This window comes from Pseudomonas sp. MF09156 (genome assembly GCF_059862305.1).
This window is the reverse complement of the sequence record NZ_JCBCUR010000009.1, coordinates 56,402-114,072: the sequence shown is the minus strand read 5'-3', so window position 1 is coordinate 114,072 and position 57,671 is coordinate 56,402. Positions and strand designations below refer to the sequence as shown.

The window sequence follows — 57,671 nt, the reverse complement described above, 5'->3', positions numbered from 1 at the left end:
CGGCAGGCTGGCGGCGAGGATGCCGGCCTGTTTGAGAAAGGTGCGACGGTCGGTCATGGCGTTTGCTCGCTTGGCAGCACACCAGGCTTGGCGGACTTTTGCACCTGCTCCCACACCCGCAGGAAATTGCCGCCCCACAGCTTGGCGATATCGGCTTCGGAGTAGCCGCGGGTGATCAGTTCGGCGGTCACGTTGCGCACTTCACTGACATCGTTCCAGCCCTTGACGCCGCCGCCTTCGTTGAAGTCCGAGGCGATGCCGACGTGGTCGATACCGATCTTGCGCACGGTGTAGTCAATGGCGTCTCCCAGGTCCTTGAGGCTGGCCTTGGGTTCTTCTTCGAGAATGGCGTAGAGCTCGCTGGCGTACTCGCCGAACTTCTGCTCCGGCCAGGCAGCGATGATCGGGTCGCCGGGCATCAGGGCCATCGCCAGGTTGGGCAGGGGTGGCAGGTCGAAACGCGCGCGCAGGGTGTTGAGCTTGTCCTGGATCGGCTGGCTCAACGGGCGCAGATACCCGCCGAAGGCCACCACTTGCACCACGCCGCCACTGTTCTTGATCAGTTGCAGTTCTTTGTCGCTGAGGTTGCGCGGGATATCCACCGAGGCCCTAGGCGCGGAGTGGGAGGCGACCATGGGGGTGCGACTAAGCTGGGCGACTTGTTCGAGGGCGGTGGTCGACATTTGCGAGACGTCGATGATCACGCCCAGGTCGTTCAGGCGCTGCACTGCTTGCTTGCCGATGGCCGAGAGGCCGCCGAGGGCATCCGGCGAATCATTGAAAAACGGCAGTGGGCGCGAGGAGTCGGCCCAGCTGTTGTTGCCGATGTAGCTGAAGCCGAACATGCGCATGCCGCGCGCCGTCCACATGTCCAGCAGGTTCAGGTCATTGCCCAGGGGGTAGGCGTTGAGCATGCTGATAAAAATCGCAAACTTGCCCTCGCCATGCAGGCGGCGCAAATCGGCCGGGGTGTAGGCGATGCCCACCTGGTTGGGGAAGTCGCGGACCATGCCGGCGATGATCTTGTAGCGCACCTCTTGCTGGTGCCGGGCTTCGTCGACAAAACCTGCGGTAGGTTTGTGTGGTGCATTGGGGCCATTCCACAGCTCGGGCCAGCCGAAAATCGTCAGCGCCGCCCCCGACAGCCGCCCGCGACTGGCCTTGACCAGGTCGAACTGGCCGCTGCCGTCCTTGTCTGCTTCATGGCCGGCGGTGCCGAAGTCCAGGGGCACGGTGATATGGCTGTCGAACGATATCAGGCGGTCCTGCAGTTCATTGGCCTGCTTGATCACTTCCAGCGGGTAGCCGGCATTGCCGCCAAACCAGTGATCCCAGGCCAGGCCTGCGCCGGCAGCAATGGCCAGGGCCAAGGGCAGGCCGATGTATAGAGCCTTTTTCGAACGTGGTTTTGTCATTGCCATCTCAGTCGGTTCGCCTTTGAGGTGCGGGCGCAAGGGGCCTTTGCTATCTGGGGAGAACGAGCGCAGGGCCGGGAAATTTAAGCGCGGCCCCTACAGTAAATTTGCCGCCCGGCTAAACGTTCTAGCTTGGATAAAGCCTGCTCCAGGGCTGACACAGGTAGGAACATGACGATTTCTCGACGAGGGTTTATCGCAGGCCTGGCGCTGACCGGCGCCGCCGTACCTGCTGCCTTTTATGCCCATCGCGAGTTGACGCGCGAGGAATTTCCCATCACTCCCGAGGAAGCCACAGTGGACCTGGCGGACACCGCCGGCCAGCAGTTGGCGAACAGCCTGCGCGGGATCTGGAGCCTGCGCCTGGAAGGGCGTGACGCCGGGCTGCAAGGCTTGCCCCTCGACGGTCTGGAACTGTTTCTTGATATTGCGCCGCGCGGCCGTGGCGTGCGTGGCTACCTGGACACCGCTGGCCAACTGCGTGGGCAGGGCGAGCCGCGCTATCAGGTGCTGGGTGACCTGGCGCCGGGCGACGCGGCGCTGTTGTACTGGCGCCTGATCGACCGCGACGCGCCGGACGGCATGCCGGCCTATGAATTGACGATGCGCCTGGATGAAGTCTGGGGCAGCTTCGGCAATGCCGGCAGCGGCACCCTCAGCGGGCAGATTCTCAATCTCGACCGGCCCCTGGCGCTGCTGGAGCTGGATAACCGATTTGTCGCCACCAAACAGCTGTTCCCCGAAGCCCGCGAACGCATCGGCCTCAACCCAGCGCTGCTGGCATGGTTGATTGCCCCCGAACACCGCCTGTTCCACCAGCTCTGGCACGCCACGCGGGACCAGTGGCACAAGCTCCCCGAGGACAAGCGCAACGCCCTGCGCGGCATCGGTTGGCAGCCCGGGCCACGGGACCAAGAGCGCGATGCCCGTGGCCCGCGCAAGGACCGCAACGGCTCGGGTATCGATTTTTTCTTTATGCATCGGCATATGCTCGGTACGGCGCGCTCCCTGCAGGACTTGCCGTCCTGGCCGCGCTTCCCGCCGCCGCAGCCCGAGCTTGAGCGTGATCGCCAGGGCTTCGCGCGCTACTTTGACAATCACGATGGCTTCGCACTGCCGCCGACCTGGATGGCCAGTGGCGACGAGCAGTACAGCCAGTGGGTCAGTGATATCAAGGCTTGCGAGACCTATCACAGCAACTTCCAGGTGTGGGAGTCGCAGTACCGCGACCCGCGTTACCTGGCCAGGTTGACCCTGGGCCAGTTCGGCTCGGAGGTTGAGCTGGGGCTGCACGATTGGCTGCACATGCGCTGGGCGTCGGTGCCGCGCGACCCTTCCAACGGCGCACCGGTGCCCTTTGCGCGCGATCCTGCGGATTTTTCGGCGCGTTGGTATGAGCCTGAAAATGACTTTTTGGGCGACCCGTTTTCCTCCCATGTGAACCCGGTGTTCTGGCATTTCCACGGTTGGATCGATGACCGGCTGGAGGACTGGTTCCGCGCCCATCAGCGCTTTAATCCGGGTGAGCTGAGCCGCCTGGAGGTCAACGGTGTGCCATGGTTTGCGCCAGGGCGCTGGGTCGAGGTGGGTGATCCATGGCTGGGGCCGGATACCCATGGTTGCAGCACCACCCCGGGATTGCAGATGGGGCGCACCGTGGAGATGGATCCGGAAACCATGAAGCTGGCGTTGCGCATCACCTTCGGCGCTGATGATGACAAGTTGCAGGACTTGTTCCGCAAGGTGCCGAAGCGGCCGTGGTATGCGCGGCATTTGAAGGTCAGGGAACGGACGATTTGACCTGTCCGATCAACGTCAAACGGTAGGCGCTGGCTTGCCGGCGATGGCAATGGCGATGGGGCAGGCAACATCGCCGGCAAGCCAGTTCCCACATTAGATCCTCATCGTTAAAGACCAGACGCCTGCCACCCCCCTCCCAGTGCCTTGTACAGCGCAATACTCGCCCCCAGCCGTGCCTGGCGCAGTTGCACGTTCAAATCCTGGGCGGCATACAGCGTGCGCTGGGTTTCCAGTACGGTAAGCAAGTCCTCCGCGCCAGCCTCATAGCGGCTCTGGGCGATACGGAAGGCTTTCTGTGCCTGGTCCAGTTCTTCATGCTGCCACTGGCGCTGTTCGTCCAGTCGGCGAATGCTGCTCAGGGCCTTTTCTACATCGGCAAAGCCATTGATGATCGCGCCGCGATAGGTTTGCAGCAGCTCATCCTGGCGTGCCGTGGCCTTGTCGCGTTCGGCGCTGAGGCGGCCGTTGTTGAAAATCGGTGCGATCAGCCCGCCCGTGAGGTTGTAGAACGGGTTGCGCAGCATATCGCCAGCACGGTTGGCGCCCGAGCCCAGGTTGGCGCTGAGGGTCACGCTGGGCAGCATGGCGGCGCGGGCGACGATGATGTCGGCCTGGGCGGCCGCCAGTTGCGCTTCGGCGCTGGCAATGTCCGGGCGGCGGCTGAGCAGGTCGCTGGGTACGCCGGCGGCGATGCTTGGCCAGCGCAGTTGCTCAAAGGCCTGGGGCGTCAGTTGCAGCGTCTGCACCGGTTGGCCGAGCAGGGCGGCCAGGCTGATCCGTGCGGCTTCGGTCCGCTGGCGTACCTCGGGCAGTTGGCGTTGCTGCGCGGCGACCAGGCTCTTTTGCTGGGCCAGTTCCAGTTGGGTGGCAGAGCCCGCGTCATGCCGGGTCTGTACCAGCTTGAGCACGTTCTGCGCATTGGCCAGGTTGAGCTCGGCGATGCGTTGTTGCTCGTGCAGGGCCAGGAGCTGGGTGTAGGTGGTGGCCACGCCGCTGAGCAGGGTCAATTCCACCGTGGCGCGCTCGAATTCGCTGGCGCGCACCGCCAGTTCAGCACTGTCGCGAGCGGCGCGCTTGCCGCCCCAGAAGTCGATTTCGTAGGTGGCCGTCAGGCTGGCATTGAAATAATCCACCGCGTCATTGTTGTTGTCGGCATCCAGTTCGCTGTAGCCGTTGCCGCGCAGCAGTTTCTGGCGGTTGGCGTTGAGCCCGCCCTTGAGTTCGGGCAGCAGCGGCGCGCCGGCCACCACGGCGCCGGCCTGGGCCTGGCGCACCCGGGCCATGGCGCTGGCCAGGTCGTAGCTGCCGGTGCGGGCCTGTTCGATCAGTTGGTCGAGCTGCGGGCTGGCAAAGGCCTTCCACCATTGCTGGTTGACGTGCAGAGCGTTGGCCTGGCTTGCCGTGTCCCAGGCCGGCGGCGGCTGCAGGCCGCTGGCCGGGCGCTGCGCCGGGCTGCTGCACGCGGCCAGCAGCAGGCTGGCGGCAACGAGGGTCAAGTGCGCTTTCATAGGGCGATCATTCACTGGTAAGGGCCGTGACCGGGTCGAGCCGGGCTGCTTTGCGGGCCGGCATAAAGCCGAAGATGACGCCGGTGACCAGCGCGCAGGCGAAGGCGCCCAGGGCTGCGGGCAGCGAGAAGGCGACGGCCACGCTGCTGAGGATCAGCGCGCCACCGACCAGCAGGGCCAGGCCGATCCCGGCCACCCCGCCGACCACCGTGAGCATCACCGCTTCGGTGAGGAACTGGCGCAGGATGTCGCGCTGCCGGGCGCCAGTGGCCATGCGGATGCCGATTTCCCGGGTGCGTTCGCGCACGGTCATCAGCATGATGTTCATCACGCCGATGCCCCCCACCAGCAGCGAAATGGCGGCAATCGAGCCGAGCATCAGCGACAGGGTGTTCTGGGTCCGGGCCTCGGCCTGGATCATCGCGGCGTTGTTGGTCAGTTCAAAATCCCGCTTGCCGTTGTGCAGGCGCAGCAGCAACTGGTCGATGGCTTTTTCGGCCTCATGCACCTTGCGCGCGTCGGCGGCGGCAATCACCACGTATTCAGGGTTATAGGTGCCGAACAGGCGAATACTCGCGGCAGAGTAGGGGATGGCGATACGGTCGTCGCTGTCCTTGTCGCCGGAGCTGGCGCCTTTTTCGGCAAGCACGCCGATCACCTGGAACGGCACGTTTTCGATCAGGATGTATTGGCCGATGGGGCTGGGCAGGTCCTTGAACAGCTTGTCGCGCACCCGTTTGCCGATCACCGCGACGGTAGCGGCGGCGCGTTCGTCAGCCTCGGTGAAGTAGCTGCCCTCGACCACTGGCCAGTTGAAGATCGTCGGGAAGTTGGTGTCGTTGCCGCCTACATAGGCCATGTGGTCGACATTGCCGAAACGCACCCCGGCCTCCGCGCCATTGACCGGCATGATGCGCTTGACCTGGGGCAGGGCGGCCATGGCGGCGACGTCGTTCATGGTGATAATGCCGGGCGGCGTACGTGGGTTGGGCGCCGAGCCGCTGACATACAGGATGTTGGAGCCAAAGGCGCCCATCTGCGCCATGACCTGGCGTTTGCTGCCTTCGCCCACGGCCAGCATCACCACTACCGAGGCCACGCCGATAATGATCCCCAGCAGGGTCAGGGCCGTGCGGAAGCGGTTGATCCACATGACCCGCCAGGCCGCCTGCACCGCGTCCACCAGTTCAGCCTTCCAGGCGCCGTTGTGCTCGGCGCCGTCGGCCAGGCGTTGGCGCAGGTCCACCGCTTGCAGGGCCTTGGGGTTGGCTTCAGTGGCGGGCTGGTTGTGGGTGTTGGGGGTGTCGCTGATGATCAGGCCGTCGCGGATCTCGATGATGCGCTTGGCCCGCGCCGCCACTTCGCGGTCGTGGGTGATCAGGATCACCACGTGGCCCTGGCTCGCCAGTTCGTCGAGCAGGGTCATGACCTCGGCGCCGCTATGGCTGTCGAGGGCGCCGGTAGGTTCGTCGGCGAGGATGATATGCCCGCCGTTCATCAAGGCCCGGGCAATCGACACCCGTTGCTGCTGGCCGCCGGACAACTGGTGCGGGCGGTTGCCGGTGCGCCCGGCCAGCCCCAGGCGGGTCAGTAGGGCGGCGGCGCGGGCGTGGCGTTCGGCGGCCGGTGTGCCGGCATAGATCGCCGGCATCTCGACGTTTTCCTGGGCCGAGCCGGACGGGATCAGGTGGTAGCCCTGGAACACAAAGCCAAAGGCCTCGCGGCGCAGCCAGGCCAGTTCGTCGGTGTCCAGTTGGGCGACGTTTTCCCCGGCGAACAGGTACTGGCCGACGGTGGGGCGGTCGAGGCAGCCGAGGATATTCATCAGGGTCGACTTGCCTGAGCCGGAGGCCCCGACAATCGCCACGAATTCCCCGGCATGGATCGACAGGTCGATCCCGCGCAGCACATCGACCTGGGGGGCATCACCGCCCCCGTAGGATTTGCGGATGTCCCGAAGTTCGATCAGCGGCGTCAACATTCAGCCTCCGCTGCTGTCGGCGGGGCCGATCAGCAGATGATCGCCTTCGTTCAGGCCGTCGAGGATCTGGATGCGCAGGCGATCGCTGATACCCACCCGCACCTCACGGTCTTCGATGCTGCCGTCCTTGGCCACCACGCGGGCCAGTTGCATGTCGGGGCGGGTGCTGCCCTGCAGGGCAGCGACGGGCGCGGTCAGCGCATCGGTGACGCGGCTGGCGACGAAAAACACCTGGGCGGTCATTTCCGCCATCAGTGCGTTGTCGGCGTTGTCCACATCCAGCAGCACGGTGTACAGCACCACCCGGCCGCTGCCGCTCTTGCTCGAACTGCTGGGGCTGCCGCCGCCCTGGCTGGTTTCGTTGAGGGGCTTGGGCGGCACCGGCAGGATCTGGCGCACGGTGCTGGTCCAGCGCCGGTTGCCACCGCTCAGGGTGGTGAAATAGGCCTGCATGCCCGGTTTGACATGGCCGATATCGGCTTCCGAGACTTCCGCCCACACGGTCATCGGCGACAGGTTGGCAATGCGCAGGATCAGCGGCGTCTGCTGCTGGCTGTTGAGGGTCTGGCCTTCGCGGGCATCCACGGCCACCACGGTGCCGGAGATCGGCGCATAGATGCGCGTGTAGCCCAGTTCAGCCTGATCAACCCGCAGCGTGGCCTGGGCCTGGCTGATCTGCGCCTTGAACATGTCGATGCGCGCCTGGGTAGCATCCAGTTCAGCCTGGGCGGTTTGCACGTCTTCATCGCGGGTGGCGCCACCGGCGGCCAGGCGTTGCTGGCGCTGGTACTTCTGCTGCGCCAGGCGGTGTTGCGCGTGCTGTTCCTGCAGTTGGGCCTGCAAATTGGCGATGGAGTAGCGGGTGGCGTCGAGCTTGGCTTGTTGGGTGGCGGGGTCGATCTCTACCAGCATGTCGCCTTCCTTGACCTGGGCGCCGGCTTCGACGTGAATCTTGCGGATCTGCCCGGAGGCCTGGGCGCCGACATCCACGTAACGCCGCGGTTGCAGGGTGCCGAGGGCGGTCACGCTGCTTTCGATATCGCCCCGGTGTACTTGCAGGGTGGCAAATTTATCCCGGCCGGGCGGGATCAGTTGCCAGGCGGCGAACGCGGCCACGGGGATCAGGCAAAGTGCTGCCAGCAGAGCGCGCCGGGTGTGTCGGGGACGGTTCATGCACGGGTTCCAGCCAGGAAAGTTCGGACCGCAGCTCAATCGCCCACAAGGGCAGAGACAGGCGCGGCAAGCTGTCAGGTAAACGAGGTATTTGCCCTGAAATTTAAGTGCTTACACACGCCGTTACAGCTGGGCGAAACGCCAGTATTGGACGTTGTGTGTAGGACTTTTCAAATCTACATGAGAATTACTATAAATTAGACGGCCTCAAACTGCCATCACCGCATTGCCCGCGCCGGCGGCTCCGCGCCTGCCAGGGTGAATCCGGTGCGGGGCTTAAATTTTTTTTCATGGTCCTCGTTTCCTATCAACACATGGCCTGTTGTTCAGCAGGTCGCCCAGGCTTTCCGCCCCATCGCCACGGGGCTTATCCAGAGGACACTGGAATGACACAGGCAATTGCATCGCCCGCGGTTCACGACCTGATCGGTATTGGTTTCGGTCCCTCGAACCTGGCGCTGGCCATCGCCCTGCAAGAGCGCGAGAAAGCCCAGGGCAAGCTCGATGTGCTGTTTCTCGACAAGCAGGCCGACTACCGCTGGCACGGCAATACCCTGGTGAGCCAGAGCGAGCTGCAGATTTCCTTCCTCAAGGACCTGGTGACCCTGCGCAACCCCACCAGCCCGTACTCTTTCGTCAATTACCTCAAGGCCCACGGGCGCCTGGTGGACTTTATCAACCTGGGCACCTTCTACCCGTGCCGCATGGAGTACAACGACTACCTGCGCTGGGTCGCCGGGCAATTTACCGAGCAAAGCCGCTATGGCGAGGAAGTGCTGGCCATCGAGCCGATCCTGCATCAGCAGCAGGTCGAGGCGCTGCGGGTGATCTCCCGCGATGCCCATGGCGAGCAACTGGTGCGCACCGCACGTTCGGTGGTGGTCAGCGCCGGTGGCACGCCACGGATTCCCGAGGCGTTCAAGGCGCTCAAGGATGACGGGCGGGTGTTCCACCATTCCCAGTACCTGGCGCGCATGGCCCAGCAGCCGTGTGTCGAGGGCAAGCCGATGCGCATTGCAATCATCGGCGGTGGGCAGAGCGCGGCCGAAGCGTTTATCGACCTGAACGACAGCTTCCCCTCGGTGCAGGTGGACATCATCCTGCGCGGCTCGGCCCTCAAGCCTGCCGATGACAGCCCGTTCGTCAACGAAGTGTTCTCCCCGGAGTTCACCGACCTGGTGTTCCAGCAGCCCAGCAGCGAGCGCGAACGCCTGGTCAACGAGTACCACAACACCAACTATTCGGTGGTGGACCTGGACCTGATCGAGCGCATCTACGGGATTTTCTACCGGCAGAAAGTCTCCGGCATCGCCCGCCACGCATTCCGCACCCTGACCACCGTGGAAAAAGCCAGCGCCGGGCCCTTGGGCATCGAGTTGCTGGTACGTCACAACGCCACCGGTGAGACCGTGATCAACCACTACGATGCGGTGGTCCTGGCCACAGGTTATGAACGGCAGATGCATCGCCAGTTGCTGGCGCCGCTGGAGGCCTATATGGGTGACTTTGAAGTCAGCCGCGATTACCGCGTGGTCACCGACGAGCGCTGCAAGGCGGGCATCTACATGCAGGGTTTCAGCCAGGCCAGCCATGGCTTGAGCGATACGTTGCTGTCGATCCTGCCGATTCGCGCCGATGAGATTGCCGCCTCGCTGCACGAGCATGACCGCAGCCTGGGCCAGGCGCGCTCGGTGCGTGATGTGCTGCTGGCCACCGCGAGCTGACAGCGTTGCAGATCGCTCCCGCGCCCGCGGGAGCGATGCCTGGCTGAACCCTGGCTGAAGAACCCGGCGATTCGCCGCACTGTCACTTTCCTCCCGCAGACTGCGGGCGTAAGCTGCGCCGGTTTTCAACCATAGCGCAGACCTTCGTGAACAGACTTTCGAGTGACAGTTGTCGACCAGGCTTGGCCAGCTGACGCGCATCCCCGTGCCGTTGCCTCGCCGATCAAGCGAGAAGCGGTCTTTGGGTAGCGAACCGTCCTGGTTCCTGCCTGATCCCCCTTTTTTCGACGCTGATTCTGCGGGCAATCAAAGGGAGATTCATCATGCAAGCCCTCAACAATATCAATCTGGATTCCCTGATCGACACCGTGGTCAGCCTCAGCGCGGCTTTCATCCTGGGTGGGCTGATCGGCTTTGAGCGCCAGTTCCGCCAGCGCACGGCGGGGCTGCGCACCAACGTGCTGGTGGCGGTGGGAGCGGCGATCTTTGTCGACATGGCCAACCGCCTGGCCGGGGCCGAAGGGGCGGTGCGGGTGGTGGCGTATGTGGTGTCCGGGATTGGCTTTCTCGGCGCCGGGGTGATCATGCGCGAGGAGGGCAACGTACGCGGGCTCAATACGGCGGCCACGCTGTGGACTTCCGCCGCCGTGGGCGCCTGCGCCGGCGCCGACCTGATCCTCGAGGCGTTCCTGGGTACCTGTTTTGTGCTGGCGGCCAACACCTTGCTGCGGCCGATCGTCAATAACATCAACCGCCAGCCTTTGGATGTGGTGTCGGCGGAGGTCACCAATATCCTCTACGTGATCGCCCGGCGCGCCCAGCAGCAGGCGGTGATGGCCTTGCTCGAATCGGAACTGGCGCGCTGCAACTACCCGGCCAGTGATGTCGACGTACGGCCATTTGGCACTGAGGAGGTGGAAATCGAGGCGACGCTGGCGGCCAACTCGGTCGACGGTGATGAACTGGACGCCCTGGTGGCGCGGATCTCACAGTCGAACCTTGTGGTGCAGGCCTTCTGGAGCCCCAGCACCACCGACTGAAGCAAACCCTGCATCCCCCAAAAAGCCGCCTCCTGTCATAGGGGGCGGCTTTTTTTATTGAATTTGACTACGCTTTTGGAAGGATTAATCCTACAAGTGCGCCGGATTTTCCCTTCGGGCGAAACATCATTCCGTTGTTAATGTTGCGCCGTTGCACCTAACCAAATTCCGTTGAAACGTTCTGTGTAGACAGTGCCGCTGGTCGGAACTGGTATTTCTCACAGGTACAGGGGTTTCGTGTGATGTGTAAGGGTGTTGGCGCCCCTGAAATGAGTGGTCGCCAATGAAGCAACTAAACAATCGTGGTGTCTTCCCAGGGAGCCGCATGAGCAAAGCGCTAATCGTGGATGATCATCCGTTCATTCGTTCTACCGTCAAATACCTGTTGCGCCAGGAGGGCTTCGAGAAGATTTTCGAAGCTGCCAACGGTGCCGACGCCTTACAGATTGCCAGGGAGGAGCGACCGGACCTGGTCATCCTCGACCTGGCCATGCCCAAGTTGGGCGGGCTGGAGGTCATCAGCCGGATCAAGGCATTGGGCCTGCCCTGTAAAATCCTGGTGCTGACCTCCTATCTGGCAGTGTTCTTTTCCACTCGTTGCATGCGCGCCGGGGCGATGGGCTTTGTCGCGAAAACCGGTGAACTCGATGAGCTGCAAAAAGCCATCAAGGCCGTCATGTCCAACTACAGCTGCTTCCCCAGCCTGCCCACCAGTTCGGTGCGCAAAGACGACTTGCAAACCACTGAACAGCAACTGGTAGAGGCACTTTCCGACCGCGAACTGATGGTGCTGCAAAAGCTCGCCCTGGGCCTGGGGAACAATGAAATCGCCAAGGACATGCTGTTGAGTCACAAGACCATCAGCACCTATAAAACCCGGTTGAAGGAGAAACTGCGCATGTCTTCGGTGGTGCATTTATCCAAGTTCGCCCAGCGCAATCATCTGATCTGAAATGTCGACCTCTCTGGGCAAGTGGCTCGCCGTACTCTGGCTGGCGGGCCTGTCACTCACCGTCAACGTGGCTCTGGGCGAGCCACAGGCTTTGCATCTGTTGGGGCATTCGAGCCTGGAAGCGCCGCAGGTGAACCTCAATGAGGCGGACTGGCGCTGGTTGCGCCAGCGCCGCACGTTGGTGATGGGGGTTTCCGCTCCCGACTACGCGCCCTTTGATCTGACGAATAACAACGACGAACTGGAGGGGATTACCGCCGATTATGCGGCGTTGATCGCCCTGGCCCTCAACGTCAAGGTCCAGGTGCAGCGCTATGAGCACCGCGACGAAGCCATCGCCGCCCTCAAGCACGCGGAGGTGGACTTTGTAGGCACGGCCAACGGCTACGAGGCGGCGGACGGCCAGTTGAAGCTGTCGCGCTCCTACGCCAATGACCAGCCGATCCTGGTGACGCGGGTGGGCGATAGCCAGTCGCTGACGGCCGACCTGGACGGCAAGCGCCTGTCCATGCTTTATCACTACATGCAGCCCGGTGCAGTCGCGGCCTTCTACCCCAATGCTTCATTGCATATCTATCCGTCGGCCTTCGAGGCGATTGGCGCAGTGGCCTTTGGCCAGGCGGACGTCTACCTGGGCGATGCAATCAGCACCAACTATCTGATCAATAAAAATCATCTCAATAACGTGCGCATGGCGGACTTTTCCAGCCTGGAGGTCAACCCCTTTGCGTTCGCGCTCGCCGGCGACAATGAGCGGCTGCTGCGTATTGTCAATGCGGTGCTGGAGGTGATCCCCGCCAATGAGCAGATGGAGATCCTGCGCCGCTGGAGCGCCGGTAACCTGGGGGTGGTCGGCCGCGAACGCCTGCGCCTGAGCGCCAGTGAGCAACGCTGGCTGGACAAGCACCCACGGGTCAGGGTCACGGCGCTCGACAAATTCCTGCCGCTGTCATTTTTCAACGACCGTGGGCAGTTCCAGGGCTTGAGTGCCGAGGTACTGGCGCAGGTCAGCTTGCGCACCGGCTTGAAGTTCGACGTGATACGCGGCGGTTCGCTGCCGCGCCAAGTCGAGCAGGTCAGCGAGGGCGACGCGGACATGATCGCGCTGATTACCCCAAGCATGTCCCGGGAGGACAAGATCCGCTTTACCCGGCCTTACCTGAGCAACCCGTTCGTGCTGGTCACCCGCGATGATGAGCGCAGCCCGATCACCATGGAAGATATGACAGGTAAGCGCCTGGCGGTGATTCGCAGCAGCGTACAGCGGGAAATCATCAGCCGGGAATACCCCCAAATCATCCTGGTAGACGTCGACGGCCCCGCCGAGGCCATGGCCCTGGTGGCCAGTGCCGGGGTCGATGCGTCGGTCAATGCGCTGATGATTGCGCGCTACATGATTGCCCATAAATACCGTGATCGCCTGCGTATCACCAGTACCGTGGGCGCGCAGCCAGCGCGTATCGCCTTTGGCGTGGGGCGCGGCCAGTTGGAGCTGTATTCGATCCTGGAAAAGGCGCTGCTGAGCATCTCTCCCCAGGAAATGGACGAGTTGACCAACCACTGGCGCAGCGAGGTGGTGATCGACGACAGTTACTGGCTGCGCCACCGCGACACGATTATCCAGGGGTTTGCGCTGGCCGCGCTGCTGTTGGCGCTCACCCTGGGTTGGGCCATTTACCTGCGCAGCCTGATACGCAAGCGCGGCCAGGCCGAGCGCGCGCTGAGCGACCAGATGCGCTTTATGAGCGTGCTGATCGACGGCACGCCGCACCCGATCTATGTGCGCGACCGCATGGGCCGGTTGATGGCGTGCAACAGCGCCTACCTGAATGTATTCGGCTTTTGCCTTGAAGATGTGATCGGCAAGACCGTGGTCGAGACCGACACCGGCAACCAGCCCCAGTCCCAGTCCTACCATGAAGACTACTTGCGCCTGATGGAGCGCGGCGAGCCGCAGATTCACGACCGTGTCCTCAAGGTGCCTGGGGGCGCGACCCTGACCATTTACCACTGGATGCTGCCGTACCGCGACGGTGACGAGAAGGTCGTGGGCATGATTGCCGGCTGGGTCGATGTCAGTGAACGCCAGCGCTTGCTGGGGCAATTGCAGGAGGCCAAGGAGGGTGCCGACGCTGCCAACCGGGCCAAGACCACGTTCCTGGCGACCATGAGCCATGAAATCCGCACGCCGATGAACGCGGTGATCGGCATGATCGAGCTGGCGTTGAAAAATGCCGAGCAGGGGCGGATCGACCATGATGCCCTGGCCGTGGCCTCCGACGCTTCGCGGGGCATGCTGGAATTGATCGGCGATATTCTCGACATCGCGCGCATCGAGTCCGGCCATCTGTCCCTGGCCCTGGAGCCATCGAACCTGCGTGAGTTGCTGGCCTCGGTGGCGCGCATCTTCGAAGGGCTGGCGCGGACCAAGGGCCTGGTGTTGCAGGTGGCACTGGACCCGCTGCTCGACCGGCATGTACTGATCGATCCGCTGCGCTTCAAGCAGGTGGTTTCCAACCTGTTGAGCAACGCCATCAAGTTCACCGCCCAGGGCCATGTGCGCTTGAGCTGCAGTGGCTCGCCTGCGGTTGCCAATGGTTATCTGAGCCTGCGGCTGGTGGTGGAAGACACGGGGGTAGGCATCAGCGTCGAGGACCAGATGCGCCTGTTCAACCCGTTTGTCCAGGGGCGCAATACCGACCAGTCGGCGCGCAGTGGCTCTGGCCTGGGGCTGGTGATCAGCCGCAGCCTGTGTGAAATGATGGGTGGCCAACTGAAGTTGAGCAGTGTGCTGGGGCAGGGCACTCGCGTGGAGGTCACGTTGGCCCTGGCCGTGGCGTCTGCTGCCGCGGCCCATCACGAGCCGGCCGCTCTGGATGCTCCGCCGGCCCATAGGTTGAATATCCTGGTGGTGGATGACTACCCGGCCAATCGCCAATTGCTGACCCGCCAACTGAGCTTCCTGGGGCACCGCATCACTACGGCCGAAGATGGTGTGCAGGGCCTGGAGTACTGGCGGGCCGAGCGCTTCGATGGGGTGATCACCGATTGTAATATGCCACTGAAAAACGGCTATGACCTGGCGCGGGAAATTCGTGCCGACGAGCGTGCCCGTGGCCTGGCGCCTTGCCTGTTGCTGGGGTTTACCGCCAATGCCCAGCCCGAGGAAACCGAGCGTTGCCTGGCGGCGGGGATGGACGGTTGCCTGTTCAAGCCGACTGGCCTCGACGACCTGCATGCGGCGCTCGCTTCGCGTACGGCCCTGCCTTCGGTCAACGAGCCGCAGGCGGCCGAGGCGATCCAGACGATCGATCTGGGCCGCTTGCTGAAGTTGACCGGTGGCGATATGGACGCGATCAGGGAACTGTTGGAGCCGCTGCTCGACAGCCTCGCCGAAGACCGCACGCAACTGCCGGCCTTGCTGCAACAAAACCACTACGCACAGTTGCATGACCTGGCCCACCGGACCAAGGGCGGGGCGCGCCTGGTTGAGGCGCAGGCGTTGGTGAGCGCCTGTGAGGCCCTGGAAGCCGCCTGTGAACAGCGTGATCGGGAGGCGTTGGCCTTGGCGGTGGCTGGCGTGCAAGCAGCCATTGATCAGTTGCATCAGGCCCTGGCGGACTATTGCAACCGGGCATAAGAGTAGGAACTGCGAGAGTGTTTAGGAGAACTCCTACGTGCAGAGGGAACTACGCTGATTTTGCTATCGAAATATGTCTGAAAAAGTAGGCCGCTCCTTCAAACCACGAGCGCTGCCTGCTCAGGGACCTGCCATGCCCACCAAAGCACTGACCATCCTGATCGCTGATGAACAGCACCTGCAACGCTTGCACCTCGAGAAAATGCTCAACCAACTGGGTTACTACCGGATCGTCCCGGTGCAGACCTTCGATGAAGTGCTGATCCTGACCGATATTCCAGCCGAGCCATTCGATGTGCTGATTATCCATGCGGGCCTGGCCGCCAGCGCGGGTGACGCACTGGCGTTCCAGCAGGTGCGCCATGTGCTGGTCTATGACGACCAGCACAGCGGGGCGCCGGCCTCCCAGGCGATGATGCGTTTGCCGGGGTCGCCCGACAGCCTCACCCTGGAGCACTTCATGGGCATCATCGACCCGCCGTCACCGGCCAGCGGCTTGCGGGTCTTGCCGTGGCTGCGGGAGTTGGCGCGCAGCCCGGCGGTTTAGCTCAGTCCCACTGCGGCGCAATGCCCTTGGGGCTGGTCAGGCGCTGACCGCGCTCAAGGCCTGCGATCTGCGCCATATCGGCTTCGCTCAAGGTCAGTTGCACGGCCTTGAGGTTGCTCTGCAGGTTGGCGCGTTGGGTCGAGGACGGAATCACCGCGTACCCCAGTTGCATGGCCCAGGCCAGGGCCACCTGTGCCGGTGTGGCCTGGTTACGCTCGGCAATCGCCTGGATCACCGGGTCTTTGAGCACCTCGCCGTAGGCCAGGGTCATGTACGAGGTAATCTGGATGCCGTGGCGCGTGGCGAAATCCACCACCTTGCGGTTTTGCAGGTACGGGTGCAGCTCGATCTGGTTGGTGGCGATATTCTCGGCGCCGACGGCGGCGATGGCTTGTTCCATCAGTGCCACGGTGAAGTTGGAAATGCCGATCTGCCGGGTCAGGCCCTGGCGCTTGGCTTCGAGCAACTGCCCCATGAACTGGGCGACGGGCACCTGGTTTTCCGGCGACGGCCAATGGATCAGGGTCAGGTCCAGGTAGTCGGTCTTGAGCTTGCGCAGGCTTTCCTTGAGGCTGGGGATCAACTGGCCTTCGGCAAAATTGGCGATCCAGATCTTGCTGGTGATGAACAGCTCATCGCGGGGGATACCGCTGTCAGCGATAGCCTGGCCGACCTCGGCTTCGTTCTCGTAGATCTGCGCGGTATCGATGACCCGGTAGCCCAGGTCCAGGCCAGTGCTGACGGAATCGATGACCACCTGGCCTTGCAGGCGGAAAGTGCCAAGGCCGAATGCGGGAATAGACATGAGTGACTCCTGTGATGGCGTGAACAATGGCCTCGAGTATCTGCCCGGGGCGCCCGGGGAAACACCCACGATTGTTCAAATGACTCTTGACCATAAGTCACGAGTCGCCGGCAAGCCCGCTCCTACAGGGTGTTGAGCTGGCGCGTCAGGTCCAGCACCACTTTGCCGCTGCCGACAGTGGGTACCAGGTGGGTAAACGGGATATCGATCATGCGGTTTTCCCGCACCGCCCGCAGGCGCGACAGCACCGGGTCGCGGGTCAGCAACTGGCGTTTACGGCTGGCCGGGGACCATACGGCATCGGCCAGCAGGATCACATCCGGGTCGCTCATCAATAACGTCTCACTGCTGACCGTGACCCGGTATTGATTGATCCCGGCCAACAGGTTGCGCGCGCCGGCGGCGGCCAGCAGGGCAGTGACGAAACCTTGCTGTCCTTCGCTGTCCAGGCCGTTGACTTCACTGTCGAGGTAAAACACCGACAAGGGTGTTGCCGGCTTGGCCAGTGCCCGGGCGCTGGCCAGGTCGGCGTCCAGGGCGGCAATCAGCTCGCGGGCGCGCTGCGGCTTATGCAGCAGGTTGCCCAGGGTTTGCAGGTCTGTGCGGATATGCCCGAAATAATCCAGGGAATGCCCGGCACAGGCCGATTCCAGCAGATACGAAGCCACGCCATTGCCCGCCAGCCCGGTGCGCGAGGTGATGCCGTCGCCAAAAGCCGTGGCAAACCCGCCCACCACCAGGTCCGGCCTCTGCCCATACAGCACCTCGCTGGCCGGGTAGCGCGGGGCAATCACCGGCACCCCCAAATACTTGCCCTGCTTATGCGCGACGCCGTTGTCATCCAGGTACGCCACACCCACCAGCGCCGGGCCGGCGTCCAGGGCCAGCAGCATATCGGCAGCGTGTTGGTTGAGGGCGACAATCCGCGCCGGCGGTGCATGGGGCAGTTGCCAATCCTGCTGGCAGTTGCGGTAGTCGTGCGCAATGGCCGAGGCACTGCACAACAGGGCGATGGCAACGCCTGCCAAACGTTTCATGGATGCTCCCGGATCAACAGTTCCTCGACCACCTCGCCGCCCACCAGGTGCACATCCACCAGGCGCACGGCATCGGCCTTGCTGTGCACTCCATACCAGCAGCGCTGCGGGTACACCGTGAGCACTGGCCCCAGGTTGCAGGGGAACTGGCAATGGGTGCGCGTCAGCAGCACACCGCCAGGCACTTCGATGTGCTGGTGCTCCAAAAGGCGCCGGCGCAGGGTTTTCCACAGTTGCAGGGCGCCACGCTGGGTGCAGCGCGGGCCGATGCACAGCAGCACATGGTGGGCATGCTCGGGGATACGGGACCAGTCGGGGTGGGTGTCCACCCCGTCGATTTGCGTGATTTCAGTCATCAGAAGCGATACGTGTAACGCACCTCCGTGGTGAACGGCCGGCCCAGGTTGTCGACATTGCTGGAGCGGCTGGTGACGTAGTCGCGGTCGAACAGGTTTTCTACCAGCAGGCTCACGCGGTGTTGATGGGCAGGGTCGAGGTAGCGATAGGCGTCGGCGTCCACCACCGAATAGTGGCCGTATTCGACTCTTTTCGAGCTGATTACATCGTGGATATAGCGGATCGCCGCGCCGGCGCCCCACAGGCGGTTCTGCGACTCGAAACCCACCCGCGAGCGGGCAAAGAAGCTCGGCACGTCATTGAGGGTGACCCCGGCGCGCGATTCGGTCAGGTTGCGGGTCATGTCCGCCTGCAAGCTCCACTGGTCGTTGAGCGCCAGCTTGGCGTCGGCCTCGAAACCGCGCACCTGGATCTGCCCCTGGCCGTTGACCCAGTGGCTATCGTCGAGGGTGATCAGGTCGGTGATCTTGCGCTTGAACAGGGTCACGCTGGCGCTGAATTCACGGTCGGCCAGCAGGCCCTTGTAGTCCAGGCCCAGCTCGGCGTTACGGCTTCTTTCCGGCTTGAGGTTGCGGTTGCCCAACTCGTCGCCGGGTTCATTGACGAACAATTGCTCGGCATTCGGCAGCTTGTAGGCCGTACCGTACTGGCCGCGCAGGGCCCAGTTGGGGTTGAGGTCGTAGAGCGAGGTGAGCATGCCGACGGTGGCACTGTCGCCGCCGCTCATGGTTTCGTGGCGCACGCCGATGCTCGGATGCCAGTCGGGCAGGGCGTCGATCTGCGGGCGCAGCTGGGTGTACAGGGCGTGGGCCTGGGCCTTGTTGTTGTCGATCACCAGCACGTCGTCCTGGCCCTTGAACCACTGGTTATCCGAGCCGAACACCAGCACATGGCCGCCCGTAAGCTCAGCCTTGCCTTCGGCCTGCACGCCCCAGTCGGTAAAGCCCCAGTAGTCATTGTGGTTGCGCACCACGGTGCCGCCGTCGGCGGTGTTGTTGACCCGTGAGTAGCGAGTGTCCCAGTCGTTGATATGGCCCTTGACGAAGTAACTCAGCCGCTCGTTGATGTTTTGCTCGAAGGTCGCCGTGGCAATCTGCTGCACACGGTCGTTGGTGGTCTTGCGGTTGTTGGTGGCGCCGGCAAAGTCCAGGTTGGCATCGGAGTACTGGTAGAACAGTTCCAGGCGCGAGTCATCGCTAAAAGACTGGATGGCCTTGGCGCCGAGGGTGGTGACTTCGTAGGAGCGTTTCTTGTCGGTGACGTTGCTCATGTCGCGGTTGCGAAAGGGCTGGTAGCCCTCGGACACGTTATGGCTGACATAGGCCAGCAGGCCCAGGTCGCCCAGGCCATTGGTGAAAATCCGCTCGGCCCGGGCATCACCCGTGGTGCCGCCAAAGGTATCGACGCCCAGGTTGGTTTCGCCGGACACCTCACGGGTCTGCGGGCTGCGCGTGACGATATTGATCACGCCCGCCACGGCCTGGGTGCCGAACAACAGGCTCTGGCCACCCTTGAGCACTTCGATGCGCTCCACGGCGTTGGCCGGCAGGGTGTCCAGGTACAGGCCCCCGTACAGGCGGTTGTTCAGGCGTACGCCGTCGAGCAGGATCAGCGTGTCGTCGTTGCGCCCGCCCAGCAGGGAATAGGTGCCGTAGTCGAACGGGCCGTTTTTCGGCGCGACGTAGAAACCGGGGATAAACATCTGCATCGCCCGCGTGATATCGGCGCTGGGGCCGGCGCGTTCGATCTGGGCGCGGGTGACGATCTCGACCTTGCTGCCGTATTGGGCCATGTCGGCCACGGTGGTGGACTCCACCGACGGTGCCAGAATGGTCTGCGGCTTGAGTTCCAGGGCGCTGTTGTCAGCCAGTAGCAGGGGGCTGAACAGGCAACCCAACAGCAGGGTTGGGCCAGAAGTGACGTAACGTTGAAAAATCATAGTCTTCTCGAAAGTATCTTCGCAGAAGCACGCAGGAGAAAGTATCGAGCACACGCCAATACCGGCCCATGCCCGCCCACCGCAGGATTTTGCCAAACACACATTCCAGGCCGGTCTCCGGGCTCTCGCGTATCGAACCCTTCACCTTCCCATGGCGCTCTGGCCACAGTGGTGTGTCGAAGGGGTCACGCGAATACCGTTGCGGGGGCAGCACCGGACTTGCTCGAACGAGCGTACCGGTTTCCCGTTTCACCTCATGCACGGCGGCATGCGGCACCTGAAACAGGGCCGCATCTGAACATTCGCCGGACCGTTCGTCAATGTGCCGAACCGATTGCGCAGCGCCGCGTGCTTGCCTGGGCTCAGCGATTGGCCGCTCGAGGCGGGTAGTGGACGGGGTAGTAGGAGAACAGCAGGTACTCCAGCGGGTTACGGATCATGGAGATGTCCGTACGATCCTTGACGGTTTCCACGCTGTCGTACTGCGCATAGGTGTCACTCACCAGTTTGGGCCCGTCGTGCGGCCCGTGCATCTGGATGCCGGTCTTGAACTCGGCAGTCACCAGTTCGGGGCTGGGAGTTACGGTCACCGTGCCGACAAAGGCCTTTACCGGCTTGTTGATCAAGCGCTGGAACTGGGCGGCAAAGGAGTTTTCGGCGCCATTGCCGGAGTAGCACACCAGCAGGCGCACGTTGTCGAACTGGCTGGGGTCGATGCCTTTGGCCAGCAGGTGGGCGTGCAGTTGTTCGGGGGTGTGTTCGGCACCGTCATAGAGGATGGTTGAGCTGGCGCCGGTCAGGCGTTCGGTGACGCTCAGGTCGCGGCCATGGGCGTTGATATTGAGCCGGGGTTTGCCTTTGTATTGGTCTTCAAAGGTAAAGAGGTTGCCTTTGACCAGTTGCATCTTTTCCATCGTGCCCTTCATGACCTGCAGGCGCCGGACCTTCTGGCCATTGGGGGCCTCGACAATGCTGTTGCGGCTGGCGCTCACGGGGGCGCCGACTCGCCTGGCCGCAGGCCGCGCGGGCGTCTGGAGTAACAGCATTGCCAGGTTGACCAACAAGTCGGCCATGGCCGGGGCTTTGTTGCCGGTATCGTCGTCGGCCAGGGTCTGTAGGTCACTGAGAATGCCCTGGAACTGCAACGCCACGCCGATGGCCGCGCCCGGCCCGCGCAGTGCGGGCAGCACGGCGTTGAGCAGCAGATAGCCGCCCTCTTTGAGCGTGGCCCAGCGGCTTTCGTCATCGGAGACCGACTGTTGTTCGGCAATGCTGGTCAGGCCCAAGGCATTGGCGTCGTACAGGTGGTTCATCAGTTGCCCGGTTTGCAGCTTCTCTTTGAGTGTATTGGCCGCCTCGTAACCGCCGGCGGCCAGCTTGGGCTCGGCAGGCACGGTCTCACCGTCGCCCACGCCAAAAATGCTGGTGGTCTGGAGGCTGGGCTCCTTGAAACTCCAGGCCTTGTAGTACGCCCGGGTCGCGTCATCGGGCAACCAGGCCAGGATGTCTTTTTGCAGGCGGCCTGGTTGCTGGATGGCTTGGAGCAATGCCTGGCGCGTCGGAAATTGCAGCAGCGGCGCATCGGCGATCAGCGGGCGGTAGAGGATATGCGGGCCCTTGGCACTGTCCTCGGGTTCGATCAGGTACATATTGTCGACCACATCGGGGCTCTTGCCGGGGCCCGGCACGAATGCCAGTGGGCGGATTACGATCTCCTGGCCGTCGACGCGCTTGGTGCCGGGGGGGGGGTCGAGGATGGCCTGGATGTAGCTCAAGCCAGTGGTATCGACACCAGATCGTTTGTTGACGGCCAACTCCAGGGCCTTTATTTGCAGCTCTACTGGCACTTGCTCGGCAAACAGGGCCAGGCGTTCGGCCTTTTTGGTGCGCTCGTCTTGCAGTTCACGTTTGAGCAACAGCGGGTACTTCTTGCCGACGTCGGCGTCCTCGATCAGCTTCTGCAGGACACCATCCTTTTCAAGTTCGGTGACGCGGGTGTTGCCCGGCTTGAGGTAGACCTCCACGTCTCGACTGGGCAGGCCCGAGAGGTTGCGCAGCAGGGCGTCGGTGAGGCTCATGGACTCGCGATGAATGCCGCCGCTGATCACACCACCGGGCGAGGTGCCGCCCACCGCAACCTTGAACACCACCTGCAGATCCTTGGCGGGATGGTTCACCGCCTTGAGGTTATCGAAAGTCTGTTCGGCAAAGGGGCGGATATCGGGAATGTCGCTGTTGTAGGTGCGGCCCTTGTTGCGCTGGTGGATGCTTGCCAACTGCAGGCTCAGGTCATGCAACACAAAACGTTCGGCCTCGCTGGCGTTGTTGACCCAGCCCGGCATTTTGCGTGTGGGCCGCTCGCCCGCCACCGCGCCGTAGGCCGGGCTGCTGCTGAGCACATCACCCAGGCCCTGTTCGATGAGGGTCTGTGCCTGGGCGACGAACGGATCTGCGTCGATTTTCTTCAAGGTGTTCAGGCGCTCCGTGCCTGGGGCTTGTTGGCTGAGGTGTTGCGCCCGGGCGGCGTCGAACGCGGCGTAGGAGTCATAGGGGGTGACGGTGCCGTTTGGCGCGCACAGCAACAGGATCAAACGCTCGCCGATATGGCGTTGCACCAGCAGGTTGGGGGAGGCGGTTTCGCTGGCGTCCGGGTGTTGCCGTGTAACGCTGCCAAGGGCAAATACGGTGATGTCACTGTTGGCGGCGGGAGGTGGGCGTGTCACCAGTTGGTCCAGGGTTTCGCGTTGCGCGTCATCCAGCCCCGGCTGTTTGAGCCCGGCCAGGCGCAGATTGTTGCGCAACAACTCACTGACCAGCGCCTGCCGATCGCCGGCGAATGGTCCCGCCGCGGTGCTGAACGCCGGTTGTGCCCAGTAGCTGCGCAGGTCGCTGGCCATGGCCTCGCTCAACTGCGTGGGCAGCGCGTGCAGGGCGGCTTCAACGGCTTTCAGATTGATCGGCAGGGGCGTGTCGGGGGTGTTGCCCGTATGAGCGAGCAGGTCCGGGCGGGTGTCGACCAACTTGCTGTTGTCGGGAAAGCTCGGCGCGTCCTCGCCGCTCAGGTAGTTCAAGGCCACGGCCGTGAGGGAGCTGCGCCGGAAGTGCCCCGGGTTGGCCGGGTCGGGCTCGGCGTAAGCGATCTGGTTGATATCGAAGTCCAGGCCGGGAGAGACCTTCTGAATGGCCTCGGTGAGCAGTCGTTGCACAACCGAACGCACATCGGGTTGGCCGTCAAATTGGCGGCGAACGGTCTCGGTTGTCGGGTTGAGGGCCTTGGCAGGCCCGGCCGCAGTGGCACTGGTTGCCTGGTCGAGGCGTTCAATCGCAAGGCGCCGTTTTTGCTGGAGGGCGCGTGTGGGGGCAGTGTCCGTGGGGCTACTTGCGCTTAACGCCGGGAAACCACTGCGGTTGAGTACCGCGCAGCGCTTGAGGGTTTCCAGCAATGTGCCGTCTGCGGGTGTTTCACCATAGAAGTTCAAGATCTCCTGGAAACGGACCGCGTTGTAGTGCGGGTGACGGACCCTGTCTGTCGACCCTGCGGCCAGGTCCCGGGCCTGTGCGACGATGTCGGCCGCGACGGCTGACCAGCCGGAGTCGTCGCTCAGGGTGAAGCGTTTTTCGAGCATCACCCCATTGGGGTCGGTGACCTGGCAGACCAGATCGCCGGTTTGCGGGGCAATGCTGACACTGGGCAGGTCAAGTTTGTGCTGTTGCGCAAAGCGCAAAAAAGCCTCGGCGTTCAACGCCTGTTCGAACGCCTGGCGGGTTTGGCCCATCGTCGAGAACGTTGGCAGCCGGCCTATGCTCCCCCCGGAGGTGCCGTGCCCAGGCAGCCGGGTTTCGGGGTGCCCGGAGCTCAGGTCGCTGCTGCACAGCCTGGCCAGAAACAGATCGCCTGCGCTGATTTTTTCCAATGAGCTCTGCTGGGGCAACGACGGGCTCTGATCGCGGGCCGCAACGGAGTCGATCGCATCCCGCTGCAGTTGCTTGGCGTGTTGGTGCTCGGGGCGGTTGTAGCGCGGCTGCTCAGAGCCTGGGTAAACCAGGGCGGCAAAGCCATGTTCGGTCTGTAGGCGGCCAATATAGGTGAGGGTGTCGGCCTTGGTATTGGCGAAGGAGTCCCCGTAGAAGTCGCTTACCACGTTGGATGACGCGCTGTGTTCACCGGCGTATTCAAACGACTGTGCAAGTGTCGGGGCCAGCACCCGCGCAGCCGCTAAAACGTCGGCGGATGCCTGGTCCCAGCCGCTGTCGTACGAGGTAAACGTGGCCGGTTTGTCGTTGACGGTGCAGTCCAGCCACCCCGACCTGGGGTTGAACGTAAAACGTGAGGTGTCGATATGGTGTTCTTTGGCAAATGTCGCAAATGGCTCGCTATTCACGGCTTGAGTGAGGCGCGACCGGGCCTGGCCGAAGGTCGAGTCGGCGGGAATAGCGTCCACCTGCCTGGCGCTGGGGCTGTCTTGCCCGCCAGGCTCAAGGGAAATGACCCGGCTCATCAAGGTGGCGGCCAACAGGCACGCCAGGTCGCTATCGGCTTGCCTGACCAATGACCGGGCTTGTTGCTGGGCGTCGAGGCTGATAAACGGCACCCTTCCTAGGGGGGTCACATCGCTGGGTTGCGCGGGTGCCGGTTGCACGCTTGGGTAGGTGTCCGCAGGGGCGAGGGCGGGGCGGGAGTCGGTCAGTCTCATGGGCATTCCTTGGACAATAGGGGAGGCTTTTTGGGTGGCGGTCGGTTGCCCGCGGTTCCGCCCCGAGCGCCAACCCATGCGATAGATAATGTGTCGCACCAACCGCTGTACTATGGTGAGGCCGCTTCGGCGGTCGACCCTTCCACTACCTTCAACCTCGCGGGATTCTGAATGCAGGCCACTCGCTTGACCCTGATCGCCCACGCCCCTACGTGCGCCCGTAAACCGGCACGTTTTGCCCTGGACGAGTCATTGCAAATGGACTGGCAGCAGGCACGCCTGTCCCAGGCGCAGCGCTTCAAGCGGGCACCGCGCCTGCTGTGTGGACCGGAGGCGCGAACCCGGCAAACTGCGGGGTTGTTCGGCGAGTCCGCGCAGGTTGAACAGGCGTTACGTGACTGTGATCTGGGGCGGTGGCAAGGCATGGCCATCGATGCGATTCAACACGCTGAACCCGAGGCCTTGCAGGCCTGGCTCACGGACAGCACGGCAGCGCCCCATGGCGGCGAGTCCGTGGCCCAGTTGTGCGAGCGAGTGGCGCAGTGGCTAGGCACCCTGGAACAGGCGCCGGGCCATGTGCTGGCGGTGACTCACCCCTTTGTGATCCGTGCTGCGTTGCTGCATGCGCTGCAATGCCCCCCGGCTATGTTCAATCGGATCGATGTGGAACCGCTCTCTAGCACTGAGCTGCGTTTCAATGGCATCTGGCGCCTGCGCCTGCAAACGCGCGAGACCTGAGCGGCGCGAACATGGCAAAATCCCCGCCCCGCACTGAGAACCCCGTCATGAAAAAAATCCTGATCATCGGCATTGGCGCCGGCAACCCCGACTACATCACGATGCAGGCGGTGAAGGCGCTTAACCGCACCGACGTGTTTTTCCTGATGGACAAGGGCCAGAGCAAGGACAAGCTGATCGACCTGCGACGGGAAATCTGCCAGACCTACATCGACGCCGGGCACGTCTACCGCTTTGTCGAAGCCGACTGCCCCGAGCGCGTGCGTGGCGAGATTGACTACACCACGGCCGTGCAGGATCTGAACCGCGACAAGCAACAGACGTTCGAGCGCATGATCAACCAGGAAATGGCCGACGGCGAAGTGGGCGCTTTCCTGGCCTGGGGCGATCCGGCGTTGTACGACAGCACCATCCGCATCCTGCAGGCGATCCTGGCCAGTGGCAGCAGTGAGTTTGAATTCGAGGTCATTCCCGGGATTACCAGCGTCCAGGCCTTGGCGGCCCAGCATAAGGTGGCGTTGAACCGCATTGGCCGGTCCATCGAGATCACCACCGGGCGCCGGCTCGCGGCGGGGCAGGCCAGCGATGCCGATACGTTGGTGGTGATGCTTGACGCCGAGGACTCCTACCGTAGCGTCGCGGACCAGGAGATGGACATTTATTGGGGCGCGTACCTGGGCACCCCGGATGAAATCCTGATCAGCGGCAAGGTGGCCGAGGTGGCCGACGAAATCGAGCGCGTGCGCAAGGCGGCGCGCCAGGCCAATGGCTGGATCATGGATACCTACCTGCTGCGCAAGCCGTAGGGGGGAATGCAATAAACAAAGTGGGAGCGGGCTTGCCCGCGATGGCGGGGTGTCAGTCAGCCTATGTATTGGCTGATACACCGCGATCGCGGGCAAGCCCGCTCCCACATTGGATGTGTGGTGCTTGGGGGAATGTCACTTGCCGCTGGTAATCTGCCTGACCAGCAGGCCATGCCCCGCTACATCCTCGGCCCGGGAAATCGCCTGGATCACCAGCAATCGGTTGCCGGAGCCGGCAAGGAAGGTCGAGTTCAAGGTCTTGCCGCCGCCCATGCTGGCGGTGCCATCAATCTGGCGCAGGCCCACGCCCTTGATCAGCAGTTTCTTCTGCGCCAGTTTTTTGTAGTCCGGCAGGCTGGTGCCTACGTCCTTGAGGAAACCTTCAGCCGCGCTATCGAGAAACAGCGGTTCGTCGTCCTTCAGGTCGATACCGTCGTTGCGCAAGGTCTGGGCCACTACCACCACGCTTTTTGACGCCTGGTTGATGTACATCGTGCCATTGGCGCCCGCGGTGCCCTGGGCTTGTGCGCCGGCGGGCAGGGCGTCGGCCACGTAGCCCTTGGGCAGGGTGAAGGTGAACTTGCCGTCCAGGGTCGAGACGATCTGGAAGTCGTCCGGCGGCGCGGCGGCCGGCTTGGCAGCCGCGAACAGCGGGCTGGCGCCCAGGCTGACAGTCAGCGCCAGGGCCAGGCGGGCGGCGGTTTTGCTGAGGGTGAGCATGAGGTCTTCCAATGGATGAACGAAATTGCGCTGTATTCTGTCAGAAAATTCGCAATATCGTTCAGATCCATCCTCAGACCTTTCCGGACTCTTCTTCGAGGCGGTCCATTTCAAACAACCGCGCCAGTTCCGCACGGGCTTCCTGGGCCGACTGCATCACCTTGGCCGCATCGTCGTACACCGCGTGCTGCGCTGTCAGCAGTTGCAGGTCGTGATGCTTGAAACGGTTGATCCGCGCATCGGCCTGGGCCTCGCTCAGGCCCAGGCCGACCAGGGTGCGGCGGCTCATTTCCAGGCTGGAATAGAACGTTTCGCGCACCGGTGACGCGTCCAGGTCCACCAGGCGATGCACGTGCTGGCGGTTACGGGCGCGGGCGATGATTTTCATGTGCGGGTAGAGGTTGCGCACCAGTTCGGCGGTCTTGATGTTGATCTCCGGATCATCCATGGCGATCACGAAATATTCGGCCTGGTCGACCTTCGCCGCATGCAGGATTTCGGGTCGCTGGGGGTCGCCGTAGAACACCGGCATGCCGCCGAAACTGCGGGTCAGCTCGATGGTTTCGACCGAGGTGTCGAGGGCGATAAACGAGATGTTCTGCGCCCGCAGGATCCGCGCCACGATCTGCCCCATGCGGCCCATGCCGGCGATCACCACCCGTGGCGCATCGCTCTCGATGGCGCGGTATTCTTCCGGCACTTCCACCGGCTTGGCCTTGGGCCGAAACAGCTTCGGGCACAGCAGTAACAGCAGCGGAGTGAGGGCCATCGACAGGGTGATAGTCAACACCAGCACGTCGTACAGCTGCGGGGCGAACAGGCCCTGGTCGCGGCCGATCTTGAACACCACAAAGGCAAATTCACCGCCGGCCGCCAGCACTACGCCCAGGCGTACTGCGCTCTCGCGGTTGAGTTCGCCGACCATCTGCCCGACCGCGTACAGCAGCGGCAACTTGATGGCGATCAGCAGCAGAGTCAGTCCCAGCACCACAAAGGGCGTGCTGAACAACAGGCCGATATTGGCGCCCATGCCCACGCTGATAAAGAACAGCCCCAGCAACAGGCCCTTGAACGGCTCGATCTGCGATTCCAGCTCGTGGCGGTATTCCGAATCGGCCAACAGCAGGCCGGCGAGGAACGCGCCGAGGGCCATGGACACGCCCACCAGTTCCATCAGCCAGGCGGTGCCGATCACCACCAGCAGCGCGGTGGCGGTGGACACTTCGCGCAGGCCGGTCTTGGCGACGATCCGAAACACCGGCCGCAACAGGTAGCGACCGCCGATGATCACCACGGCGATGCTGCCCAATACCTGCAAACCGTGGTTCAGGTCCTGGGCGGCGGTGGTGGTGTGGTCGCTGCCGGCCAGCAGCGGCACCATGGCGATCAGCGGGATCGCCGCGATGTCCTGGAACAACAGAATGGCAAACGCCAGGCGCCCGTGGGGGCTGTTCAGTTCCTTGCGTTCGGCCAGGCTTTGCAGACCGAAGGCGGTGGAAGACAGCGCCAGGCCCAGGCCCAGCACAATCGCGCTGTTCCACGACTGGCCAAACGCCCAGAGTGCCACGGCGCCCATCACCATGGCAGTCAACAGCACTTGCGCCAGGCCCACGCCAAACACGGCCTTGCGCATCACCCACAGGCGTTTGGGCGACAGCTCCAGGCCGATGATGAACAGCAACAACACCACCCCAAGCTCAGAGAACTGCGCGACGCTTTGCGGGTTGCCCACCAACCCCAGCACCGAGGGGCCGATGATCACACCGGCGAACAGATAGCCCAGCACCGCGCCCAGTTTCAGGTGCTTGGCCAGGGGTACGGTGAGCACCGCCGCTAGCAGGAACACCACGGCCGCTTGTAACAGGTTGCCTTCATGGGGCATCGCTTACTCCAGGATCTTTGAGGCGAATCGACAGGGCGCTATTAGAGCGCGCTTTTATGCGGTTGAATCTGAATTTTTGCCGAGGTAGGGCGCTGCACGCCGGCGCCTGTTGGATGTCGTCCAAATCCTACAAGGCACTTACGAAAGTATTAATACCATTTATTTCAATGACTTTAACGCGCGTCAGCTACGGTTCTGACAACAGGATTGTTGTCATCACGGTCAGGTAATTCGCTTTTGATGCGTGTTGGATCTGTTGCATGGGGCTTCTACGCATTCACGGACGAAAGGCTTGGACCACGAAGGAGTTGTTGCCCGTGGAAAGAAGAATTGTTGCTGGCGCCAAAACCCATGTTTCTCCTCTCTCTCTTGCGATTCGTCTGGGTGTCCTCGGGCTGGTGGCAGGCCTGGCGAGCCCCGAGGCGTTGGCGGCGTGCTCGCCGGCGAACCCGGGCGTAAACGCGGTGGTTACCTGTACCGGAGCGCCAAGCCTGCCCCTGACGCCGGTCAACAACTTTTCCAGTTCGACCAATGGCCTGCAGGTCACCGTCGATGCCGCGACGCGGATGAACACTGTGCTGGGCACGGTATTGAGCTTGACGGGTAGCGGTATAACGCTGACTAACCTGGGGGTGATTGATCCGGCGTTCCTGTTGCCCCTCAGCGCCTTGACCAGTGGCGTGGTGATTGGCAACGCTTCAACCTCAGGCAACGTATCGGTGACCAACAGCGGCACGATCAGAGGCACCATCCCATTGCTGGATGTGGCCTCGCTGCTGGGCGGCGCGGCGCTCAATATCACCAATGGTGCAAACTTCACCACCAGCATCTACAACAGCGGCACTATCGGCGCTTCGAGCATTGGCGTATCGGTACTGCAACCTGACGAAGCCCCTGTGGTGGTGGTGCAGGGCGGCTCCCGGGTCAATATGACCAACAGCGGCACGGTCACCGGCCGGATAGGCTTTGAGGCCTCGGGTGCCGCCGGCGGGGTTGGCAACTCGTTTATCAACGCAGGCACGCTCAATGGTGGGGTGTCCCTGGGCGCCGGGCGTGGGGGCAATACATTTACCGCGGTCACCGGGTCTGTGGTGAATGCCGGTACCGGGATCAGCCTGGGTGGACTGGTCAACGTCAATCTGTCGTTCGCGCCCTCCGGCAAGGTCGATGGCGGCGTGGGGGGGACCAACAATACCCTGGTCCTGGATAACCAACTGGCCGGGGTGAATGCTGTTATCCAGACCGGCACCGCATCCAGCAGTCAATACATCAACTTCAACAAACTGCTGATCAATGGCGGGACCTGGACCCTGCAAGGGGCGCTGGTCAACGGGTCGACGATACTCAATAGCGCCCTTGTGCAATTTGACAATAGCGCCGCGTTCGGCAGCGGCGTGCTGAACGTCAATGGCGGGACCCTGGCGGCCAGCACCGGTAACCTGAACGTGGCCAACAACGTGGTGATCGGTGCCGGTGGGCTCACGGTGCAGGGCACCAACGCTTTTGCCTTTGGCGGCAACCTTAGCGGCACGGGGGCCTTGCGCAAAAACGGTACGGCGGACCTGACCCTCAACACCACCAATACCTACAGCGGTGGCACTCAGTTGAACGCCGGCACTCTGGTGCTTGGGGCCACGGACGCGCTGGGCTCGGGCATCCTGACCGCCAGCGCCGGGACCAACCTGAGCACCGGCCCGCTGCTGGGCGCGGCGATTGCCCTGGCCAATGGCATCGACCTGCTGGGCAACCTGACCGTGATTGGCAGCAATGCGCTGACCCTGGGCGGGGTGATCGGTGGCAGCGGCGGCCTGGTCAAGGAAGGCAGCGGCGACCTGATTATCAGCGGCACCAACAGCTACCAGGGCAACACGGTGCTGAACCTCGGCAAATTGGTGGTGGGTGCCGACGGTGCACTGGGCGCCGGAGCGTTGAGCGCCGCCGCCGGCACCACTCTGGATGCCAATGCCACGGCGAGCCTGACCAACCAGGTCAGTCTCAACGGCGCGGTGACCGTGGGCGGGACCGCAGACTTGACGCTCACCGGGCCGATTATCGGGGGCGGCAGCCTGACCAAGAATGGCGGCGCCACCCTGAACCTCTCCGGCAACAACCTTTTCCTCGGTGGCCTGAACCTCAACGCTGGTACGTTGAAAGTGGGCAGCAATACAGCGCTGGGGTCGGGCAATTTGACCGTGAGTGGCGCCTCGAGCCTGGACAGCAGTGCCGCGGTGGCCCTGGTCAATAACATTGTGCTCAACGCCGGCTTGACCGTGGCGGGCAGCAACGCCCTGACTCTGGACGGTGCGCTCAGCGGCACCGGCACGCTGACCAAAGCGGGCACGGCCAACCTGACCCTCAATGGGATCAACACGTTCCAGGCGGGCACGCTGCTCAATGGCGGCCGCCTGACCCTGGGGAATGCCGCAGCCCTGGGCGGCGGTGCGTTGACCGTGGGTGGCGCGGCGAGCCTGGACAACAGCGCGGCGTTTACCTTGGGCAATAACATCACCCTCAATGCCGACCTGGCCCTGGCCGGCACCAATAACCTGACCCTGGGCGGGGTGATCAGTGGCGCCGGTGGCCTGACCAAAAATGGCACGGCCGACCTGACCTTAAGCGGCAACAACACCTTTACCGGCGCACTGAACATCCTTGGCGGTAGCGTGTTCGCCAGCAGCGCCGCGGCCCTCGGTGGCAACAGCGGGCTGAACATTGGCGCCGGCGCCAGCCTCAACCTGGCCGGCAATGGCGTGCTCGGCGGCTTGAGCGGCGCTGGCGTTATCGACGTGGGCTTGAACAACAGCCTCACCGTAGGCGGTGCCAATACCAGCAGCACATTTGGCGGCAGCCTCACAGGCAGTGGCAGTTTGATCAAAGTCGGCGGCGGCCAACTTGAGCTGACCGGCATCAACAGCCTCAGCGGCAATACCCAGGTCAACGCCGGCATCTTGAAGGTGAGCAATACCCTGGGCAGCGCCATTGTCGACGTGAATGCCGGGGGCACCCTGACCGGCGGCGGATCGCTGCTGGGAGCGCTGAACATCAACAGCGGCGGCCACTTGGCCTTGAACAGCGCGGATACGCTGTCTACCGGTTCGCTGGTGGTGGGCAGCGGCGCCAACCTCGACGTCAGCCTTGGTGCGCCGTCCCCGACGCCGCTGCTCAGCGTCAATGGCAGTGTGAGCCTGGATGGCAACCTGAATGTCAGCAATGGCGGGGCCTTTGGTGCCGGTATCTACCGTTTGATCAACTACACCGGCAGCCTGGCCGGGCAGGGCCTGACAGTGACGGGCGTGCCCCAGGGCTTCAACCTGGGCGATGTGCTGGTAGATATCGCCACGGCCAATCAGGTGAACGTGGTGGTGTCGGTGGCCAACATGCTGTTCTGGGACGGCAGCCAGACCACCGGCAACGGCACGGTCGAAGGTGGCAATGGCACCTGGAGCGTTGGCGCCAGCAACTGGACCGCCATCGGCGGCACGCCCAACTCGGCCTGGGCCGGCGGCTTTGCAGTGTTCACAGGGACTGCGGGGACGGTCAGCGTGGACGGCACGCAGCAGTTCACCGGCCTGCAATTTGCCAGCGACGGCTACAACGTCGTGGGCGGTGCTGCGGGGCAACTGACGGCGGTCAACGGCAGCGCCGGCAATACGGCGATCCGTGTCGATCCAACCCTCACCGCGACCCTGGGCGTGAATATCGACGGCGCCGGCAAACTGGCCAAGCTCGACAGTGGCACCCTGGTGCTCAATGGCAACAACAGCTACACCGGCGGCACTGCCCTTGAGCGTGGGGCGCTGGTGGTGGGCAGTAACACCGCGCTGGGCGTCGGCCTGCTGAGCACGGCCGCGGGCACCACACTCTCCAGCAATAAAACCGTGGCCCTGGGCAATGACCTGGCCCTGGCTGGCAACCTCAACGTCACTGGCAGCAATGCCCTGGCCTTGAATGGCGTGATCAGTGGCGCCGGCGGCCTGGTCAAGAGCGGCACCTCGCAGCTCACGTTGGGCGCTGTGAACACCTACCTCGGGCCCACCGCGCTGAACGCCGGTGGCCTGATCCTGGCGAACAGCGGCGCCTTGGGCAATGGTGCGTTGAATGCGGCGGGCGGCACGACCCTGGACAGCAGCACCGCGGTCAGTGTCGGCAATGCCCTTGACCTGGGAGGCAACCTGAGCATTGGCGGTAGCGCCGACTTGACCCTGGGCGGGGTGATCAGTGGCAGCGGCAGCCTGACCAAGGAGGGCGCGGCCAACCTGACCCTCAATGGCCTCAACAACTACCAGGGCGGCCTCACCCTCAATGCGGGCACCCTGACCCTGGGCACTGCGGCGGCACTGGGTACGGGCGGGCTGACCGTGACGGGCAATTCGACCCTGGCCAGCAGCACGCCACTGGTCTTGGCCAACGACTTGACCGTCAACGCCGGCCTGAGCGTGGGCGCCAGCAATAACCTGACGCTGGCCGGTGTGCTGGCGGGCAATGGCAGCCTGATCAAGACCGGTACTTCAGACCTGACGCTGGCGGGCAACAACACCTTCAGCGGCCTGCTGGATATCCAGGCGGGCAGCCTCACCACCGTCGGCAACGGTGCGCTGGGTAACAACAGCGCGATCAACCTGGCGACCGGCACTGCCTTGAACCTGGGCAGCTCCGCCAGCCTGGGCAACCTCACCGGCGCCGGTACTGCGCTGGTCGGCCTCGGCAATACCTTGAGCCTGGGCGCCAACAATGGGAACGGCACTTTTGGTGGGGTTCTTGCCGGCCTGGGTAACATCGACAAACTTGGCAACGGCACGCTCACCCTGGCCGGGGTCAGTACGCTGGCAGGCAATACCCAGGTCAGCGCGGGTACCTTGAACGTCAACGGCCAACTGGCCAGTGCCGGGGTCAATGTGAACAGCGGCGCGACCCTCGGCGGCAGCGGGACCTTGCTGGGCACGGTGAATGTTGCCGATGGCGGCCACCTGGCCGTGAAGTCCGGCAGCGTACTGACCACCGGCGCCCTGGTGCTGGGGGCCAACGCCAACCTGGATGCCGGCCTCGGCGCGCCGTCCACGGGCGGCACCGAGCTGCTGCGGGTGTTGGGCAACCTGACCCTGGATGGCACCCTCAACATCAGTGATACCGGTGGCTTTGGCGCCGGGATCTATCGCCTGATCAACTACACCGGCGTGTTGACCAACAATGGCCTGCTCCTGGGCAGCCTGCCCGGTGGCGTCCTGCCTGGCAGCCTCGACCTGCAAACGGCGATTGGCAACCAGATCAACCTGCTGGTCAATGGCAACACCAACGTGCAGTTCTGGGATGGCAGCCAACTGGTGGGCAACGGCACCATCGAAGGCGGCAACGGCACCTGGAACGCGGCGTCGAGCAATTGGACCGAGCTCAACGGTAGCTTCAACCTAGGCTGGGCACCCAACAGCCTGGCGGTGTTCCAGGGCACGGCGGGCACCGTCACCGTGGACGGCGCGCAGGCGGTCACGGGCCTGCAATTTGTCACCGATGGCTACAACCTGGTGGGCGGTACGGCAGGCGGCCTGACCCTGTTCAATGGCGCCGGCGGCAACACCGCAGTGCGGGTCGACCCCACTGTCACCGCGACCCTGGATGTGAACCTCAGCGGCGGCGGCACCCTGGCCAAGCTGGACAGCGGCACCCTGGTGCTCAAAGGCAGCAACACCTTCACCGGCGGCACGGCGCTGAACGGCGGTACCCTGGTGGTGGGCAACAACAATGCCCTGGGCAGCGGCGTATTGACTGCCGCCAACGGCACCACCCTGGACAGCAACACAGCGCTCGCGCTGACCAATGACGTGGTTCTCAATGGCAGCCTGGCCATTGGCGGCAGCAATGCCCTGATCCTGGCGGGCACTGTCAGCGGCGCCGGCAGCCTGATCAAAAACGGCATCGCCCGCCTGACCTTGAGTGGCAGTAATACCTACCAGGGGCCTACCACCCTGAATGCCGGCGGTTTGATCCTGGCCTCCAGCAGCGCCCTGGGCGCAGGCGCGTTGAACAGCAGCGCCGGGACCACCCTCGACACCACCGCTGCAGTGACCCTCGCCAATGCTCTGAACCTGAGCGGCAACCTGGGTATCCTCGGCACGTCGGACCTGACCCTCAATGGCCCGGTCAACGGTGCCGGCGGGCTGATCAAAAGCGGTAGCGGCAACCTGACCCTCGCCGGCGGCAACAGCTATGTCGGCGGTACCCAACTCAACGCCGGCAGTCTGACCGTCGCTACGGGCAGCGCCCTGGGCGCAGGCGCCTTGCTGGTCAACGGCCCGGCGACCCTGGACAGCAGCGCGAATGTGACCCTGGGCAATGCGCTGACCCTCAATGGCACGCTGACAGTGGCCGGCAGCAACGGCCTGACCCTCGGCGGGATCGTCGACGGCGCCGCGCAGTTGATCAAGAACGGCGGGGCCAACCTCAGCCTCAATGGGGCCAACAGCTACGGCGGCGGTACGTTGCTCAACGCCGGTACGCTCACCCTCGGCAGCAACACTGCGCTGGGCAGCGGTACCCTGAGCGTGGGCGGTGCGGCCACCCTGGATAACAGCGCACCGCTGGTGCTGGCCAATGCCATTGACCTCAATGCCGACCTCACCGTCGCCGGTAGCCACGATCTGAACCTGGCCGGCGTAGTGGCCGGCAATGGCGCACTGATCAAAAACGGCACGGCGGGCCTGACCCTCAGCGGCAATAACCTGCTGAGCGGCCCGTTGACGGTGCTGGGGGGCAGCCTGACCACCGTCGGCTCCGGCGCCTTGGGCAACACCTCCGGGGTCACCGTGGGCAGCGGCGCCACCCTCAACCTGGGCAGCAGCGCCACACTCAACACCCTGGCCGGCAACGGTGCACTGCAAGTGGCGGCGGGCAATACGCTGACCGTCGGCGGCACTAACACCTTCGGCGGCAGCCTGGGCGGCAGCGGTGCCCTGGATAAAGTCGGCACCGGCACCCTCAACCTCACCGGCAACAGCGGCCTGACCGGCGCTACCAGCGTCACGGGCGGCACGCTCAACGTGGCGGGCAGCCTGGCCAGCAGCAGCGTGACGGTCAACAACGGCGCGACCTTGAGCGGCGGCGGCAGCTTGGCCGGTACGGTGACGGTGGCCGATGGCGGCCACCTGGGCCTGAGCAGCGCCAGTGCGCTGACCGTGGGTTCGCTGGTGCTGGGGGGCAATGCCAACCTGGATGTCGGCCTTGGCGTACCGGTAGTCGGTGGCGGCAGCGGGCTGCTGAATGTCGGCGGCGACCTGGTCCTGGATGGCAACCTCAATGTCAGTGATCTCGGTGGTTTTGGCACTGGGGTCTACAACCTCATCAACTACGCCGGGGCCCTGACCAATAACGGCCTGACCCTCGGGACTCTGCCCTCAAGCGTGACTGCCGATGACCTGCAACTGCAAACCGTGATCAGCAACAAGGTCAACCTGGTGGTCATCGCGCCCAACACCACCGTGCAGTTCTGGGACGGCGGCCAATTGATCGGCAACGGCGCCATCGACGGCGGCAACGGCACCTGGGGCAACGGCACCAATTGGGCGAATGTCGACGGCAGCCTCAACCAGAGCTGGAACGACAAGTTTGCGGTGTTCCAGGGCGCGGCTGGCACGGTCACGGTGGACGGCAGCCAAAGCCTGACGGGCATGCAGTTCGTCAGCGACGGTTACAACCTGGTGGCCGGTACCTCTGGCCAGTTGAACCTGGTGAACGGCGGCACTGGCAACACCGCCGTGCGGGTCGACCCCAACGTCACTGCCACCCTCGGTGTAAGCCTCAATGGCAGTGGCACCCTGGCCAAACTGGACAGCGGCACCCTGGTGCTCAACGCCGCCAATGGCTACACCGGGGGTACCGCTCTGAACGGCGGCACCCTGGTGGTGGGCAACAACAATGCCCTGGGCAGCGGCGTATTGACCGCCGCCAACGGCACCACCCTGGCCAGCAACATTGCTGTGACCCTGGGCAATAACGCGCTGCTCAACGGTGCGATGACCGTGGGCGGGGCCAGTGCCTTGACCCTGGATGGCGTGGTCAGCGGCAATGGCAGCCTGGTGAAAACCGGCGCATCCAGCCTGACCCTCAATGGCGTCAACACCTACAGCGGCGGCACCAGCCTCAATGCCGGGCAACTGACGCTGGGCAACAATGCGGCACTGGGCAGTGGCGCCCTGAGCGTGGGCGGCGCGGCGCAGTTGGATGGCAGCAGCGCCCTGCAACTGGCCAATGCCATTGCCCTGGGTGGTCAGTTGACGCTGTTGGGCAGCCATGACCTGACCTTGAGTGGCGCGCTCAGCGGCACCGCCAGCCTGGTGAAAAACGGCAACGGTGCGCTGTTGCTCACCGGCAGCAACAGCTATGGCGGCGGGACAATTCTCAATGGCGGCAGCACCACCGGCAGCACCAGCAGCCTGCAAGGGGCGATAGCCAATAACGCGGCGCTGACCTTCGAGCAAAATGCCGATGGCACCTACACCGGCAACCTCACTGGTAGCGGCTCGCTGACCAAGACCGGCAGCGGTGATCTGCTGCTGACCGGCAACAACAGCTTCACCGGTAGCACCAACGTCACGGCCGGTGGCCTGCTGGTCAACGGCACCTTGAACAGTGCCGCCGTCCAGGTCGCCAGCGGCGCCTCCCTGGGCGGTAGCGGGCAATTGGCGGGGGCGGTGAGCATGGCTGACGGCTCGACCCTCACGGCCGGAACTGCGACGCCGCTGTCCGTGGGTGCCCTGGCCTTGTCAGCGGGGACCAGCCTGGACTTCGCCCTCGGCGCACCGGGCGCATCGACCACGGTGGTCAACGTGGCCGGCAACCTGACCCTGGATGGCACCCTTAACATCAGCGACGCAGGAGGGTTCGGCGTTGGCGTCTACCAACTGTTCCGCTACGGTGGCAGCCTGACCGATAACGGCCTGCTGCTGGGTAACTTGCCAGGCGCGATTGTGCCGGGCGCGCTGAGCCTGCAAACGGCGCTGGCCAACCAGCTCAACCTGCTGGTGCAAGCCGCGCCAGGGCAGATCCAGTTCTGGAACGGCACCACCACCAGCCCTGACGGCACGGTACATGGCGGTAGCGGCACCTGGGGCCCCGGCACCAACTGGACCGACCCGACCGGCACCCAAGGCCAGGCCTCGAACAACCAGTTTGCCGTGTTCGGCGGGCAGGGCGGGACCGTCACCGTGGCGGGCAATCAGAGCTTCACCGGCCTGCAAGTGTTGGACAGTGGCTACACGCTGGTCGCCGGCACGGGCGGCAGCCTCAGCCCCACCAATGCCGCAGACGGCAGCCTGGCGACGGTGCGTATCAATGCCGGCGTGACCGCCGAGGTCTCGGCGCCCCTGGTGGGTAGCGGTGGGATCAACAAAACCGACGCGGGCACCTTGTTGCTGACCGGCGCCAACACCTACAGCGGCGGGACCACCGTCAGCGGTGGGACGCTGGCCGGGAACACCGGCAGCCTGCAAGGGGCAGTCACCAACAACGCCAACCTGCTGTTCCAGCAAGACAGCAATGGCCAGTTCAACGGCACGCTGACTGGTACCGGCACTGTGGTCAAACAGGGCAACGGCAGCCTGTTGCTGACCGGCAACCAGCCGTTGAGCGGTGCAGTAGCCGTCAACCAGGGCCTGCTGCAAGTGGGCAATGCCAGCAACCCGGGGACTGTGCTCGGCGGCCAGGTGACTGTGGCCAATGGCGCGGGCCTGAGTGGCAACGGCAGTGTCGGCTCGCTGGTCAACCATGGCGTGGTCACTCCCGACAGCGGCAAACTCAGCGTCGCCGGGAACTTCACCAACGCTGCCGACGGCACTCTCAACCTGGTGATCACCCCATCGGTGGCCAGTTCCCTGGCGGTCGGCGGCAGCGCGAACCTGGCGGGCAGCCTGAATGTGCTCAACCTGGTGCCCTACACCGGGCCCACCACCTACACCCTGTTGACGGCTGGCGGTGGCGTGACCGGCACCTTTACCAACACCAACCTGCAGAACCTGGCGTTCCTCGATACGGCCCTCAACTACAGCCCGAACCAGGTAGCGTTGGCCGTGGGCCGCAACACCACCAGCTTCGCCAGCGTGGCGGCCACCGGCAACCAGCGGGCCGTGGCCACGGCCTTGGGCAGCGGCGTGGCAGTGGGCGGCAGTGCCGTACAAAACGCCTTGCTCACCGGCGATGCAGCCAATGCCCGCGCAGCGTTCGACAGCCTGTCGGGGGAAATCCACGCCAGCACCGCCAGCGCCTTGCTCGAGGATTCGCGCTACGTGCGTGACGCGGTCAACGAGCGCATGCGCCAACCGGGCTGCTACCGCCAGGACGATCCACGCAACAGCCTGGCACCCAGCGAAAACCGCCTGAGCAGCGCCGGGTGCCACGGCGAAATGGTCGGCTGGATGCGCGTCCTCGGCACCTGGGGCCACCTGGGCGGCGACAGCAACACCGCGCGCCTGGATCGCAACCTCAGCGGCTTCCTGCTGGGCACCGACAAGCAACTGGATGATGCCTGGCGCGCCGGTATGGCTGCTGGCTATACCCGCAGTGACCTGGACGCCAAGCGCCGCAACGCCAGTGCCGACGTCGACAGCTACCACCTGATGGTCTACACCGCGTATCAGCAGGAGGCCTTCGCCGCACGCATGGGCGTGGGCTACACCTGGCACGACATCGAAAGCAAACGTGACGTGGCCGTGGGCACCGAGGGCCAGCGCCTGAAAGCCGACTACAAGGCGCGCAGTGCGCAAGTGTTCGGTGAAGTCGGGTACACCGTGGAGGCCGGCGGCCTTGCCGTGGAACCGTTCGCAGGCCTGGCCTACGTCAACTACGCAAGCGACACCCTCAAGGAAAAAGGCGGTTCGGCCGCCCTCAAAGGGGATGCCGACCAGGACATCACGTTCTCCACCCTTGGCGTGCGCCTGGGTAAAACCATCGCCCTGGGCAACGGTTCGAGCATCACCCCACGGGGCAGCATCGGTTGGCGCCATGCCTTTGGTGACACCCAGCCGGATGCCGACCTGAGCTTTATCAATGGCGGCGCGTCCTTCAGCACTCAAGGCGTGCCGATTGCCAAGGACAGCGCGGTGGTGGAGGCGGGCGTCGATTACCAGATCAGCCCTAACGGCAAACTGGGACTGGGCTACTCGGGCCAGTTGTCACGCAACGACAAGGACCATGGGATGACCATCAGTTTCTCCCTCGGCTTCTGATCAAGGCCGGGTTCTTCAAGCCGCCCGCGAGGGCGGTTTTTTTTGCATTAAACCTGGGTGTGTGCCCATGACTCCCGCGGCCTCGCGCCGATTCTTGCTACTATCGCGCTGCGTTTTCACCAGGAGCCAGCGCCTCATGCAACACCAGTGGGACCAAATGCACCGTACCCGCAAGCCTTCGTTCGTACTGTGCGGCGCGCCCCAGGGGCCGGTGCTCAATCTCTATGTCCATGGTTATTCTGCGTTTTTCAACCCGCAACAACTGGCCAATTTCCAGGCGCAACTGGCGGGGATCGAAGGTTCGACCAACGTGATGCTGTTCTGGCCGGCCGGGCACTTCCTGGAAAACCTGTTCGCCCCCTTCAAGGACATCATCGCCTCGATGCTCGGCGGCGGGACCCTGGGCGCGGCGACCGTGGGCCTGGGCAAGGCGGTGGGCTATTTTCTCGATCACTACAAAAGTGTCGAGGCGCGGGTGGACGAAGTGGCCAGGACGCTGTTGGCGGAACTGGCCAACTACCTGCATGCCGAGTCGATCGAGGTGCGCCAGATCAATCTGATCGGCCATTCCCTGGGCGCTCGCCTGCTGGTCAAGAGCCTGCTGGCCAGCCCGGAGCTGGCCCGGGAGCTGCCGCTCAATCACCTGTTGTTGATGGGCGGCGCGATTTGCACGTCCAGCCCCTGGGAGCAGGTGTCGGCACCGCTCAAGGGGCGGGTGATCAACTGCCACTCCAGCAAGGACTGGGCCCTGGCGCTCAAGCCGGATACCGAGCGCTGCATCGGCCGCTATGCCATTCCCCTGACCCCATCGCTCAAGGGCAAGGTGACCAACGTGCATCTGGTCACCTTCGACCACGCCGCCTACTGGCCGCAGTTGCAGACCGTGGTGCAGTACACCGACTTGCTGCAAGAGCGCCGGGGCATGATCCGTGCGGACCAGCGCAGTGCCGAGGTGCGCTTTGCCGAAGAGGATGTGGACCTGTATCCGGTGCTGCTCCAGGCACGGGCGCCGGAGTTGCAGTTCCTCGCCGAGCTGATGGCCGCCAAGCGCAGTGCGACCATCGCTGCGGATGTACGTGACCCATTGCAGTTGGCCATCGAGTTGCAGCGCATGGGCGGTGACAGCTTCATGAACCTGGCCCGTGGGCACGGTGTGAGTTACCGCCAATTGGCCCAGGACGTGGCCCTGCGCGTCGGCATCAAGTTTGACCAGCCCCTCGACAGCGTGGCCCTGGTGAGCCTGGAAGAACGGGTCGCCGAAACCCTAATCGAGCAGTACAAGGACAAACTCAGCCAGGCCGACCGCCAGGTGTTCGAGGCTGAACTGCGGGCGGCGGCGCAAAAGGAGCAGGGTTTTTTCCACCGTTTCGATGTCGGACGTTCGGCCACCACTGCCTTGAGCGGTACAGCGCTGGCCGGGTTGACCGGGTTTATCGTGCGGCGCGGCGCGGCCACGGCGATTCCGGTGGTGGGGCAGGCGTTGGCGGCGGCGATGCTGCTGGTGAGCGGGGTGCGCGCGTTTTCCGGGCCGGCGTATTCCATCACGACCCTGGCGGTGCTGGTGCTGGGGGTGATTCGCCAGCGCATGGAACGCGAGGCGCTGAATCAGGAAATGGACCTGGTGGTGCAGGTGGTCGAGGCGTTCGATCTGCCCCGTGAAACGCTGATGCGCACGGTCTCGCCTGACTGCTAAGCTGCGGGCTTGTCCTGTGTGTCTGCCTGGTACCCCGCGTGAAATTCAGCCTGCCGAAAATTGCTACCGCGCCGTTCTGCCCACCGGAAGTGGCGGGCACCATCCCCGTCGATCCCCGCGCATCGTTCTTCAAACGGGTCGTGCAGTTTGCCGGCCCCGGCCTGTTGATTTCCATCGGCTACATGGACCCCGGCAACTGGGCCACGGCCATCGAGGCCGGGTCGCGCTATGGCTATAGCCTGTTGTTTGTGGTGTTGCTCGCCAGCCTGGCGGGGATGGCGGTGCAGTGCCTGTGTTCGCGCCTGGGCATCGCCACTGGCAAGGACCTGGCGCAGTTGTGCCGCGAACGCTACAGCCGGCGTTCAGCGCGCACGCAATGGGTGCTGGCGGAAATCTCGATCATTGCCACCGACCTCGCCGAAGTCCTCGGCTGCGCCCTGGCGTTCCACCTGTTGCTGGGGGTATCGCTGACCACCGGGATTGTCATCACCGCGTTTGACACGCTGCTGATCCTGGCCCTGCAAAACCGCGGCTTCCGGCGCCTGGAAGCGATCATGCTGGCGCTGGTGGCGACCATCGGTGTGTGTTTTTTTGTCGAGCTGGTGTTGATCAAACCGTATTGGCCAGACGTCTTGCGCGGTTTCACGCCGTCGCTCTCGGCGATCAGCGATGCCGCGCCGCTGTACCTGGCCATCGGCATCCTCGGGGCCACCGTGATGCCGCATAACCTGTACCTGCACACGTCCATCGTGCAGACCCGCTTGTTCGGCAAGGACCTGGCCAGCCGCCAGGACGCGGTCAAGCTGGCGCGTATCGACACCATCGGCTCCCTGGCCCTGGCCTTGCTGGTCAACGCCGCGATCCTGGTGCTGGCCGCCGCGGCATTCCACCAGAGCGGTCATACCGAGGTCGTGGAAATCCAGGACGCCTACCACCTGCTGGACCCGCTGGTGGGCGGTGCCTTCGCCAGTATCCTGTTCGGCATTGCCTTGCTGGCGTCCGGGCAAAGCTCGACCTTCACCGGCACCATCGCCGGCCAGGTGATCATGGAGGGTTACCTCAACCTGCGCATTCCCTGCTGGCAACGCCGCCTGATCACCCGTGGCCTGGCGCTGATTCCGGCGTTCCTCGGGGTGTGGTTGATGGGCGACCAGGCCATTGGCAAGTTGCTGATCCTCAGCCAGGTGGTGCTCAGCCTGCAACTGCCGTTTGCCCTGTACCCGCTGATCCGCATGACCGGCGACCGGCAATTGATGGGGTCATTCGTCAATCGCCTGCCCACCAGGATCCTGGCCTGGAGCCTGTTCACCGTGATCAGCGGCGCCAACGCCTGGCTGATCGGCCAGTGGCTGTTCTGAGTCAGCGGTCCCAGTAGGGCACGCTGCCAAAGCGCTCGACAAAAAAGTCGATGACCGTGCGCACCTTCACCGACAACCGCCGGCTGCCGGGCCACAGCGCGGCAATCTGCTGCGGCTCCAGGGTGGTCGCCACTTCGTAATCGCTCAGTACCGCCTGTAAGCGCCCGGCGCGCAGGCTGTCGCCGATCAGCCAGGAGGGGAACACCACGAACCCCAGGCCTTGTTCGGCGGCGCGTGCCAGGGTGTCGGCGTGGTTGCCGGTGATCGGACCCTTGACTGTATAGGGCGTCCAGTCGTCCTGGGCGCGGCGGAAGAACCAACGCTGCTGGCCGTTCACGCCCTTGTACGCCAGGCACTGATGATTGCGCAGCTCATCGGGATGGCGCGGCGTGCCAAAGCGCGCCAGGTACTCGGGGCTGGCGGCGATGCGGTAGCGCTGGGGCGCGAAAATGCGCGCCTGCATTCCCGAATCGTTGAGCACACCGATCCGGAACAACAGGTCGGCGCCTTCCTGCAAGGGGTCGACGTAGGTGTCGGTCTGCTGGATGTCCAGTTGCAGCTTGGGGTATCGCTGGCACAACTCGGCCAGCCAGGGCGACAGGTGCCGTTGGCCGAACACCATGGGCGCATTGATGCGCACCAGGCCGCTGGGTTCGCTTTCCTGTTCTTGCAGGGCCTGCCCGGCCTCTTCCAGTTGTTGCAGCATCAGGCGCGCATGATGCCCGAGCAGGCGCCCGGCTTCCGTGGGACTGACGGCGCGGGTGTGCCGATAAAGCAGTTGCTGGCTCAGGGCCTGTTCCATCAATTGGATCTGCCGGGAGATGGAAGAGGGCGCCAGGCCTTCACGGCGTGCGACCTCGGAGAAACTGCCGTGGTCCAGCACCGCCACGAACAGGCGCAGCGCCTTGAAACTCAACTCATTGAAGCCCTGCATGAGCCCTCCGTGCTGTGCGATTTACGCAAAGGTGTTGTCTGCATGCTCCCATTTATCGCACAGATGGGCCAGCGGATAATGCGCGTCATTGTTTAATCTGACGTGTAGGTGGTGTATGCAAACTTCTTCTCTCGAGGCCGCGGCCCAGGCCCGGCCGAAAAACCGTCTGGGGCTGCTGCTGTTGCCGCTGGTGATCCTGGCAGGCATGGGCCTGTCGGTGGAGGCGGGCTTGTTGGGGCCGCTGGGCGCCCAGGTGGGGCACTTATGGGCGACCTTGAGCATCTTCGCGGTGGGCACGGCAATCTTGCTGCTGCTCCTGCTGTTCAGCGGCCCGCAAAAAGGTCCGGCCCTCAATGAACTGCCGCGCTGGCAGTTGATCGGGGGCTTCCTGGGGCCGATGTATGTGGTGGTGCTGACCCTGGCCACGCCCCATATCGGCATTGCCATGACCATGATCGCGATCCTCTGCGGCCAGGTCGGCAAGAGCGTGCTGATCGACCACTTCGGTTGGTTCGGCACCGCCCGCAAGCGGGTCAATGGCGAACGCTGGGTTGCCCTGCTGTTGATTGTGATAGCCCTTGTTTTGATTGCGCGAGGTTAAGGCGATGAATCTGATTGCATTGTTGGTGCTGGTGGTTGCCGCCGGCGCGGTGTTGAGTGTGCAGGCGGCGATCAATGGGCGCCTGGGGCAAACCGTCGGCGTGCTGCGCAGCAGCCTGGTGACGTTCTCGGTGGGCACGCTGGTGACCGGCCTGCTGATCCTGTTTTTTGAGCCGGCCCAGGCCGTCAGCCTGCTCGAGGTGCCCAAGTGGCAGCTGACCGGGGCGTTGTTCGGTGTGGTGTACATGATGGTGATGGTCGGCGCGGTGCCGATCGTGGGCACGGCGGTGGCGACGGTGGCGGTGATCGTCGGCCAATTGGCCATGGGCATGTTGATCGACAACTTCGGCTGGATGGGCAACACGGCCATCGAACTGTCCGGCAGCCGGGTGCTGGCGATGCTGTGCCTGGTGCTGGCCCTGGTGTTCATGTATCGCAGCAGCACGCGCCAGGCTGATTAACGGCGCTGAACCAAGGGCAGCGGCCCGCAGTCACTGCTAAAGGTGCCGGCATTCGCTGCACCGGGACGACCAAAAAAAAGGAGTCTGATCATGCCAGATCCAACCTGTGCCTGCCCGCATTGCAAATGTGTACTGGGGCAGAACGCTGTGACCAAAGACGGCAAGGGCTATTGCTGCCAGGGTTGTGCCGATCACCATGCCCATGGTGAACCGTGCGAGTCGGCCACCGGCTGCGAGTGTGCCAAGTCGGCACACGGCTGAGCGGCCAATAGCGCCAACACCGCCAGGCAGCGTAAGCTGCCTGACTTTTTCCCAGTCGTGGAGTTATATCGTGGCCAAAGCTGCTGCTGTCATTGAAATCCCGGTGTCGGCCGATCAAGTCTGGCAACTGGTCGGTGGGTTCAACTCGTTGCCCGATTGGCTGCCGCTGATTGCCAAGAGCGAGCCGGGCGAAGGCGGGCGCGTGCGGCACCTGCAAACCGTGGATGGCGCGGTGGTGGTCGAGCACTTGCAGACCTTCGATAACGTTGCGCGCACCTACAGCTACACCCTCAGCGAATCGCCGTTTCCGGTCAGTGCCTATCTGGCGACATTGCAGGTTGAAGCGCTGGGTGAGCATTCGGCCAAGGTCACCTGGTCGGGTGTGTTCACTCCGGTTGCAGGCGTGACGGATGCCGAGGTTGAAGAGCTGTTCAGCGGCGTCTACACCGGCGGCGTCGAGGCGCTGCGCAAGAACTTCCCGGCCTGATCGGCCACTATCGCCGGCCAGCCGGCGCCTACAGTGGGGTGTGTGTGCGGCAGTCCAGGGTCAGTCGCGCGCCCCCACGCTCGCTGCTGCCAACTTCCAGACGGAAGCCATGCAGGTTGATGATCGCCGCCACAATCGACAGGCCCAGGCCAAAGCTGCCCTGTTGGTTAACCTCATCGACCCGGTAGAAACGCTGGAACACCGCCGCCCGTTCCGCTTCGGGAATCCCTGGGCCGCTGTCCAGGACTTCGATGCGCGTGCTGCCAGCAACGTCGATCCCGCGCAGAATCACCTCGCCGCCCGGCGGGGTGAACTTGATCGAATTACTCAGCAGGTTGGCCAGGGCCTCGAACAGCAGTGCCCGGTCACCGGTAATCGGTGGCAATGCTTCGGGGACTTGCAGCAGCAGTTCCAACTGACCTTCTTCCGCCAGGGGCAGGTAGAAGTCATGGAGTTCCTGGAGCAACGGCAGGGGATCGAAGACCAGGAAGCCGGAGCGTCGTTGACGGTCCTCCAGCTCGGAAATACGCAGCAAACCGCGAAAACGCGCCATCAGCGTGTCGGTCTCGCTGATCACTGTATCGAGCTGCAGGGCCAGGGGGGACTCCTCGCTGGCCTGTTGCTTGATCCGGTACAACTGCGCGCGCAAGCGGGTCAGTGGGGTGCGCAGGTCGTGGGCAATGTTGTCGCACACGCCCTTGACCTCGTTCATCAGTTTTTCAATGCGCTCAAGCATGGCGTTGACGATGGCGGCGAGCATGTCCAGTTCGTCGCGGCGGTTGGACAGCGGCAGGCGGTGGGTCAGGTCGCCGGCGACGATGGCTTCGGCGCTGGCCTGGATCCCGCGAATCCGCCGCAACGGGCGCCGGCGTAGCAGATGCCAGCCGGCGACGCCGGGGATGATGGTCAGGGAGATTGCCCAGAGCAGGGCTTGCAGGATGATCCTTGTCACGCCCAGCAATGAACCGTTATCGCGCACCAGCACCAGCCAGCGGCCATCCTGGGTGTGGGTCGCCACCGCGTCGCAACTGCCCCGGGGCAGTTTCGGGTCATCCGATTCGATGCAGTTGGCCAAGGCATGGATGCGCCCGTCCAGGGGCAGGCCTGGGGGGATTTGCTGGAGCGGGCCGCTGAGGGGGCGCTGTTGGCCATCGAACAAGCCATAGGCGTCAATGCCCTTCATATCGAAGGTCATGCTGGTGGCCAGGGCTTCATCCAGTTGCGCGCCTTCGAAGCGCTGGAACAGATGCTGGCGCTGCATCAGCGAATGGCGCGACAGGTCGCCCAGGTAACCCGAGACTTCGTAGTACAGCACCCCCATGAGGATGCAACTCCAGGCCACGAACAGCGAACTGTACAGGGCCAGCAGGCGGCTGCTGGACGAGCGCCAGCCGTTAGACGGGTTCAGCAATGACATAGCCCGAACCTCGTACCGTGCGGATCAGTGGCGTCAGGCCCGGCGGGTCGATTTTCTTGCGCAGGCGGCCAATGTGCACGTCGATCAGGTTGGTGCCCGGGTCGAAGTGATAACCCCAGACTTCCTCGAAGATCATCATCCGCGAGAGGATTTGCCCGGTGTTGCGCATCAGGAATTCCAGCAGCTTGTACTCGGTGGGCAACAGGCTCAGGGGTTGGTCGGCGCGACTGGCTTCGCGACTGATCAGGTTCAATTCCAGGTCGGCCACGCGCAGCGCGGTTTGCGCGGCCTTGAGCGCATTGTTACGGCGCAGCAGCACCTCGACCCGCGCGGCCATCTCGTCGGAGGCAAAGGGTTTGGTCAAGTAATCATCGCCACCGGCCCGCAGGCCGCGCACCCGTTCATCCACGTCGGAGAGGGCGCTGATCATCAGGATCGGCGTCGACACGCCGAGGGTGCGCAAAGTGGTGACGATGGCCAGGCCATCGAGCTCCGGGAGCATACGGTCGAGGGTGATCAGGTCGTAGTCGCCACTGACTGCCCGCGTCAGGCCTTCGCGGCCGTTGTCGACCCAGTCCACGTCCAGTCCATGACTGCTCAGCTCGGCGACGATCTCGCGAGCCGTCACGGCGTCGTCTTCGATGGTCAAAATGCGGGTCATAAGGGTTACCTGGTCACACGGGAGTGGGGGGCATTTTGCCAAGAAATGATAGCGAGGTTTCTAAAAGAAAATTCATGTAGGCCTCGGTCAATGTGGGAGCGGGCTTGCCCTAAGCCAGTCAGTTAAACGCAGATCCCCTGTGGGAGCGGGCTTGTCGGATCGCCGCATCGCCGCGAAAGCGGTGGGTCAGTCAACATCAATGTTTGCTGGGCTGACGTCTTCGCGAGCAAGCCCGCTCCCACATGGGTGGCGGATGGCGTGGGAATGCATAACGCCCGCCACTTAACCTGCGTTCTTGCAAGTTGCATGATCCTAGGAAGTTCAACCTACTTAATCTCATTGAAATTAATAGGTTTTTATTTTAACGGCGACTGGCACGCCGCCTGCACTGTCCTTTCCGACAGATGTAACACCATTTTTCAATGCCTGGAGCACAACAACAATGATGACATCCTCATCCACTTTGCAAGAGTCGAGCACGCTCTCCGGGGTTTCCTGGGGGGCGATCTTTGCCGGGGCCGCAGCTGCCGCTGCGTTATCCCTGGTCCTGGTGTTGCTGGGCTTCGGCCTGGGGTTTTCGGCGGTGTCGCCGTGGGCCGACAGCGGCATCAGCGCCAAGGGCCTGGGCATTTCCACGATTGTCTGGCTGGCCTTTACCCAGATTGTCGCGGCGGGGCTGGGCGGATATATCGCCGGCCGGCTGCGGGTCAAATGGGCCAATATGCATGGCGATGAGGTGTACTTTCGCGACACCGCCCACGGCTTTCTGTCCTGGGCCGTGGCCACGCTGGTGACCGCGACCCTGGTGGTCGGCTCGGTCAGCAGCATTGTCGGCGGCGGTGTGCAGGCCGGTGCGAGCGTGGTTTCGGGTGCCGCCAGCGGCTTGACCCAGGCTGCCGGCAACGCGGCCAATGGCGATGACTTCGGCTACTACGTCGACAGCCTGTTCCGCGATGATCGCCCGGCCGCTGCCAGTGACGATGCGGTGCATGGCGTGGTGGCGCGGATTTTCGCCCGCACCCTGGGCAACGACGGCCAGTTGGCGCCGCAAGACCGTACTTACCTGGCGCAGTTGATCAGCCAGCGCACCAACCTCAGCCAGGCCGATGCCGAGCGGCGTGTCGACCAGGTCTACGGTGATGCCCGCAAAGCCCTGGAAGATGCCAAGTTGAAGGCCAAACAGGCCGCCGATACCGCCAGCAAGATCGCCGCGGTGACCTCGCTGTGGACCTTCGTCGCGCTGTTGCTCGGTGCCTTCTTCGCCAGTTTCGCCGCGACCTTCGGCGGTCGCCGCCGGGATGCCGTGGTGTATCTGGAAACCATTCGTTAATTCAAGGAGAACGTCATGCGCTCATTACTGCTGTGGTTCCTCGGTGTGCCGATCCCGGTCATTATCCTGATCGCGATCTTCATGCACTAACCCGCGTACCCGCTTGATCAAGGCCGCTCCTGCATGGCAGGGGCGGCCTTTTTATCAGTCGTCAAACCCCACCTGTTCGTGAATCTCATCGACCTTCAACTCCAGCCGGTACGCCACCGCAATAAACAGCGCCTGGCACAGGCACAGCGTGGCACTGAGCGAGCGGAATGCAAACGAGGAACCTTCATTGACCAGCAACACCGTGTTGGCGCGCTTGGCCAGCGGTGACAGGTTGCTGTCGGTGATGATCAGCGTCTTGGCCTGGTGATGCTGGGCGATACGCAGGCAGTGTTGGGTTTCCTTGCCGTAGGGCGTGAAGCTGATGGCGATCACCAGGTCATTGGCGCGCACGCTGCGCATCTGCTCGCGATAGCTGCCACCCAGGCCCGAGACCAGGTGGATGCGCTTGTTGGTGTGCTGCAGGTTGTAGACCAGGTAGTCGGCCACCGCAAAAGAGCGGCGCACCCCGACCACGTAGATATTGTCGGCGTTGACCACCAGGTCCACGGCTTTCTCGAAGGCTGCATCGTCCAGTTCCAGGCCCAGGCGCTCGATGCCGGACAGTGTGGCATTCACGCATTCCCGGGCGAGGTCGCCAGCGCTGGCTTTCTGCGACTTGTTGGCGATCATGCTGCGGATGCGCTGCTGGTAGTTCTGCACCGGCGTGGTCTTGTGGGTATACGCCTCGCGAAACAGCGCCTGCATCTCACTGAACCCGCTGAAACCAAAGCGCTGGGAAAACCGCACGATGGCCGAAGGATGGACTTCGCATTCCCGGGCGATGTCGCTGATGCGGTCGACCATGATCCGATCGCTCTGCTGGCTCATGTAGCTGGCGATGCGCTTGAGCTGGCGGGGCAGGCTTTCGTATTCGTCGGTGATCAGCTGCAACAGACGCTCGGCATTGATCGGAGGGCTGGCGAGCATCTCGGCGGGAGCCTGCTGATCGGAGCGGGACATAGGCAATCCTTCTGGCTTGTTCTTACAGGGCAGGTGAGGCGCACCTCGCCCATGACAATAGGTCGATGGGCGCAAGTCTACAGGGAAGGCGGCAAAAAATATCTTAATGGAAAATATATTCCACATAAAATATTTATAGAATAAATATTGATTGCTGGCGCCGGACGTCCTAGTCTGCATCCACCAAGAGCGTCGCCGTCACGACGGCAGGCGCGGGCTGATAAAAATAACAGGAGCCAGCATGGGCCAGACTCGTTTTGCCAGTGGGCGTCAATTGGATCTGATTTGTCTTGGGCGCCTGGGCGTCGATCTCTATGCGCAGCAAGTCGGGGCGCGCCTGGAAGATGTCGCCAGTTTTGCCAAGTACCTGGGCGGCTCCTCCGCCAACATCGCCTTCGGCACTGCGCGGTTGGGGCTCAAGTCGGCGATGTTGAGCCGGGTCGGTGACGATCACATGGGGCGCTTTCTGGTGGAGTCGCTGGTGCGCGAGGGCTGTGATGTCAGTGGCATCACCGTCGACCCACAGCGCCTGACCGCCATGGTGCTGCTGGGCCTCAAGGACCGCGAAACCTTCCCCCTGGTGTTCTACCGCGAAAACTGCGCCGATATGGCCCTGTGTGCCGCCGATATCAGCGAAGCCTTTATTGCCAGCAGCAAGGCGCTGCTGATCACCGGCACTCACTTTTCCACCGACGGCGTGTACCAGGCCAGCCTCCAGGCCCTGGATTACGCCGAGCAACACGGGGTCAAGCGCGTGCTCGATATTGACTACCGCCCGGTGCTCTGGGGCCTGGCGGGCAAGGCTGACGGCGAGACCCGTTTTGTCGCCGACCAGAGCGTCAGCCAGCATCTGCAAGGGATCCTGCCGCGCTTTGACCTGATTGTCGGCACCGAGGAAGAGTTCCTGATTGCCGGCGCCAGCCACGATCTGCAAAGCGCCTTGCGCACGGTGCGCCAACTGACGGCGGCGACCCTGGTGGTCAAGCTCGGCCCGCAGGGTTGCACGGTGATTCACGGGGCGATCCCGGCGCGCCTGGAAGACGGCGCGATCTATCCCGGGGTGCGGGTCGAGGTGCTTAACGTGCTGGGGGCCGGCGATGCGTTTATGGCCGGCTTTCTCAGTGGTTGGCTGAACGAGGCCGATGACCCGCGCTGCTGCCAGCTGGCCAATGCCTGCGGCGGGTTGGTGGTGTCGCGCCATGCCTGCGCCCCGGCGATGCCGACGCTTGCAGAACTCCACTACCTGTTCAGCAGCCCGGTGCCCATCACTCGCCCGGACCAGGACCCGGTATTACAGCGCTTGCATCAGGTCAGCGTGCCGCGCAAGGCCTGGAAGCAGCTGTTTGTGTTTGCTTTCGACCATCGCTGGCAACTGCTGGAGCTGGCGCAAAAAGGCGGCCAGGACCCGGCGCGGATCAGTGCGATCAAGCAACTGTTTATCCAGGCGGTAGAACGCGTAGAAGGCAAACTGCACGAGCAGGGTGTGGAGGCCGATGTGGGTATTTTGGCCGACCAGCGCTTTGGCCAGGACGCGCTGAACGCCGCCACCGGCCGTGGCTGGTGGGTCGCGCGCCCGGTAGAGGTCCAGGGTTCGCGGCCGCTGGCGTTCGAACACGGGCGCTCGATCGGCAGTAACCTGATCGGCTGGCCCCAGGAGCAGATCATCAAGTGCCTGGTGCAGTTTCACCCCGACGACGAGCCCTTGTTGCGCCTGGAACAGGAAGCGCAGCTCAAGGGCCTGTATCAAGCCGCGCAAGCCAGCGGCCACGAACTGCTGCTGGAAGTGGTGCCGCCCAAGGATCACCCTTCGACCTACCCGGATGTGCTCTATCGCAGCCTCAAGCGCCTGTACAACCTGGGTATCTACCCGGCGTGGTGGAAGATTGAGGCGCAGTCGGCCGAGCAGTGGCACCAGCTCGATGAACTGATCGAGGAACGCGACCCCTATTGCCGGGGCGTGGTATTGCTGGGCCTGAATGCGCCGGCGCAATCTTTGGCCGAGGGCTTCCAGCAGGCCAGCCAGAGCCGGACCTGCCGCGGGTTTGCCGTGGGCCGCACGATCTTCCAGGAGCCGAGCAGGGCGTGGATGGCAGGGGAAATCGACGACGAAACGCTGATCCAGCAGGTACAGCAGACCTTCGAACAACTGATCCAGGCCTGGCGCAGCTCGAGAGTTTAAACACGCTCAAATGTGGGCACCGGCAAGCCAGCTCCCACACAAGCAGATTTCAGCAGCCTCAAGGTTAAAACAATAAAAGGTGCAGCCATGCCCGCAATCCGTATTGGCATCAACCCCATCTCCTGGAGTAACGACGACCTGCCGGCCCTGGGCGGCGAGACGCCGTTGAGCACCGCGCTCAGCGAAGGCAAGGCCATCGGCTACGAAGGTTTCGAACTCAACGGCAAATTCCCCAAGGACGCCAAGGGCGTGGGTGATGTGTTGCGCCCCTACGACCTGGCGCTGGTCTCCGGCTGGTACTCCAGCCGCCTGGCCCGGCGCTCGGTGGCCGAGGAAATCGACGCCATCGCCAGCCATGTGCAACTGCTGCGCGAGAACGGCGCCACGGTATTGGTCTACGGTGAAGTGGCCGACTCGATCCAGGGCTCGCCGATCCGCCTGATCGAGCGCCCGCGCTTTCACAGCGAACAGGCATGGCAGGCCTACGCCGACAAGCTCACTGAGCTTGCGCGTTTTACTCTGTCCCAGGGCGTGCGCCTGGCCTACCACCATCATATGGGCGCGTACGTCGAGTCCCCGGAGGACATCGACACCCTGATGCGCCTCACTGGCCCGGAGGTCGGCCTGTTGTTCGATTCGGGGCACTGTTACATGGGCGGTGGCGAGCCGGTCGAGGTGCTGCGCAAGCATCTGGACCGCATCTGCCATGTGCACTTCAAGGATGTGCGCAAACCGGTGGTGCAACTGGCGCGCAACCAGCTGTGGAGCTTTCCCGACTGTATCGTCAACGGCACCTTCACGGTGCCGGGCGATGGCGATATCGACTTCGCCCAGTTGCTGGACGTGTTGCTGGGCGCTGGCTACAGCGGCTGGTTGGTGGTGGAGGCTGAGCAGGACCCGGCCGTGGCCCCCAGCTATATCTATGCGAAAAAAGGCTTTGATACCTTGCGCGCGCTGCTGGATGCGAGGGCTGCACAATGAGCCTGCTGGTCAAAAGCACCCCGCGCGGGCCAACCATGGTCGCGCTGCCAGAGGGGCGTCTGGAATATGTAGGGTTTGCCGCTTACCGCCTGAGCCTGGGGCAAACACTGCCGGTCAGCGCCAACGACGACGAGCTGTGCCTGGTGCTGCTCAGCGGCCGGGTGACCATCGAAGGCGAGGCCTTCAGCTGGCAAAACCTCGGGGATCGCCAGTCGGTGTTCGAGGATAAGTCGCCGTTCGCAGCTTATCTGCCGCCCAGCACGCGGGCCCAGGTGACAGCCCTGAGCGATGTGCAGATCGCCGTCTGCGCCGCGCCCGGCGCCCTTGCCGCCGGTCTCGCGCCCCGGCTGATCCGCCCCGAGCAGTGCCGGCGCAGTGTGCGCGGCAAGGGCGCCAACACCCGCTACGTCTGCGACATCCTGCCCGACAGCGAGCCGGCCCATTCGCTGCTGGTGGTGGAGGTGCGTACGCCGTCCGGGCACTCATCTAGCTACCCACCGCACAAGCACGATACCGATGATCTGCCGCACCAGAGCTTTCTTGAAGAGACCTATTACCACCAGATCAACCCCTCCCAGGGCTTTGTGTTCCAGCGGGTGTACACCGACGACCGCAGCATCGACCAGGCCATGGCCGTGGAAAACCACGACCTGGTGGTGGTGCCCAAGGGTTATCACCCGGTCAGCGTGCCCTATGGCTACGAATCGTATTACCTGAACGTGATGGCCGGCCCCAAGCGCGCCTGGCACTTTCACAATGACCCGCAGCACAGTTGGTTGCTGGATCTTTAACCCGTAGGCGCCGAGGGGGCCAAACATGAGCACAACCCGATTGACCATGGCCCAGGCCCTGGTGAAGTTCCTGGATAACCAGTACATCGAAGTCGATGGCGTGCAAAGCAAGTTTGTCGCCGGGGTGTTCACCATCTTTGGCCACGGCAATGTGCTGGGCCTGGGCCAGGCCCTGGAGCAAGACAGTGGCGAGATCGTGGTGCATCAGGGCCGCAACGAGCAGGGCATGGCCCATGCCGCGATTGGGTTTGCCAAGCAGCACCTGCGGCGCAAGGTCTACGCCTGCAGCGCTTCGGTCGGCCCCGGCGCGGCGAATATGCTGACCGCCGCGGCAACCGCCACCGCCAACCGCATCCCTTTGTTGCTGCTGCCCGGCGATGTGTATGCCTGTCGCCAGCCCGACCCGGTGTTGCAGCAGATCGAGCAATTCCATGACCTGAGCATCAGCACCAACGATGCGTTTCGCGCCGTGAGCAAATACTGGGATCGCATCAACCGCCCTGAACAGTTGATGAGTGCGGCGATCCACGCCATGCGCGTACTGACCGACCCGGCCGAAACCGGCGCCGTGACCCTGGCCTTGCCCCAGGACGTGCAGGCCGAGGCCTGGGATTACCCCGATTACTTCCTGCAAAAACGCGTGCACCGCCTGGACCGACGCCCGGCCACCGAAGCGATGCTGCGCGACGCTGCCGCGCTGCTCAAGTCCAAGCGCAAGCCGCTGATTATCTGCGGGGGCGGGGTCAAGTACTCCGGCGCGAATGCCGCGCTGCAGGCGTTTGCCGAGCGCTTTCAGATCCCCTTTGCCGAGACCCAGGCCGGCAAGAGCGCCATCGTCTCCAGCCACCCGCTGAATGTCGGCGGCATCGGTGAAACCGGCTGCCTGGCCGCCAACCTGCTGGCCCGGGATGCCGACCTGATCATCGGCATCGGCACGCGCTACAGCGACTTCACCACCTCGTCGAAATCGCTGTTCCAACATCCCGAGGTGCAGTTTCTCAACCTCAATATCAGCCCTGGTGATGTGCTGAAGCTCGACGGTGTCCAGGTGCTGGCAGATGCCAGGGTCGGGCTGCTGGCATTGGCCGACGCGCTGGGCGATTACGCCACGCAATGGGGCGAGCAGCCCCGCCAGGCCCGTGCGCAGGGGGATGCCGAAGTGGACCGGGTCTATCAGGCGCGCTACACCGACGCCGACTTCAGCCCCGAGATCAACGACCACATGGATGCGGCGGTGCTACGCGAATTCATCGAGCTGACCGGCTCCTGCCTGACCCAGAGTCAGGTACTGGGTGTGCTTAACGCGACCCTGGCCGACGACGCGGTGATTGTGGCCGCCGCCGGCAGCCTGCCGGGGGATTTGCAGCGCAGTTGGCGCAGCAAGGGCGTCAACACCTACCACGTCGAGTACGGCTATTCGTGCATGGGCTACGAGATCAACGCGGCCCTGGGGGTGAAGCTGGCCGAGCCTGCGCGCGAGGTCTACGCCCTGGTGGGCGATGGCTCCTACATGATGCTGCATTCGGAGCTGGCTACCTCGATCCAGGAGCGGCGCAAGATTAACGTGGTGCTGCTGGACAACATGGCCTTCGGTTGCATCAACAACCTGCAGATGGGCAATGGCATGGACAGCTTCGGCACCGAGTTCCGCTTCCGCAACCCCGACAGCGGCAAGCTCGATGGCGGCCTGGTGCCGGTGGATTTCGCCATGAGCGCGGCGGCCTATGGTTGCAAGACCTACAAGGTCACGACGGTTGCACAGCTGCACGCCGCGCTGGCCGATGCACGCGCGCAGAGCGTGTCGACGCTGATCGATATCAAGGTGCTGCCCAAGACCATGATCCACGGCTACCTGTCGTGGTGGCGGGTTGGCGTGGCGCAGGTGTCCACCAGCGAACGCACCAATGCCTGCGCCAAACAACTCAATGAACGCCTGGCCAAGGCCCGGCAGTACTGACCATAAGAGGAGCGTTGCCATGTCTTTGAAGCTGGGTGTGATCGGTACGGGCGCCATCGGCCGGGACCATATCCGCCGGTGCAGCCAGACCTTGCTCAACAGCCAGGTGGTGGCGGTCACCGATATCAACCTTGAGCAGGCGGCCCAGGTGGTGGCTGACCTGCAACTGAACGCCGAGGTGTACGCCGACGGTCATGCGCTGATCCATTCGGCGCAGGTCGAGGCGGTGCTGGTCACCTCCTGGGGCCCCAGCCATGAGGAATTTGTGCTGGCGGCTATCGCAGCTGGCAAACCGGTGTTCTGTGAAAAACCCCTGGCTGTCACGGCCCAAGGCTGTCGCAAGATCGTCGAGGCGGAAGTGGCCCACGGCAAGCGCCTGGTCCAGGTCGGTTTCATGCGCCCGTATGACCAGGGCTACCAGGCGCTCAAGGCGGTGATCGACAGCGGCCAGATCGGCGAACCGTTGATGCTGCACTGCGCCCACCGCAACCCGACGGTGGGGGGAAACTACAACACCGGCATGGCCATCACCGACACCTTGATCCACGAGTTGGACGTGCTGCGCTGGCTGCTGGCCGATGACTATGTGTCAGTGCAGGTGGTGTTCCCGCGTAAAACCAGCAAGGCCCTGAGCCATTTGCGCGACCCGCAGATCGTGCTGCTGGAAACCGCCAGGGGTACGCGGATCGATGTGGAAGTGTTTGTGAACTGCCAGTACGGCTACGACATCCAGTGTGAAGTGGTGGGGGAGACGGGCATTGCCAAATTGCCAGAGCCGTCCCAGGTGCAACTGCGCAGCGGCGCCAAGCTATCGAATGCAATTTTGATGGATTGGAAAGACCGTTTTATTGGCGCTTATGACGTCGAGTTGCAGGCCTTTATCGATGGCGTGCGCGCCGGTCAGGTGGGGGGGCCTTCAGCCTGGGATGGTTTTGCGGCGGCGGTGGCGGCGGATGCGTGTATCGAGGCCCAGGGCAGTGGGCAGATCGTTGCGGTCAGCTTGCCGCAGCGCCCGGCATTCTACGGCTAGCGCGGTCAATGTAGGAGCTGGCTTGCCTGCGATAGCGGTGGATCAGGTTAGAAATACTTGACTGATCTACCGCTATCGCAAGCAAGCCAGCTCCTACATTTTGATTGGGTTTGCAGATCACGAGAGGAGTTGGTTCATGCGAATCGGACTGGTTGGATACGGCCACGGTGGCCGTTTTTTTCATGCCCCGCTGATCGCCACATTGCCCGGGGCAATCTTCGTTGGCGTGGTGACCCGCGCCCCCGAGCGCCGCCAGCAACTGGCGACGGAGCATCCCGGGGTGCCGGCATTCGACAGCATCGCGCAGATCGTCGAAGCCGGGGTGGAGGTGCTGGTGATCTCCACCACCCTCAAGGGCCGCCCGGCCCTGGTGCTGGAGGCCATTGAATATGGTGTGGCGGTGGTCAGCGACAAACCCTTCGCCGCCAATGCCGAGCAGGCGCGGGCGCTGATTAGCGCCGCCGAACGTGAAGGGGTAAAACTCAGCGTCTACCAGAACCGGCGCTGGGATTC

The 57,671-nt window shown here is 63.6% G+C and carries 38 protein-coding genes and 1 riboswitch (2 of these 39 running past the window's edge); of the genes, 22 read left to right on the top strand and 16 right to left on the bottom strand.

Annotated elements, in window-relative coordinates; all coding sequences use genetic code 11:
- Both pvdN and pvdM read right to left on the bottom strand, forming a co-directional pair.
- A protein-coding gene (gene pvdN, locus AC19YY_RS20045) for a pyoverdine-tailoring periplasmic protein PvdN (RefSeq protein WP_500604724.1) crosses the window boundary here: on the bottom strand, positions 1 to 57 show its 5' end (the start). It extends 1,215 nt beyond the left edge of the window; the window shows 57 of its 1,272 coding nt (coding positions 1–57); the start codon lies at positions 55 to 57; the stop codon falls past the left edge of the window.
- On the bottom strand, positions 54 to 1,415 hold the full coding sequence (gene pvdM, locus AC19YY_RS20040) for a pyoverdine-tailoring dipeptidase-like protein PvdM (RefSeq protein WP_500604723.1): 1,362 nt from the start codon (positions 1,413 to 1,415) through the stop codon (positions 54 to 56). The genes pvdN and pvdM overlap by 4 nt, the downstream gene beginning before the upstream one ends.
- A gap of 171 nt (positions 1,416 to 1,586) precedes the next feature.
- Between pvdM and pvdP the strand changes: the two genes are divergently transcribed.
- Entirely contained in the window at positions 1,587 to 3,215 is a 1,629-nt protein-coding gene (pvdP, locus tag AC19YY_RS20035) for a pyoverdine maturation tyrosinase PvdP (protein WP_170043719.1), read from the top strand.
- Positions 3,216 to 3,322: 107 nt separating this feature from the next.
- Here the strand turns inward: pvdP and AC19YY_RS20030 are convergent, their stop codons facing one another.
- Genes AC19YY_RS20030 through AC19YY_RS20020 form a run of 3 tightly spaced genes read right to left on the bottom strand, consistent with a single transcriptional unit; the run spans position 3,323 to position 7,877 of the window.
- Positions 3,323 to 4,723 carry an efflux transporter outer membrane subunit gene (locus AC19YY_RS20030; RefSeq protein WP_500604722.1) on the bottom strand — a complete coding sequence of 467 codons (1,401 nt, stop codon included), beginning with the start codon at positions 4,721 to 4,723 and terminating at the stop codon, positions 3,323 to 3,325.
- Between the two features lie 7 nt (positions 4,724 to 4,730).
- Positions 4,731 to 6,704 carry a MacB family efflux pump subunit gene (locus tag AC19YY_RS20025; protein WP_169954760.1) on the bottom strand — a complete coding sequence of 658 codons (1,974 nt, stop codon included), beginning with the start codon at positions 6,702 to 6,704 and terminating at the stop codon, positions 4,731 to 4,733.
- Positions 6,705 to 7,877: an efflux RND transporter periplasmic adaptor subunit gene (locus tag AC19YY_RS20020; protein ID WP_170058416.1), complete on the bottom strand. Its 1,173-nt coding sequence runs from the start codon at positions 7,875 to 7,877 to the stop codon at positions 6,705 to 6,707.
- Between the two features lie 386 nt (positions 7,878 to 8,263).
- Here AC19YY_RS20020 and AC19YY_RS20015 point away from each other — a divergent pair, with 386 nt between their 5' ends.
- The 5 genes from AC19YY_RS20015 (at position 8,264) to AC19YY_RS19995 (ending at position 15,780) form a co-directional block, all read left to right on the top strand.
- On the top strand, positions 8,264 to 9,601 hold the full coding sequence (locus AC19YY_RS20015) for a lysine N(6)-hydroxylase/L-ornithine N(5)-oxygenase family protein (RefSeq protein ID WP_169954758.1): 1,338 nt from the start codon (positions 8,264 to 8,266) through the stop codon (positions 9,599 to 9,601).
- Between the two features lie 323 nt (positions 9,602 to 9,924).
- The gene (locus tag AC19YY_RS20010; RefSeq protein WP_169954757.1) at positions 9,925 to 10,641 is read left to right on the top strand and encodes an MgtC/SapB family protein; all 717 of its coding nucleotides are present in this window, start codon (positions 9,925 to 9,927) and stop codon (positions 10,639 to 10,641) included.
- A gap of 325 nt (positions 10,642 to 10,966) precedes the next feature.
- Complete coding sequence (locus tag AC19YY_RS20005; protein ID WP_169954756.1) at positions 10,967 to 11,593, top strand: response regulator transcription factor; 627 nt, start codon at positions 10,967 to 10,969, stop codon at positions 11,591 to 11,593.
- 1 nt (position 11,594) lies between these two features.
- Positions 11,595 to 15,233 (top strand): transporter substrate-binding domain-containing protein, encoded by a 3,639-nt coding sequence (locus AC19YY_RS20000; RefSeq protein ID WP_500604721.1) that lies wholly within the window; start codon positions 11,595 to 11,597, stop codon positions 15,231 to 15,233.
- A 133-nt stretch (positions 15,234 to 15,366) separates the two neighbouring features.
- Entirely contained in the window at positions 15,367 to 15,780 is a 414-nt protein-coding gene (locus AC19YY_RS19995) for an ANTAR domain-containing protein (protein ID WP_169954754.1), read from the top strand.
- 1 nt (position 15,781) lies between these two features.
- Here the strand turns inward: AC19YY_RS19995 and dkgB are convergent, their stop codons facing one another.
- The 5 genes from dkgB to AC19YY_RS19970 all read right to left on the bottom strand — a co-directional run bounded on the left by dkgB (position 15,782) and on the right by AC19YY_RS19970 (position 24,612).
- Positions 15,782 to 16,585 carry a 2,5-didehydrogluconate reductase DkgB gene (gene dkgB / locus AC19YY_RS19990; protein WP_169954753.1) on the bottom strand — a complete coding sequence of 268 codons (804 nt, stop codon included), beginning with the start codon at positions 16,583 to 16,585 and terminating at the stop codon, positions 15,782 to 15,784.
- A gap of 122 nt (positions 16,586 to 16,707) precedes the next feature.
- Complete coding sequence (locus AC19YY_RS19985; RefSeq protein WP_172314492.1) at positions 16,708 to 17,622, bottom strand: ABC transporter substrate-binding protein; 915 nt, start codon at positions 17,620 to 17,622, stop codon at positions 16,708 to 16,710.
- Positions 17,619 to 17,978, bottom strand: coding sequence for a (2Fe-2S) ferredoxin domain-containing protein (locus tag AC19YY_RS19980; protein WP_500604720.1), 360 nt, complete (start codon positions 17,976 to 17,978; stop codon positions 17,619 to 17,621). The genes AC19YY_RS19985 and AC19YY_RS19980 overlap by 4 nt, the downstream gene beginning before the upstream one ends.
- On the bottom strand, positions 17,978 to 19,918 hold the full coding sequence (locus tag AC19YY_RS19975) for a TonB-dependent receptor plug domain-containing protein (RefSeq protein WP_492633451.1): 1,941 nt from the start codon (positions 19,916 to 19,918) through the stop codon (positions 17,978 to 17,980). The genes AC19YY_RS19980 and AC19YY_RS19975 overlap by 1 nt, the downstream gene beginning before the upstream one ends.
- Before the next feature lie 91 nt (positions 19,919 to 20,009).
- Positions 20,010 to 20,214: riboswitch (cobalamin riboswitch) on the bottom strand.
- 66 nt (positions 20,215 to 20,280) lie between these two features.
- The gene (locus AC19YY_RS19970) at positions 20,281 to 24,612 is read right to left on the bottom strand and encodes a dermonecrotic toxin domain-containing protein (protein WP_500604719.1); all 4,332 of its coding nucleotides are present in this window, start codon (positions 24,610 to 24,612) and stop codon (positions 20,281 to 20,283) included.
- Positions 24,613 to 24,783: 171 nt separating this feature from the next.
- Between AC19YY_RS19970 and AC19YY_RS19965 the strand changes: the two genes are divergently transcribed.
- Positions 24,784 to 25,350 carry a histidine phosphatase family protein gene (locus AC19YY_RS19965; protein WP_169954748.1) on the top strand — a complete coding sequence of 189 codons (567 nt, stop codon included), beginning with the start codon at positions 24,784 to 24,786 and terminating at the stop codon, positions 25,348 to 25,350.
- Positions 25,351 to 25,397: 47 nt separating this feature from the next.
- Positions 25,398 to 26,156 carry a precorrin-6A synthase (deacetylating) gene (gene cobF, locus AC19YY_RS19960; protein WP_169954747.1) on the top strand — a complete coding sequence of 253 codons (759 nt, stop codon included), beginning with the start codon at positions 25,398 to 25,400 and terminating at the stop codon, positions 26,154 to 26,156.
- A gap of 135 nt (positions 26,157 to 26,291) precedes the next feature.
- Here cobF and AC19YY_RS19955 read toward each other — a convergent pair whose 3' ends face one another.
- Positions 26,292 to 26,876: a DcrB/PsbP domain-containing protein gene (locus tag AC19YY_RS19955; RefSeq protein WP_169954746.1), complete on the bottom strand. Its 585-nt coding sequence runs from the start codon at positions 26,874 to 26,876 to the stop codon at positions 26,292 to 26,294.
- A gap of 73 nt (positions 26,877 to 26,949) precedes the next feature.
- On the bottom strand, positions 26,950 to 28,758 hold the full coding sequence (locus AC19YY_RS19950) for a monovalent cation:proton antiporter-2 (CPA2) family protein (protein WP_169954745.1): 1,809 nt from the start codon (positions 28,756 to 28,758) through the stop codon (positions 26,950 to 26,952).
- Between the two features lie 317 nt (positions 28,759 to 29,075).
- On the opposite strand from AC19YY_RS19950, the gene AC19YY_RS19945 reads away from it, so the two are divergent.
- The 3 genes from AC19YY_RS19945 (at position 29,076) to AC19YY_RS19935 (ending at position 43,019) form a co-directional block, all read left to right on the top strand.
- A complete protein-coding gene (locus tag AC19YY_RS19945; RefSeq protein ID WP_500604718.1) occupies positions 29,076 to 39,968 on the top strand; it encodes an autotransporter-associated beta strand repeat-containing protein in 10,893 nt (3,630 codons plus the stop codon).
- Positions 39,969 to 40,104: 136 nt separating this feature from the next.
- A complete protein-coding gene (locus tag AC19YY_RS19940; RefSeq protein ID WP_500604717.1) occupies positions 40,105 to 41,661 on the top strand; it encodes a DUF726 domain-containing protein in 1,557 nt (518 codons plus the stop codon).
- A gap of 38 nt (positions 41,662 to 41,699) precedes the next feature.
- A complete protein-coding gene (locus AC19YY_RS19935; RefSeq protein WP_172314502.1) occupies positions 41,700 to 43,019 on the top strand; it encodes an Nramp family divalent metal transporter in 1,320 nt (439 codons plus the stop codon).
- A 1-nt stretch (position 43,020) separates the two neighbouring features.
- On the opposite strand, the gene AC19YY_RS19930 is transcribed toward AC19YY_RS19935, so the two are convergent.
- On the bottom strand, positions 43,021 to 43,953 hold the full coding sequence (locus AC19YY_RS19930) for a LysR family transcriptional regulator (protein WP_170043730.1): 933 nt from the start codon (positions 43,951 to 43,953) through the stop codon (positions 43,021 to 43,023).
- A gap of 115 nt (positions 43,954 to 44,068) precedes the next feature.
- On the opposite strand from AC19YY_RS19930, the gene AC19YY_RS19925 reads away from it, so the two are divergent.
- The 4 genes from AC19YY_RS19925 to AC19YY_RS19910 all read left to right on the top strand — a co-directional run bounded on the left by AC19YY_RS19925 (position 44,069) and on the right by AC19YY_RS19910 (position 45,762).
- A complete protein-coding gene (locus tag AC19YY_RS19925) occupies positions 44,069 to 44,554 on the top strand; it encodes a DMT family transporter (protein WP_169954740.1) in 486 nt (161 codons plus the stop codon).
- Between the two features lie 4 nt (positions 44,555 to 44,558).
- Positions 44,559 to 45,014, top strand: a complete 456-nt coding sequence (locus AC19YY_RS19920) for a DMT family transporter (protein WP_169954739.1) — start codon at positions 44,559 to 44,561, stop codon at positions 45,012 to 45,014.
- Positions 45,015 to 45,104: 90 nt separating this feature from the next.
- Positions 45,105 to 45,275, top strand: coding sequence for a metallothionein (locus tag AC19YY_RS19915; RefSeq protein ID WP_169954738.1), 171 nt, complete (start codon positions 45,105 to 45,107; stop codon positions 45,273 to 45,275).
- A 70-nt stretch (positions 45,276 to 45,345) separates the two neighbouring features.
- Positions 45,346 to 45,762: an SRPBCC family protein gene (locus AC19YY_RS19910; RefSeq protein ID WP_169954737.1), complete on the top strand. Its 417-nt coding sequence runs from the start codon at positions 45,346 to 45,348 to the stop codon at positions 45,760 to 45,762.
- A gap of 28 nt (positions 45,763 to 45,790) precedes the next feature.
- On the opposite strand, the gene AC19YY_RS19905 is transcribed toward AC19YY_RS19910, so the two are convergent.
- Positions 45,791 to 47,179 (bottom strand): sensor histidine kinase, encoded by a 1,389-nt coding sequence (locus tag AC19YY_RS19905; RefSeq protein ID WP_172314506.1) that lies wholly within the window; start codon positions 47,177 to 47,179, stop codon positions 45,791 to 45,793.
- Positions 47,157 to 47,840, bottom strand: coding sequence for a response regulator transcription factor (locus tag AC19YY_RS19900; RefSeq protein ID WP_169954735.1), 684 nt, complete (start codon positions 47,838 to 47,840; stop codon positions 47,157 to 47,159). Before AC19YY_RS19900 ends, AC19YY_RS19905 begins: the two co-directional genes overlap by 23 nt.
- A 442-nt stretch (positions 47,841 to 48,282) precedes the next feature.
- On the opposite strand from AC19YY_RS19900, the gene AC19YY_RS19895 reads away from it, so the two are divergent.
- A complete protein-coding gene (locus AC19YY_RS19895; protein ID WP_169954734.1) occupies positions 48,283 to 49,170 on the top strand; it encodes a hypothetical protein in 888 nt (295 codons plus the stop codon).
- Between the two features lie 144 nt (positions 49,171 to 49,314).
- On the opposite strand, the gene AC19YY_RS19890 is transcribed toward AC19YY_RS19895, so the two are convergent.
- Positions 49,315 to 50,220 (bottom strand): MurR/RpiR family transcriptional regulator, encoded by a 906-nt coding sequence (locus tag AC19YY_RS19890; protein WP_169954733.1) that lies wholly within the window; start codon positions 50,218 to 50,220, stop codon positions 49,315 to 49,317.
- A 241-nt stretch (positions 50,221 to 50,461) separates the two neighbouring features.
- On the opposite strand from AC19YY_RS19890, the gene AC19YY_RS19885 reads away from it, so the two are divergent.
- The 6 genes from AC19YY_RS19885 to AC19YY_RS19860 all read left to right on the top strand — a co-directional run.
- Entirely contained in the window at positions 50,462 to 52,399 is a 1,938-nt protein-coding gene (locus AC19YY_RS19885) for a bifunctional 5-dehydro-2-deoxygluconokinase/5-dehydro-2-deoxyphosphogluconate aldolase (RefSeq protein ID WP_172314508.1), read from the top strand.
- A gap of 87 nt (positions 52,400 to 52,486) precedes the next feature.
- On the top strand, positions 52,487 to 53,380 hold the full coding sequence (gene iolE / locus AC19YY_RS19880; protein ID WP_169954731.1) for a myo-inosose-2 dehydratase: 894 nt from the start codon (positions 52,487 to 52,489) through the stop codon (positions 53,378 to 53,380).
- A complete protein-coding gene (gene iolB / locus AC19YY_RS19875) occupies positions 53,377 to 54,171 on the top strand; it encodes a 5-deoxy-glucuronate isomerase (RefSeq protein WP_500604716.1) in 795 nt (264 codons plus the stop codon). Before iolE ends, iolB begins: the two co-directional genes overlap by 4 nt.
- Before the next feature lie 25 nt (positions 54,172 to 54,196).
- Positions 54,197 to 56,128, top strand: coding sequence for a 3D-(3,5/4)-trihydroxycyclohexane-1,2-dione acylhydrolase (decyclizing) (iolD, locus tag AC19YY_RS19870; RefSeq protein ID WP_500604715.1), 1,932 nt, complete (start codon positions 54,197 to 54,199; stop codon positions 56,126 to 56,128).
- A 19-nt stretch (positions 56,129 to 56,147) separates the two neighbouring features.
- A complete protein-coding gene (gene iolG / locus AC19YY_RS19865) occupies positions 56,148 to 57,158 on the top strand; it encodes a bifunctional inositol 2-dehydrogenase/D-chiro-inositol 1-dehydrogenase (RefSeq protein ID WP_170058425.1) in 1,011 nt (336 codons plus the stop codon).
- A 136-nt stretch (positions 57,159 to 57,294) separates the two neighbouring features.
- Positions 57,295 to 57,671: the beginning of a Gfo/Idh/MocA family protein gene (locus AC19YY_RS19860; RefSeq protein WP_172314512.1), read on the top strand. The gene runs 670 nt beyond the window's last position; only the first 377 of its 1,047 coding nucleotides appear in the window; the start codon lies at positions 57,295 to 57,297; its stop codon lies off the right edge, out of view.

Bases quoted from the DNA above. Each gene is read 5' to 3' on its own strand.
- AC19YY_RS20000 (WP_500604721.1), top strand. From the start codon at position 11,595: ATGTCGACCTCTCTGGGCAAGTGGCTCGCCGTACTCTGGCTGGCGGGC.
- cobF (WP_169954747.1), top strand. From the start codon at position 25,398: ATGAAAAAAATCCTGATCATCGGCATTGGCGCCGGCAACCCCGACTAC.
- AC19YY_RS19930 (WP_170043730.1), bottom strand. From the start codon at position 43,953: ATGCAGGGCTTCAATGAGTTGAGTTTCAAGGCGCTGCGCCTGTTCGTG.
- AC19YY_RS19985 (WP_172314492.1), bottom strand. From the start codon at position 17,622: ATGAAACGTTTGGCAGGCGTTGCCATCGCCCTGTTGTGCAGTGCCTCG.
- AC19YY_RS19975 (WP_492633451.1), bottom strand. From the start codon at position 19,918: ATGATTTTTCAACGTTACGTCACTTCTGGCCCAACCCTGCTGTTGGGT.
- AC19YY_RS19920 (WP_169954739.1), top strand. From the start codon at position 44,559: ATGAATCTGATTGCATTGTTGGTGCTGGTGGTTGCCGCCGGCGCGGTG.
- AC19YY_RS19970 (WP_500604719.1), bottom strand. From the start codon at position 24,612: ATGAGACTGACCGACTCCCGCCCCGCCCTCGCCCCTGCGGACACCTAC.
- iolB (WP_500604716.1), top strand. From the start codon at position 53,377: ATGAGCCTGCTGGTCAAAAGCACCCCGCGCGGGCCAACCATGGTCGCG.
- AC19YY_RS20025 (WP_169954760.1), bottom strand. From the start codon at position 6,704: ATGTTGACGCCGCTGATCGAACTTCGGGACATCCGCAAATCCTACGGG.
- iolE (WP_169954731.1), top strand. From the start codon at position 52,487: ATGCCCGCAATCCGTATTGGCATCAACCCCATCTCCTGGAGTAACGAC.
- dkgB (WP_169954753.1), bottom strand. From the start codon at position 16,585: ATGTCTATTCCCGCATTCGGCCTTGGCACTTTCCGCCTGCAAGGCCAG.
- AC19YY_RS20005 (WP_169954756.1), top strand. From the start codon at position 10,967: ATGAGCAAAGCGCTAATCGTGGATGATCATCCGTTCATTCGTTCTACC.
- AC19YY_RS19980 (WP_500604720.1), bottom strand. From the start codon at position 17,978: ATGACTGAAATCACGCAAATCGACGGGGTGGACACCCACCCCGACTGG.
- AC19YY_RS20030 (WP_500604722.1), bottom strand. From the start codon at position 4,723: ATGAAAGCGCACTTGACCCTCGTTGCCGCCAGCCTGCTGCTGGCCGCG.
- AC19YY_RS19995 (WP_169954754.1), top strand. From the start codon at position 15,367: ATGCCCACCAAAGCACTGACCATCCTGATCGCTGATGAACAGCACCTG.
- iolD (WP_500604715.1), top strand. From the start codon at position 54,197: ATGAGCACAACCCGATTGACCATGGCCCAGGCCCTGGTGAAGTTCCTG.
- AC19YY_RS19905 (WP_172314506.1), bottom strand. From the start codon at position 47,179: ATGTCATTGCTGAACCCGTCTAACGGCTGGCGCTCGTCCAGCAGCCGC.
- AC19YY_RS19900 (WP_169954735.1), bottom strand. From the start codon at position 47,840: ATGACCCGCATTTTGACCATCGAAGACGACGCCGTGACGGCTCGCGAG.
- AC19YY_RS20020 (WP_170058416.1), bottom strand. From the start codon at position 7,877: ATGAACCGTCCCCGACACACCCGGCGCGCTCTGCTGGCAGCACTTTGC.
- iolG (WP_170058425.1), top strand. From the start codon at position 56,148: ATGTCTTTGAAGCTGGGTGTGATCGGTACGGGCGCCATCGGCCGGGAC.
- AC19YY_RS20015 (WP_169954758.1), top strand. From the start codon at position 8,264: ATGACACAGGCAATTGCATCGCCCGCGGTTCACGACCTGATCGGTATT.
- pvdP (WP_170043719.1), top strand. From the start codon at position 1,587: ATGACGATTTCTCGACGAGGGTTTATCGCAGGCCTGGCGCTGACCGGC.
- AC19YY_RS19885 (WP_172314508.1), top strand. From the start codon at position 50,462: ATGGGCCAGACTCGTTTTGCCAGTGGGCGTCAATTGGATCTGATTTGT.
- AC19YY_RS19955 (WP_169954746.1), bottom strand. From the start codon at position 26,876: ATGCTCACCCTCAGCAAAACCGCCGCCCGCCTGGCCCTGGCGCTGACT.
- AC19YY_RS20010 (WP_169954757.1), top strand. From the start codon at position 9,925: ATGCAAGCCCTCAACAATATCAATCTGGATTCCCTGATCGACACCGTG.
- AC19YY_RS19965 (WP_169954748.1), top strand. From the start codon at position 24,784: ATGCAGGCCACTCGCTTGACCCTGATCGCCCACGCCCCTACGTGCGCC.
- AC19YY_RS19895 (WP_169954734.1), top strand. From the start codon at position 48,283: ATGATGACATCCTCATCCACTTTGCAAGAGTCGAGCACGCTCTCCGGG.
- AC19YY_RS19890 (WP_169954733.1), bottom strand. From the start codon at position 50,220: ATGTCCCGCTCCGATCAGCAGGCTCCCGCCGAGATGCTCGCCAGCCCT.
- AC19YY_RS19925 (WP_169954740.1), top strand. From the start codon at position 44,069: ATGCAAACTTCTTCTCTCGAGGCCGCGGCCCAGGCCCGGCCGAAAAAC.
- AC19YY_RS19950 (WP_169954745.1), bottom strand. From the start codon at position 28,758: ATGCCCCATGAAGGCAACCTGTTACAAGCGGCCGTGGTGTTCCTGCTA.
- AC19YY_RS19940 (WP_500604717.1), top strand. From the start codon at position 40,105: ATGCAACACCAGTGGGACCAAATGCACCGTACCCGCAAGCCTTCGTTC.
- AC19YY_RS19915 (WP_169954738.1), top strand. From the start codon at position 45,105: ATGCCAGATCCAACCTGTGCCTGCCCGCATTGCAAATGTGTACTGGGG.
- pvdM (WP_500604723.1), bottom strand. From the start codon at position 1,415: ATGACAAAACCACGTTCGAAAAAGGCTCTATACATCGGCCTGCCCTTG.